Source organism: Arthrobacter terrae, from assembly GCF_015708085.1.
GTDB lineage: Bacteria > Actinomycetota > Actinomycetes > Actinomycetales > Micrococcaceae > Arthrobacter_M > Arthrobacter_M terrae.
Map to the genome: position 1 here is coordinate 115,012 of NZ_JADNYM010000009.1, position 49,088 is coordinate 164,099.

Consider the following 49,088-nt stretch of genomic DNA (forward strand, 5'->3'; position numbering starts at 1 on the left):
GAGCACGTCATGCGCTCCGGTCAAGGGGGTCCAGTAGATGGAAGAACTCCCGTTAAGGCCGCTGAAGTTGTTGTACCGTCCCACGCCGTCGGGAGAACCGGTCTCGTCGCTCACCGGATATCCCATCAGCCCGCGTTCCCAGCCCAACGCCCCCCAGTGCGCGCGGATCGAGCCCTGTATCGACCAGGCGCCGGTAGCGGGCGTCCAGTAGATCGAGCCCCCGATACCGCCGTCGAAGTTGTTGTACCGTCCCACACCGTCGGGGGAACCGGTCTCGTCACTCACCGGATATCCTATCGGGCCGCGTTCCCAGCCCAGCGCGCCCCAGTGCGCGAGGATCCCGCCGTGCACCGACCACGCGCCGGTGGCGGGCGTCCAGTAAATCGTCCCGCCCGCGCCGCCGTCGAAGTTGTTGTGGCGGCCCACCCCGTCAGGGGTTCCGGTCTCGTCCGTCACCGGAAAACCGAGGAAACCGGCCGGACCGCCCAGCGCCCAGTAGTGGGCGCCGATGGCTCCGTGGACCTCGTATGCGCCGGTGCGGGCCGACCATAGGATCGAGCCGCTCTGATAGTCGCGTCCTCGACCGCCCGCCACCGGATATTCGGCCCCGATCGGCAGGCCGAGCACCGAGGCGGCACCGCCGAGCGCCGCATAGTGCTGCGCTATCGGGCCGGAAGCGTCCGGGCAGGAGACCAAGCCGGCCTGGTACTTTGTTTCCAGCACAGTCTTCGCGTCGGCCTGCACTTGTGCGGCAAAACCCGGGTCCTGACTGGTCTGCACCAGCACAGCGTCTACCATCAACCCGATGTCGGCCGACGAGCCGTCCAGCACCACCGTGCCGCCTGCGGCAAGGAACTTTATGGCGCGCTGGGCCGGGGTAAGGTCGCTGACGGCGGCGGCGTTCATGCTGTCGGACATGATCACACCGGAGAAACCAAGGTCGCCGCGCAACATCGTCTGCATCACCGTCTCAGAGAACACCGCGCGCAGACCGTCGATCCGGGTGTAGCGGGCCTCCGAAATCATTACCACCGGCAGTCCCTGCGCTACCGCAGCGGCAAACGGCTGCAGGTAGGGGTCTCCGCGAGTGGTCACGTCGTCGGCGACCCCGAAGGTGGTGTCGGTGTTGTCGATGACCCGGCCCAGCCCGGGGAAGTGCTTGCCGGTGGTCTGTACCCGGGCATCAGTCATGCCGGCCGCGAACGCGGTGCCGTGCGCGGTTACCGCGCCGGGGACATAGCCGTACTCGCGGTCGTAATAACCGATGGGGATATTTCCGGTGCCCAAGCTGGCCGGTACGGTATCCAGCACCGGCGCGAGGTTGAGGTTTACACCAGCCGAGAGCAGTTGCGCGCCCCAGGTGGCGGCCGCAGAGCGCAGATCCGCCGGCGCCATGCCGCCCTGCGAGAGCGCGGTCGGTATAGCGGAAACACCAGGACCGTTCAGCACCTGCACGTAGCCGCCCTCCTGGTCCGCCGATACCCACAGCGCGACGCCGGCGGTGCTGGTAGCCTGCGCCTGCAGGGCGTTGGTTACCTGCCGGGTAGGGTCCACCCCGGCCGCCGTATGGCCCATCAGCACCACGCCGCCAAGATGCTGCGCGGTGATGGAATCCAGCTGGGCCTGCGTCGGCCCGGTGCTGCTGACCCCCATAACGAACAACTGGCCGACCTGCTGTTCGGGCGTCATCTGCGAGAGCACCGCCGAGACGCACATTTGGGCATCCGTGGCAGGCGCTGACACGGCAGGCGCGGTTGCCTGCGCAGGCACAACCACTGCGGCCGTCGTCAGTGTTGCGGCGGCCATCGCCGCCGTCCAAAACACTACCCATCGGACAAATACGCCAGAGATCATCACAACCTCCTCCATCTCGCGTACTCACGGTACTGCTGGACGCGCACCGACCACAATGGCAGTCACAGCTTCAGCCAAACCGTGGCCCTGATCCGGGCCCTCTTCCGCCGTCAAAATCCGGAGATGGCGTGGACGTTAGCCATGGACCGTTGCCCGTCAGCGGATCGCGACCTGACCGTCCTTGACGTCCCAGCGGGTATCCAATCGGACCTTCGCCAGCAGGCGGCGGTCGTGCGAAACCAGCAGCAGCGCCCCGTCGTAACTTTCCAGCGCCTCCTCGAGCTGCTCAATAGCCGGCAGGTCCAGGTGGTTGGTGGGCTCATCCAGAACAAGTAGGTTCACGCCCTTGGCCTGCAGGAGAGCCAACGCGGCACGCGTGCGCTCTCCCGGTGAAAGACTGCCGACTGCTGCCCTTGCCTGATCCGCTTTGAGCCCGAACTTCGCCAGCAGGGTGCGGACCTCGGCGCTGTTGAGTTCCGGAAGCCGGGCTTCGCAGGCAGCCCCCAGTGTGTCCGTCCCCGCCAGTTGCCCGCGGACCTGGTCAATCTCGCCGACGGCGACGTTCGCACCCAAGACGGCCGTGCCGCCGTCGGGCGCAATATGTCCGAGCAGGAGCCGCAGCAGCGTCGATTTCCCGGCTCCGTTGGGACCGGTGATCCCGATCCGCTCCCCCGCGTTCACCTGCAGTGACACCGGGCCTAGAGTGAATGCGCCATGCCGGACCGTGGCCTGGTTCAGCGTTGCCACCACCGAGCTCGAGCGCGGGGCAGCCCCAATGCTGAACTGAAGCTGCCACTCCTTGCGAGGCTCGGCCACCTCATCCAGGCGCGCAATCCGGGACTCCATCTGGCGGACCTTTTGCGCCTGCTTTTCCGAAGACTCGGTACTGGCCCGGCGCCTGATTTTGTCATTATCGGGGGCCTTCTTCATCGCATTGCGCACACCCTGCGAGCTCCATTCGCGCTGCGTCCGGGCACGAGCCACCAGATCGGACTTCTTGTCCGCAAACTCGTCATAGGCCTCGCGGGCGTGCCTGCGCGCCGTGGCGCGCTCCTGCAGATAGGCGTCGTAGCCGCCGTCGTAAACAACGACGTGGTTCTGCGCCAGGTCCAGCTCCACAACGGAGGAAATGCAGCGGGCCAGAAATTCGCGGTCGTGCGAAACCAGGACGACCCCGCCGCGCAGGCCCTGGACAAAGGATTCCAGCCGCTGCAGACCAGCCAGGTCCAGATCATTGGTTGGTTCATCCAGGAGTACGATGTCGAAACGGCTCAGCAGCAGCGCTGCCATTGCAGCCCGGGCGGCCTGTCCACCGGAGAGCGACGCCATTGGCGCCGCCGCCCCGGTGCCAAGCTCCAGTTCGGCCAGCATCGCTGGGATTCTTTCCTCCAGATCAGCCGCCCCGCACGCCAGCCAATGATCCAGCGCGGCGCCATAATCGTCGTCGGCCGCCTTGGTCCCGGACGCCAGTGCCTCCGCGGCGGCCTCCATCCGGGCAGTGGCTTCGGCGGCGCCGGTGCGGCGGGCAATGTAGCCGGCCACCGTCTCACCCGCAAGGCGCTCGTGTTCCTGCGGCAGCCAGCCAATGAAGGCATCCGACGGCGCACGGCTGACCGTCCCTGCCAGCGGTTCCTGCACGCCGGCGAGCAGGCGCAGCAGTGTCGATTTGCCGGCGCCGTTAGCACCCACGACTCCCACCACATCCCCAGGCGCGACGGTCAGATTGAGATCGGAGAACAGCGTCCGGTGGGCGTGGCCGCCGGAAAGGTCCTTGGCCACGAGCGTTGCAGTCATTGGACCAGCTTATGCAATCCCAACGGCGTTGCCTGGCCCGGTGCCGCCATCTGCGCGCGGGTGGAGCAGGGCGGCGACCGGAAAGCGCAGTCAGGCGACTAATATCACTGGTACGGATTCGACACGGCCAGGAAGAAGCAGATGAAATACGTCAAACTTGGAAATACCGGCACGGAGATCTCTGCTTTGGCTCTGGGATGCATGAGTTACGGGGAGCCGAAGCGCGGCAATCACGGCTGGACCCTGACGGAAGACGAATCCCGGCCGTTCTTCCGTCGGGCGATCGAACTCGGTATCAATTTCTTTGACACCGCGAATGTATACTCGGACGGCTCCAGCGAGGAAATCACCGGACGTGCACTGGCGGATTTTGGCCGCCGCGAAGAACTCGTCATTGCCACCAAGGTCCACGGCAGAATGGGCGAAGGGCCGAACGGGTCCGGCCTGTCCCGCAAGCACATTCTGTGGCAGATCGATGAGAGCCTGCGCCGGCTCGGAACCGACTACATCGACCTGTACCAAATTCACCGCTGGGACCCGCTGACCCCGCTGGAGGAGACCCTGGAAGCCCTGGACGACGTCGTCCGCGCCGGCAAGGTCCGCTACCTTGGTGCATCGTCGATGTACGCTTGGCAGTTTTCCAAGGCACTGCACGCCCAGCGGGCCAATGGCTGGGCCCGTTTCGTCAGCATGCAGGATCACTATAATCTCATCAACCGGGAGGAAGAGCGCGAAATGTATCCGCTCTGCCGGGAAGAGAAAATCGGTGTGTTGCCATGGAGCCCGCTGGCCCGCGGCAAGCTGACCCGGGACTGGGACCAAGCGACAACGCGGGCAGACCTGGACAAGTTCGGTCAGACCCTCTACCGGCAGGCCGAAGACGCTGACCGGAAGATCTCCACGGCCGTGGCTGCTGTGGCCCAGGCCCGCGACGTTCCCCGCGCGCAGGTGGCGTTGGCCTGGGTTTGCGCCAATCCGTCGGTCAGCGCGCCGATTGTCGGGGCGACAAAGCTGGGCCATCTGGACGACGCGGTCGCTTCCTTGGACATCAGTCTCACCGCCGAGGAGCTCTCCGCATTGGAAGAGCACTACATTCCACACGCCCTCGCGGGCTTTTAGACCGCTGGAGAAGTTGTCCGCCGACCTCTGGTGGACGCCGTCGGCAGATCCACCGATGGCGCGGTGAGTGCGCCAAGAGTAGGATCCCAGCGTGTCCACTGGCGCCCCTGAATTTTGCCGTACTTCCGCACCCGTTCCCGCCCAACAGAGGGCCGTCCGGATCGGTACGCGCCGCAAGGGATACCGAAGTCTGCAGGTCCGAATAGTCCAGCCGCCAGCCTTCAGTGCAGGACTCCTCCGCTTCCACTTCGCGGCCGTCGCACCGACCATCAAGCTTGCGGTCCTACAGGGAGAAAATCATGTCGCGTCCAGGAAACCGAACTGCTGTCGCTGCTTTTGTCGTGGGAGTCGCCTTGAGCGGCTGCACGCCCACACCAGCCCCCACGACCACCCCGGCGCCTTCCGCCACGCCGAGTGCGCCCGCAACCACCGGCGCGGCGCCTACTCCCACACCTGGCCCCGAGGCCTGGTCGACCGCCGATGCCAGCCTGCCGTCAACCGGTGCTGCTAACACAGGCTCATACCTGACGAACATCAGAGTTGCCGGCCATCCCGAAGGCAACTTCGACCGAATGGCCCTCGACTTCGACGGTCATGGCCCGGAACTGCGGGCTCATTATGTCCCGGAGGTTTTCCACGATGCCTCCGGTTACAAGGTTGAACTTGACGGGGGAGCTTACCTGCATCTGTCGTTTGGGGCCGCCGCTCATGACGGGGAAGGCCAGCCGACGATTCCCGACAGGCCAAATCTCCCGGTTTCAACCGGACTTCCAGGCTTACTCTCCTACGCCGAGACCGGTGACTGGGAAGGCGTCTTATCGATCTCCTTGGGGCAAGCCACCAAAGCCGGCTTCAAGGTCGGGCAAATAATGCGCTCCGGTGATACTACTACCATTTACGTTGATGTTCGCCGGCCCTAGCGAGCTCTGAGGTCGACTACTCCATTCGTGCCGCTCCCATGGGCAGGAATGGTCGTCCGGATCGGTACCCCGGGATCAACGCTGGGTGGCCAAAACGGCTGCCAAATGCAAGAGGTCCTGACCGGCGTTTCCGCTGATCAGGACCTCTTTTTGGTTGCGGGGACAGGATTTGAACCTGTGACCTCTGGGTTATGAGCCCAGCGAGCTACCGAACTGCTCCACCCCGCGTCGCCTGTTCAACTATACCCGCTTTCCGCCGGCCCGCAGACCGCTCCATCAGTCAGGCCGGTTCCGACGCTCAGAGAATTGGACCTTAAGAAAAGGGACCCCGACCGGTGTTTTCACCGGTCGGGGTCCCTTTGTAGTTGCGGGGACAGGATTTGAACCTGTGACCTCTGGGTTATGAGCCCAGCGAGCTACCGAACTGCTCCACCCCGCGTCGCGATATTGACTCTACCTTAGGTCCTGCCGTGCGACCTAATCAGAGACCGCATCAGCGGACGTGAGCTGCGTCCTGCAGCCCGACGTCCGGGGCGCATTCCCAGCGGAACCGCCCCGGATCCTATCGGTCTACTTCGTCGGCGTCGCTGACGAGGATGGTGACGCCGTCGAGGTGCCGGCGGCCGGCGCCCCCGCTCCGGTACCCGTCATCTGCCCCTCCGCTGCCAGAGCGGCAGCAATGGCAGCACTGAGCTTGGTCTGCGCTGTCCCGTAGGCGCTGAAGTCGCCCTTGGCCAAGGCGGCCTGCCCGTCCTGGATGGCCTGATTCGCATCCTGCAACGCCTGGTTCAGCTGCGCTTGCGCGGTGGCGTCCGGGGCTGCGTTGGCACCACCGGTGCCGCCTGTCCCGGACGTTCCCGGCGTCGTCGCCCCGCCTGGTTTTTGCGAATCTCCGGCTAGTGCACCTGAGCTGCCACCAAAGAGCTGGTCAAGGGCCTCATTCAGCGTTGCCGCATAGCCGATCTTATTGCCGAAAGCCACGAGAACGCGCTGCAACGTCGGATAGGACGTTTCACCGGTGGATCTAACGTAGACCGGCTGGACGTAGAGCAGCCCACCACCCACCGGGAGGGTAAGCAGGTTGCCATTGAGGACGCTTGACTGGCCCTGTTTAAGCAGGTTCAGCTGTGTGGATACGGTGGGGTCGGAGTTGAATGTGTTCTGCACCTGCCCCGGACCGGGCACCTGCGTATCCACTGGAAGCTCCAGCAGCCTGAGTTTGCCGTAGCCGGGCGCCTTCACGCCCTTCTGGTTTCCCGCGTCGGCGTCGGCTGCCATGAAGCCGTACAGCACGTTCCGTGAATCCGTCCCCTTCACCGACTGCGGAATGAACGACGTCGTCAGGGAGAATGCGGTCTTTTCCTGTCCCGGCATCTGCAGGGAGAGGTAGTACGGGGGCTGCTTGACGTCGGCGGAGGCCGTCGGATCGTTCGGGATGCTCCAGGCCTGAGTGTTTTTGTAGAACTCACCCGGGTCCGTCACGTGATAACGGTTCAGCAGCTCGCGCTGAACCTTAAAAAGGTCCTCCGGGTAGCGCACGTGACTCATCAGGTCACCGGACATTTCGGAGTACGGCTTGATCGTCGTCGGGAAGGCTTTCTGCCATGCCTTCAGGATCGGATCCTCAGCATCCCAGGCGTACAACGAAACCGATCCATCATAGGCATCCACGGTTGCTTTGACGGAGTTGCGGATGTAGTTGATGGAGCTATTAGGCAGCGCGCCGGTCCCGGTCTTGGAAGTCAGCGAGTCCGTGGTGGCGGATTCGAGCTGCTGCTGCTGCGAATAGGGGTAGGCGGCACTGGTTGTGTAGCCGTCCACGATCCACTTAACCCGGCCATCGATGAGCGCCGGATACGGGTTGCCGTCGATGGTCAGGTACGGTGCCACCTTGGCGACCCTTTCCTCCGGCGAGCGGTCGTAAAGGATCTGCGACTTGTCATTGACGCCGTTGGTCAGCAGTAGATCGGAGGATTGGAACTTAATGGCGTAAGCGAGCCTATTGAACCAGTTCCCGACGTTCGGGCCGGCGTTTCCGGAGAAAGTGGTCGACGCTTCACCACTGGTACCCGATCCCTGCGGTCGGTCCAGTTCCACCTGCGGCGCGCCCTCCGGCGCTCCCACGACGGAGTATTCCGGCGAGAACTGCCCAAAGTAGATGCGCGGCTGGTAGCTCGTGTCAGTGCCCAGCTTGCCGACGGACGGCACACCGGACTGAATGAACACAGGTTTTCCATCCGCGGTGACCGTATTTCCATACGCTGCCACAATGCCGTAACCGTGGGTGTAGACCAAGTGGGTGTTGTACCAGGTCTGCTGATCCGGACTGATCCCGTTGGGGTTCAGCTCGCGGACGGCAATGACCGTATCCTGAACCTTGCCGTCGATGGTGTACCGGTCCACATTTAAGGTGCTGGGGAACTTATAGTACGGACGGTACTGTTCCAGCTGTCCAAAGGTAGCGGAGACCAGGTTTGGGTCCAGCAGCCTGATGTTTGCCGCGGTCGCCGCGTCCTGCCGCAGCGCGCCCGGGGTGGCGTCAGTCGTCGCGTTGTACGGCGTGACCTCAACGTTGTCGAGCCCGTAGGCGGACCTCGTCGAATTAATGTTTTTCTCAATGTACGGGCTCTCCAGCGCTGCCTCCGAAGGCTTGACCTGGAATTGCTGCACCGCCCACGGGTAAATACCGCCGGCCAGAATGCCGGTAATGATCAGCATGGCCGTACCGATGACCGGCAGGCGCCAGCGGCCGATCACGGCTGTGACGATGAACAGCACGGCAACAATTACCGCAGCCAGGGCAAGAATTGTCTTGGTAGGAATAACGGCGTTGACGTCCGTGTACAGGGCGCCTGAGCGCAGACCGCTGTTGTCCTGCAGCGTCGAGAACCGATCCAGCCAGAAGTTAATGGCCAGCAGAATCAAAAAGGCCGCGGCCAGCACGGCGAGCTGGATCTGGGCAGCACGGCTGGTGAAAAGGCCGCGTTCCTGCAGCCGGATGGCGCCGTAGAGGTAGTGCGTCAGGATTCCGGCGATCGCCGAGATGATCACCACGCTGATCAGGAAGCCGACGACAAATCCGAGGAACGGCAGCGTGTTGATGAAAAAGCTCAGATCAAGTCCGAACTGGGGATCTTTTTGGCCAAAGGGAACCTGGTAAACGAAAAGCATGACCTTTTGCCATTGCGCTGCGGCCGCAGTACCGGCAAACAGGCCGAAGACTGCGGGCACGCCGATCATTACCAGCCGACGGACCGGTTCCAGCTGTGCCTGATAGTGGTTCAGAGTGTCCTGGGTCTGGTTGTCGGGTGCGTAAACGGGACGTGCCCGGTACGCGACGCGGACCGAGGCGTAGATTCCACCGCCCATGATCAGGAATGCGGCCAGGAAGATCAGTACCCTAGAGGCGTTCTCACGCCAAAAGACCTCCAAAAACCCCAGCTGTTTGTACCAGAGGACATCCGTGTAGACGTTGACGAAGAAGACGAAGGCAATGACCAATACGGCCACGGTAATAAGTGTTGGCAACAGCGGCCCTCGCCGGCGTCGGGAGTTAGTGGGTCTGTTGGGACTGGCAGGACGGGAAGTCACTCTTACCTCTGCTTAGCTGGTGATGGGAGTGCTGATGTCAGTGTGGAATAAAAATTCGAAGTCATGGCCGCTCTCACCCGGCCTGACAGGTCGGGAGTGCGGAGCTGTCCTTGCCGGCGGCGATTTGTGCGACCGCGTCATAAGCCTGCTGCAGCGTTTGCACCTTCACCACCTGCAGACCGTCCGGGACATGGCCGGCCACCTCATTGCAGTTAGCGGCCGGGGCCAGAAAGACGGTGGCACCGCTGTGCCGTGCGCCGATCATTTTCTGCGCGATCCCGCCTATCGCCCCGACCGTGCCGCCCGGTTCGATGGTTCCTGTCCCGGCAAAGTGTTTCCCACCGGTCAAATCCCCCGGCGTCAGGGTATCGATAATCCCCAGCGCGAACATCATTCCGGCACTGGGGCCGCCGACATTGCTGAGCGCAATATTGACGTCGAAGGGGAAGTTAAACTTGTACTGCAGGGCAATACCGAGCAGGTATTTGCCGCCGTCGCCTTTTTGCGGGGTTATGCTCTTGGTCAACATGTCGGAGCCGCGCTGCACCTGAACACTGACAGCCTCGCCGTTGCTGGCAGCTAATGCATCCTGAATGACCTTCAGGGTCGTAACGGGTGCTCCGTTGACTGACACCAGGACATCGCCGGGTTCCAGCTGGCCTGCAGAAGCGGACTGCTGAGGAATCGCTGCAACCGCCAGTCTGGTCTGGTACGAAATCTTTAATTGGGTCAAAGCAGCAGCAGTTGCATCCTCCTGCGACGTTGTCATGGCGACGGCGTTCTGGCTGTTTACCTCCTGTTGGCTTGTCCCAGGTGCGTACACCAGTTCCTCGGGAATCACCGATCGGCTGCTGTCCAGCCAAGCCCGATAGGCCTGAACGATATTGACGCTGCTGGTAGGGCCGCCGCTGACGTAAACAGTCACCAGGTCCAGCTGCCCGGCGGCCGGATATGTTGAATGTCCGCTGACCTGAATAACAGGGTTGGAGCCGTCTTTGCCCAATGTGTTGAAAGTGGGTCCCGGGGATTCGATCACGTACGGCACGGGAAGCGTCAGCGCCACTATGCATAATGCCGCAGCCAGTACACCCGAGACGATCATGGTGAAGAAGCGTCCGTCGCGGGGCCGCTGGGGTGCGAGCGGCTTCGTCCAGGAAGCCCAAGCGGAGGCGCGGCCACCAACGGGCGGCCCCTCCCTGGGTCCCCCGGTATTCGGATCGCTCACAACCTGTACCTCTTCTGCGCAAGATGCCGCCCGTAACTGTTACCCATACCTGCTGTCCACACCTGTTTCATTCTCAAGCGACGTACGCGTCTCTCTCTGCCTGACCACGTTGTCTGCTGACCACGTTGTCTTCGGACCACATTGTCTTCGGACCGTTCCACCAACACCAGCGACGCTGAACCCACGCACGGGTCCAAACCCCTAGCCTACGTGCTCCGGCAGAGGATCGCCGGTAACGGTTTGGCCGCCATTAGCATGTACCGCTATGCCGGTAGCGAACGATGAACTGGTTTGTCGGTATTGCCCGGTTGGCCGTTAGCGAACGGTACCCCGCCGGGCAGACAAGGAAGCGCAGGCGGCGGTAACGTGAAGTTAAGAAGTTAGCCCTCCTAGGAACGGCCCCCATATGACATCGACCCCAGCAAACAACGATGATGAAACTCCCAAGGATCCGCTGTCGGAAATGCTGGCCAATCTGATGGGCGGCCAGGGCATGGAAGGGTTCGATCCGGCGGCGCTGGCAAAGGCAGCCGGACTTCCGGACGACCCTCAGGCCCTTTCTGCGCTGTTTGCGCAGGTTCAGGCCATGATGAGCAATCAGAGCGATGAACCGGTGAACTGGGAGCTGGCCCACGACAACGCCCGGCAGGCCGTAGCGGGCGGGGATCCGTCCGTCACCGCTGCCCAATCGCGGGAAGTAGACGAAGCTCTGCGGTTGGCGGAGTTGTGGCTGGACCCCGTGACGGACCTGCCCAGCACCGGTTTGATCGGCCGGGCATGGTCCCGGGCGGAGTGGGTAGAGGAGACGCTGGGGACGTGGAAGCGGCTCACCGAGCCGGTGGCGAACAGCATTGCCTTTGCCCTGTCAAATACGCTCAGCGAGCAGCTGCCGGAGGAAATGAAGTCAATGATGGGCGGTGCTTCGTCCATGCTGCAGAATATGGGCGGCGCACTTTTCGGTATGCAGCTGGGACAGGCCGTTGGGGCCTTGGCCCGCGAAGTGGTGAGCTCCACAGACATCGGCGTTCCGCTGGCCGATCTGCAGATGGCCCTCCTGCCGGCCAACATTGCTGTTTTCGGGGAGGGACTGGATTTGCCCGAACAGGACATCCGGTTGTTCCTTGCGGTGCGGGAGGCCGCTCATGCCCGGCTCTTCGTCCAGGTGCCGTGGCTGCGCGGTCACCTCTTGGGCGCCATCGAATCCTATGCGCGCGGGATTCATATTGATATGTCCCGGATGGAAGAACTTGCCCGGGACCTGGACCCCAGCAATCCGGAGGCCATTCAGGCCGCTCTCTCGGAAGGCGTCTTTATGCCCCAGCGCACGCCGGAGCAGGACGCCGCGCTGACCAAGCTGGAAACCGCGTTGGCGTTGGTGGAGGGCTGGGTAGATGAGCTGAGTTTTGAAGCTTCGCGTAACCTGCCCTCGGCCGCTGCCTTACGGGAGACGGTCCGGCGCCGGAGGGCCACGGGCGGCCCGGCCGAGCATGCTTTCGGAGCCCTCGTGGGACTTGAACTGCGACCACGCCGCCTCCGGGAAGCCGCCACGCTGTGGGCCGGTTTGAAAGAACAGCGCGGGATAGCGGGCCGGGATGCGATCTGGCAGCATCCGGATCTGCTGCCGACCGCCGATGACCTGGACGATCCATCGGGCTTTGGGGACCGGCGCAAGCTGCTGGATGCCTCCGATTCCGACGTAGACGCCGCGCTGGAAAAGCTCCTGGCCGGCGATTTCGAGCAAAGTCCGGATGCAGCGGCGCAGGCGGACCACCAGGATGACGGCGAGACCGACGATGGCCGGGACAGCCCCGGCGCGTCTAGCTGATCGGGTTCGCATCGGTTGACGGCTGCGGGTCTGATTCGTCCTCACCGCAGCCGTCGCCGCCCGGTAGCCCCCGGGACGTCGCATAGCTGACTCCGTCCAAAAAAGCTTTCGCCCGCTCCAACTGCGGATAGCCCCGCAGCAGCTCCCAAAACTCCGGCCCGTGTGAGGCCACGAGCAGGTGCGAGAGCTCGTGCAATAACACGTAGTCCACCACCCAGCCCGGCATGCCTTGAAGTTTGTCGGATAGCCGGATGGACCTCTGCGCCGGGGTGGCAGAGCCCCAGCGTGAATTCTGATTTCTCACCCAACGGACTGTCTCCGGTATCGCTTTTCCGGCCAAATAGCGCGACGAAAGCGCAGCAGCCCGGGTCATCAATTCAGCGTCGGCGCCGCCGCGGCGCTTGTCGGTCCTCCTGCCCGCGCCGCCGGCGCTAGAGGGACCGTAACCCTTGGTTTCCAGTTTGGCGACCATCTTGGTGACCCAAAGACGTTCCTGCGCGACGCTGAAGTGGGCGGGAATTGCCACCACTGCCGTTCCGCCCTCCCAAAAAGCAGCCACTGTGCGGCGGCGGCGCGCCGACCTGCGGACGAGAACGGGCGCACCACCGGGCGTGAGACCGGAGTTGGAGGTTCGATCAGAATGCATACTTTGACGTTACAACCAGCCTCGGACAACCTTCCACACGGCCTGCGGATCTGTGCACAGCTGCCGGCTGTGGATAACGTCACCAGAGCCGGATGTTTGTGCCAGCATCGAACTACGGGTCGACGAAAACACAGCAGGAAACGCCGAGGTGCACCATGAAAATAAACCCAGGCCTGAGAGTGGCTGCCAGAGATACGCGCACTTTGCAGATCGGGATGGGACCCGGCGGCGTCATTCTGGAAGGGCTCACCGCAGCGGACCTCGCATTTGTCGGACTGCTGCGACGCGGTACGGGCAGCGCCGCAACGCCGGAGACCGCCGCCCTGGCTGCGCTGGAAAGGACCCGGGCCGAGGAAATCGTTCGCTCGCTCTCGCCCGTGTTGTTCGACGACAGCACACCGTTGGCGCTGCCCGGATACCGCGGTGAACGATTGGCAGGGGAAACCGCCCTAGCGGCGGCCGTCTACGGTATTCCGGCACAGGACCTGGTGTCCGCCCGCAGACGTTGCGTGCTGCGGCTCGTTGGTTTAGGGCGGACCGGCGCCGCGCTGGCGCAGGTCCTTGTCTGTGCCGGTATCGGTACCTTGTTGTTGGAGGATGGTAGGGCGGTGCTGCCGGCCGACGTCGGGCCTGGCGCCTTCAAAATGACGGACATCGGCATGAATCGCGCGGCGGCCGTTCGCCGACATCTGCGCAGCCTCGACTCCGCCTGCCAGTCCCATGTGGTCCGGTCACTGCCCGAGGACGGGACCTGTCCGCAAACCGTGGATCTGGTGATCTACACCGGACGCGATGCCGTTGATCAGGATGGTCTGGCGCAGCTGATGAGCTGTGACCACCCGCATCTTGTGGTCCTGCAGCGTGAACAAGACGCCACCATCGGTCCTCTGGTGGTCCCGGGGGAAACGGCCTGCGGCGAATGCGTGGAACGATACCGCGCCGAGGTGGATGCGCAGTGGCCGCGGCTCTGCGCCGAGTTGGGCAACCCGGGGCAGGACTGGCAGGTCCCGTCAGAGGAGAGCTCGATGGCCTTATGCGTCGCTGGCTCGGCCGCTCGCCAGGCGCTGGTGTTCCTCGACGGCGTCAACCGGCCGGCAAGCTGGTCCGCCGTTTTGACCTTTCGCGCATCCGACGGTATCTGGCTGCACCGCCGGTACGCCCGTCATCCGGACTGCAGCTGTCAATTTCAGCGACAGCTTGAGGTCGCAGACCCTGCCGCGCTGGAAGCTTACTGACCGGCCGTCTCAACAGCTATAGCCGTGGCGTTCAGCTGGCGGAGTCCGTCATAAGAATTTCAAGGACAGCCTCGCCATAGCGTTCCAGCTTGGCCGGACCGACACCGGGCAACCCGGAGAGCTCCGCCGTGGATTGGGGCCTGGCTTCCGCGATCGCCACGAGAGTGGCGTCTGTGAAGACAACAAAGGCCGGCACGTCCGCCTCTTTGGACTCCTGAAGACGCCACTGGCGAAGCGCGTCAAACGTCGCTTCCTCGTAGCTGGGCGGGCAATCGCTGCACCGGCCCACCTTGCGCTCGGCACCGGAGGAGAGCATCTTACCGCAGACCCTGCAGGTCGATGGCGCCGCCGGCTTACGGGTTTTTCGTGTGGGGTTCAGCGCGGAGCCCTTTCCCGTGCTGCCAGGGCTACGCGTCGAATTGGGTCTGAGCCCGTCGAGGAATCGGGACGGCTTGCGATTGGCCCGCCCGCCCGGCGTCCGGGCCGTCGACCAGGACAGGCCCAGGAACTCACGGGCACGCGTGATCCCGACATACAGCAGGCGGCGTTCTTCATCAACACTCTCAGCCGTATCTGCAAAGGAGATCGGCATTAGCCCCTCGCTGAGGCCGACAAGGAACACGGCGTCCCATTCCAGCCCCTTGGCTGAATGCAAGGACGCCAGCGTCACCCCTTGCACCGTCGGAGCGTGCTGGGCAACGGATCGTTCCTGCAGTTCCACCACGAAGTCAGCCAGGCTAAAGCCGCCCTCGGCCGAGTCTCTGCTTGCCACCAGCTCATCTGCCAGTGCCACCAGCGCGGCCAGGGACTCCCAGCGTTCGCGCACGGCACCCCCTGATTGTGGCGGATCGTCGGTGTAACCGAGGGTGGCCAATACGTCCCTGACCAGCTGACCCACCGGTTCCCCCGCGGTGGCTCGTGAGGCCGCCCGGAGCTGGAGAATACCGTCCCGGACTTCCTTGCGGGCAAAGAACCGCTCACCGCCACGCAATTGGTAGCCGACACCGATGGATGCCAGCGCCTGCTCATACGCTTGCGACTGGCCATTAGTGCGGAAGAGGACAGCGACCTCACTCGCCGGCGTACCGCTGGCAATCAGGGCCTTGATCCGTCCAGCCACCGCCGCGGCTTCGGCTTCATCATCGCTGCATTCGACAAACTCGGGTACCGGACCTGCGGGCCGTTGCGCCTCGAGGTGCAGCGGAGGGGACCAGCCGGCGTCGGCCGAGAGACCGGCACTGCGGCGTGCGGCCAGCAGTGAATTCGCCAGTTGCACAACCTGCGGCGTGGAGCGGTAATCCTTCACCAGCTTCACCAGCTGCGCCTTCGGGTAGCGGGCCGGGAAGTCAAGCAGGTGCCGCGAGGTAGCGCCGGTGAAGGAATAGATGGTCTGGCTGGCATCTCCGACCACGCACAGGTCTTCCCTGCCACCGAGCCACAGGTCAAGCATGCGCTGCTGCAGCGGCGAAACATCCTGGTATTCGTCCACCACGAAATGCCGGTACTGCTCCCGCACCGTAGCCGCTACCCGCGGGTCTTCCTGCAGGATTCCCACCGTAATCAGCAGCACGTCCTCGAAATCAATAACGTTCCGGTCCGTTTTGACGTCCTCATAGGCCTGGAAGAGACGGCCGACGGCGGTCCGGTCCAGTCCCCCGGGCTCCCCCCGATCCTGTGCATGCGTCAGATACGTTTCCGGCGTCAGCATGGAGACCTTGGCCCACTCGATCTCGGCGGCAAGGTCCCGGATCGAAGCGCGGTCGGACGCCAGCCGCAGCCGACGGGCCGCTTCGGCAATCAGCTGCGCCTTGTGATCGAGCAGTCCGGGAATGACACCGCCGACGGCCTGCGGCCAGAAAAACTGAAGTTGGCGCAGAGCGGCCGCATGAAAGGTCCTCGCCTGCACATTGCCAACGCCAAGATCGCGTAACCGGGCGCGCATTTGAGCCGCTGCCCGTGCCGTAAACGTCACGGCCAGCAGGCGTTGCGGGTTATAAACACCGCTGTGCACTCCGTAGGCGATCCGATGGGTAATGGCCCGGGTCTTTCCAGTACCGGCGCCGGCCAGTACACACACCGGTCCGGTTAGCGTCGTCGCGACGGTCCGCTGCTCGTCGTCGAGCCCGGCCAGTATCCGTTCCTCCAGGGTCCGCTCATCGAGAATCGGCGCCGGTTCTTCGGTCATTCATTCACCTCCCCGGCCTCAAGAATCCTGCCGCCGTACCAGTTCTCAATCAGGGCGCGGGCAATTGACGTCCGCGTTGAGATCACGATTTCACCGCTGCTGACCGCCTGTTGAAGTTCGTCACGGCTGAACCAGCGTGCGCGGGTGATCTCCACGCCGTCCGGAACTGCCTCCGTGTCCTCCGTCCGGGCCAGGTAGCCGAGCATCAGTGATGCCGGAAAGGGCCAAGCCTGTGAACCCAAGTAAGTCGGTGAATGCAACCGCACCCCGACTTCCTCGCCAATCTCACGTACTACGGCCTGTTCCAGCGATTCCCCGGGTTCAACAAAGCCGGCCAGTGTTGAATAGCGATTGGCTTCCCAGTTGGACCCGCCAGCGAGGAGGATTCGCTCATCCGGTCCGACAACAGCGACAATTATCGCCGGATCAGTGCGCGGGTAGTGCTCCGAATTATCCTGCGGGCAGCGCCGGACCCAGCCGGCAGCTTCGGTGCGGGTAAGCGCGCCACAGAGCGGACAATGTTTGTGGGTGCGGTGCCAGTTGGCAATGGCGCTCGCCTCGATGAATATGCCCGCATCGGCAGCCGGCAGGCTCAGCGCAGCTTCGCGGTACCCCGCCAGGCGGGTACCGGCCGGCGCCATCGCGAGAACGGCTGCCGCAGCTTCGGCGGGCAGGACAACCAGCAGAATATCGTCCTCCGGGGAGAGCCGTGGCGGAGTCGAATCGGGGCTTGAGAGCTGCACTTGCACGGGAGCTGCGCCGGGCACCGGGGCGAGTGCCGCCGTCGCCCGCCCCAAATAGACGGCCAGCGCGTCCGGCGCGAGCTGGCGTGCATCCACAAAAACTATTCGCTCGGACTGGATAAGGGTTTTGCCGTCAACAAGGACCATGCAGCGGCTCTCCTCCGAGGACAGCAGGCCCTCAAGAAAACCGGCAGCCGATCGGCGCTCGCAGCCCCGGTCCAAGACGGCTTCGGTCCACGGCAGCGGTTCGGTTTGAATCATCTATCTACCGTACGCAGTCGGACCGACATTGCACATTCCCGCAGCCGCACATTTGCACCGACAGTACCCCCGGTACATGCCCAGCAGCGTGCCTTAAGCTGCGGATCCTTTGGATGTGGGATGAATAACGGTTCGGGCGACTCGCCGTGCCGAAACAGTCTGTTTAGAGCCGACCCCCTTACGGTGGAAGGGTGAGACGAATGACACCCATCGAATTGGCTGCGGTAGCGACCGCAGCTGTGCCCGGCCTGGCCCCCGTTGCCTGTGCCCCGGAACCGGACGACGCAGCCGATTTCGATTCCGCGGTATTGCTGGACGGAGACCGCAAACGCTGGCGTGTCAGGTCGCCTCGCCATCCGGAGGCCAGCGCCCGGCTTGAGACGGAGCTGCTGGTGCTGCGCGCCTTTCCCCCCGGTGTGCGCGCTGAGCTCCCGTTCCTGCTGCCGACTGTGGCCGGGACCGTTCGCCGCGGCGAGCTGACTACCTTTGTGTACTCGCACCTGTCCGGAACTGCTCAGTCAGTGGAGGAATTGGCTGCCGGCGGGACTGTCCTGGCCAAGGAAATCGGGGCTGCGATGGCTGCAATCCACGACCTGCCCCCGGCTTTGGTGGACGGCGCGGATCTGCCCAGCTATACCGCCAACGAATTTCGTCAGCGTCGGCTCAATGAGCTGGATCAAGCCGCAACGACCGGTAAAATTCCCCCCGCGCTGCTGCGCCGATGGGAACACGCTCTGGAGGACGTGGTGCTGTGGCGCTTCAGCCCGTGCGTGGTCCACGGCGATCTGCACGAAGACAACGTACTCATTGAGGGACGCCGCGTAACGGCCATTACCGGCTGGACGGATTTGCGGGTCTGTGATCCCGCCGATGACTTCGCCTGGCTGGTGGCCATTAATAACCAGCCTTTCGTAGACGCTGTTCACGAGTCCTACGCTGTCGCGCGGAAAGATATGACGGACCGCCATCTGCTGCGCCGTGCTGCACTCTCCGCTGAATTTGCCTTGGCGCAGTGGCTGGTCAAGGGGGTAGCCGCCAATGATCAACAGATGGTGGCCGAGGCCGAGGACATGCTGCGGACGCTGGAGAACGACATTGCAACGTTCGGCGGCCAGCCGATCAGTATCGAGCCGGAAATCCAGGCTGCCGCAGCTGCTGGGGCCCCTGCCGGTGCCGCGGGGACCGCTGATCCCGTATTTGAACTCAACGTGGAAGTCAGCAGCAGTGCGGAGGCGAGCAACAAGGTCACGGTCGGAACCATCGACGACGGCGGCACGAAAGATGCCGGTGATACAACCACCGGCACAGCGCCCGCGGCAGGTAGCGGGTGCGCCGAAGGTACAGCCAAGGTCACATCTGCGGTCGGTGAGGGCGCCAATCAGAGATCCGCAACGACGACGGAAGCCGCAGCCAAGGAGACAGCCACCTCTGAGACCACTGCTCAGGAGACAGCCGCCCCCGAGGCTGCTGCTCAGGAAACGGCCGACCTTACCGCCGGCGCCGGCGACCCAGGGCACGAAGATCCAGCGGCCGGGGCGGCCGCTGACGACACCCGTACCGCTGCGATGAACGTTATTCCACTGCACTCACGTTGATGTCCGTTCTATCCCCTGTGCCCGAGTCTCCTGCGTCCCCGGACGCGCCAGCCGAGTAGGCCGAGCTGACGATGCGTTCCAGCTCAACTTCGCCCGCCAGATTATGCGGACGGATGAGCTTGTCCTGTCCAACAAAGTAGAACGCGGCACGAACGTCCTGCAGCTCAATTCCCATAAGCCGGGACCACGCCAGCCGATAGACGGCGAGCTGCACGGACCGGACGCTCAGCGCCGCTGCGGATGGCACGCGCCCGGTTTTCCAGTCGATCAGATCCCAGGCACCGTCCGCATCGCGGAACACCGCGTCGATTCTGCCCCGGACTACGACGTCACCGACGCGCGTCTCCACGGGTACTTCCAGCATTTCCGGCGTCCGCTGGGCCCACAGCGATGCCCGGAATGTCGCCTGCATCGGTTCTAACCCATAAGCCTCATCGACGTAGCTGTCCGCCCCGGGGACTTCGTCGAGGTCCAGCTGACCGGAAGTGCCAAAGTATTCCTCCACCCATGCATGGAAAGCGGTCCCTTTCCGTGCAGCCATTCCGGGTTTTCGTGGCACCGGACGACGAAGGTTGCGCGTCACCGCGGCGGGATTGTCTCCGAGGTCCACCAGCAGGGAAGCGGAAATATGGGCGGGCAATTGAACCGGTGCCGTCCGGGACTGCAGGCCCCGCTGAGCCAGCAGGAGCGACGCTTCCTTTCCCCAGCGCGGATTCAGCGACAGGAAATCAGCTTCTGCCGCTAACGTCGCAGCTGACACAGTCCCACCCCGTTGCGCCAAACGGGCCAATTCGGCGTAAACCGCGTGTGCCGAGCCTTCCACCGCCATCCGGCGGCCGGTTTTCTTCCGCCCGGACACCGGCCTGCCGGAAATCCGGGGCCCTTCCAGCGGATCATAGGGCCACTGCGCGCTCTCGACACCGGCTGTTAACGGGTTCACTTCGCCCTGGTCACCCTCCGGAAGCCAATCCCCCAGGACCGCCTGCCGGGGGTTCAGCTCGGTCAGCGGCAGCAACTCGGACAAAAAGATCGAGGCGGCCGTCGGTTTTGCACGCCCGGCGCTCCAGACCGTTGAGGAGCACATCAGGAAATTTTTGGCCCGCGTGAACGCCACATAGGCCAGCCGCCGCTCCTCTTCTTCGCCATGGGCTTTGACGTCCTCCGCATAGAGTTTCTCACTGTCCAGCCAGCCCTTCTGGTCAGGCATCGACAGGTCCCATTCCGGCAGGTCCTCGCTGTCGCCGCGCAAAGGCCACGGCAGCGAGGCAGCACCTTGGGACCAGCGGTTCACTCTACCGCTGGGGAAAGCACCCTCGTTGAGTCCTGGGACATAGACCACGTCCCACTCCAGTCCCTTGGACGCGTGCACAGTCAGCAGCTGCACCGCGTCCGGATTCACCTCCGGCTGGGTCATTTCGAGGCCGTTTTCCTCCGATTCAGCCGTTTCCAGCCAGCCGAGAAAAGCCAGTAGATCCACTCGATCGGCGGCCTGCATAAAGTCCGCCGCGGCGTCCGCAAACGCGTCGAGATTCCGTCGGGCATGGTGAATGCTTGAATTCGGTTTGGCAGCCAGCTCGATATCCAACAACATGGTCCGCTCAACTTCTCCGAGCAGCGTTGTCAGGTCATCACCGACAAAGCTGCGCAGATACCGAAGCTCGTCCCGCAGGGCCAGCAGCCGCTCCAATCCCGCCGGCGTCAACGTACGGACAAGCCTGTCCGGCCAAAAATCACGTTTGAGCTGATCCAGGCCCTCGACCAGACTGGAACCATCCACCAAGTCGAGCTCAACAGCTATATCAGCGGTCGGGCCCGAAACCTGTTCCCCGGACAGGTCCGTCACGAGGCCGGTTTCCGGGGCGGCTGCCTCTGTCCCCTCCTGGATATCCACCGCATGTTCGCGTTGTCTGGCCAAGTATCTGGACCAGTCCGCCAGAGCCATCAGATCCGATGGCCCGAGTCGCCAGCGCGCTCCGGCGAGCAGCCGCATCAGCGAATCCGAGCGCCCCGGATCGGCAAGCACCCGCAGGGTAGCGACCAGATCCACTATTTCCGGCGTCTCCAAAAGTCCGCCCAGGCCGACTATTTCATAGGGAATGCCGTGTGCTTCGAGCGAACTTTGCAGCGGGAGGAACTGTGCCCGACGGCGGCACAAAATGCCGACCGTTGTCGGTTCAGTAGCCTCCGGCACTGGCCGCCGGCCACCTCCTGCCACCCATTTGGTACGGAAGTCTTTCTGCGACAGAATGCTCTTTGCCACGGCGTCCGCCTCATCCACCACAGTGGCGTAACGTGCCAGCAACACCGTGCCGGCCGCGGCATCGTCCCTCTGCCGCAAGGGCGAAACGGTCACTGCCGGCCCAGCGTTCCGGCGTTCAGCTGTCTTCCGCCGCTGGGCCGCGTTCAGCTCGCCGGACATGACATTGGCGGCATTGAGGATGTTGATGGAGTTCCGCCAGGCAGTTGTCAGTTCCGCGGTAGGGGAAAAGCCGCCGGCAGCAGTGCGGAAGATCTCCGGAAACCGGAAAAGCTGCCCGGCCGATGCTCCGCGGAAACCATAGATGGATTGATGCGGATCCCCCACCGCCGTTACCGGGTGGCCGTCGCCGAATAATTTGGCAAACAGCTGGAGCTGGGCGTGGGATGTGTCCTGGAATTCGTCGAGCAACACCACTTTATAGCGTTGGCGTTCCAGATCAGCTGCCTGCGGCACCTGATCTGCGATTTGTGCTGCAAGCGCGACCAGATCTCCGTAATCGAGCGCGTTGCGGTTGCGCTTGGCCAGCGTATAGCGGATAACCATCTCTGCCACGCTGCCCCTGGTCCGCAGCACATCGACCAGGTCTGCCACCCCTTTAGTGGAGGCACGGACTTTACCTTCCAGGTACGGCAGGGCCGCGAGCTGCTCCGCCAACGCTTCCACGGTGGCACGCACATGGAGCGGATCCTGCAGATGTTCGGAGCATTCGCCGGCCAGGTCCAGTACCGCCTTGACCAGCGTCGATTTAGCGGCGGAGAAATGCTCGTACCCGCCGTCATAGGCCTCCACGACTTGGCTGGCCAGCTGCCAGGACTCCGCGCCTCCCAACACCACAGCGTCCCGCTCGATCCCCAGACGAAGCCCGTAATCAGTGACTATGCCGCTGGCATAGGAATGATAGGTGCTGACTTTAGGTTCCAGCGCTTCTGCGGCAGCGGAACCGAACGCGATTGTGCCATGTGCTGACTGAGCCAATGCGCTCAGCTTCGCCAGCTGGCGGCGGATCCGCCCGGCGAGCTCTCCCGCCGCCTTTCGGGTGAAGGTGACGCCGAGAATTTCCTCCGGCAGGACGAAGCCGTTGGCCACCAGCCAAACCACCCTGTCAGCCATCGTCGTGGTCTTTCCCGAACCGGCACCTGCGATCACCAACAGCGGCTCCAGCGGCGAGGAGATGATTCTGGCCTGTTCTTCGGTGGGTGGAAGCGCACCCAGCAACTCAGCGAGTTCAGAAGGTGATACGTGCGTTTGCCGGTCGTTGACAGGCTTATCGGTGACATCGATGCTCATTCGGTGATCTGCTTTCCAGCGCTGCACAGCGGACAGATTTCGGGGACCGGACAGCCGCCGTTCATGCTGGCACTTCCGTGATCATGGATGGCCTCGAAGGTGGCTCCAGACATCAATCCGGCTGCCTTGCGGACAAGTGGCGTCGCCCAGTCGTGCTGCGAACTCAGGGCATCCTGCTCCTGTACGTTCAGCGCCTTGGTCCCGTCGCCCAGTTGGGCCAGCCTCGCACCACCGGCTCGAGCTTCGCTGCCAACCCCGTCCAGGTGCTCGAAAGCACCGGCCGCCACGGCCGCCTGGTAGGCCCCCAGCTGCGGATGCTCAGCGAGCTCGGCCGCCTTAGGCTTCCGCCGGCCGGTTTTCAGGTCGATAATGACAAGATTTCCTTCCGCATCTATTTCAAGCCGATCCACCTGTCCACGGAGCGTGATGGTGCGGTGAAAGGCCGTGTTTCGCCCCTCCCCTGCGACGGGATCAGCTTCATCAGCCGCAGCGCAAAGGTCCACGCTGAAATCCTCTTCCACTGCGAGCAGGCTGCGGCCTTCGGTTCGCATCTGCACGACATACTGCGCGAGCTTGCGGACCATTTCTTCCGCGCGCTTGAAGTCCAGTTTTCCTTCCCAATTTTCCTTCATTCCCAGCGCCGGCCAACGTCGCTGCAGCTCGGCCAGATATTCGTGCCCTGCAGCGTCCGGGTATTCCTGAGCAATCGAGTGCACCAGTGTGCCCAAACTCCGCGCGAAGTCCGTCGCTGCCTCTCCTCCGGCGGCCTGCACGAACCAATTGAGCGGAGACTTCAGTACGGCTTCGACCTTTGAGGGGGAAACTTTCACCGGTTCATCCGGCGCAACGATAGCTGCCGTTGAGCTCAGCGGCGCCAGCCCCCACCACGTCTCCGGCGCTGCTCCCGGAGCACCGGCGGCAGCGAGGATCGCCAGTATGCGTGCCGATTCTGCTGCCTGCGCCTGCAACGGTTTAACCTGCACCGGTCCAACGTGCACGGGTGTAGGCGGCACCGTTTCGACGTGCACCGGTTCAGGCTGCACCACTGTATCGGGCGCTAATTCGGCCGCTGCAGCCTCCCCTGCCTGGCGCAGTTCCGCCACCAGGGAACGCAAGGTCATGGGCCGGCTGACCTGTTCCACGGGCCGGCCCTGCAGCGGGTTGCCGTGTTCCGGGCCGGTCTGAGCAGGTTCCCACGGCGCGACAATGTCCAGGAACTGGGAGGGCTGCAGATCCGCTGACGAAGCGGCAGTGCAGATCAACCGTTCGCGGGCGCGCGAAATCGCGGTGGAAAAGCTGCGCAATTCGTCATAGCGGATCTCCCGCAGACGTGTCGCAGGTCCGAGTTGACGCGCGGCTGCCGGGCCGCGTTCCAGGACATCCACCAGCAGTTGGCTGCCAAGCAACTCACCGCGTAAGCGGGTATCAGGCCAGATACCTTCCTGCAGACCCGCGACAATCACCACCGGCCATTCCCGTCCCGCAGCACTGGCTGGCGTCAGAATTTCCACGGCATCGCTGCGCTGGGCACGTGCGGCAAGTGTGTCCATCGGCAGTTCCTGATTCAGCAGATATTCCAGGAACTGCTGCGGACTGGATCCGGGCAGTTGATCCACGTAACGTTCGGCCGTTTGGAAGAGCGCCATAATCGCATCCAGATCGCGGTCGGCACGTATTCCTGCCGGACCACCGGCAATCGCCTGGGCCGCCCAGTAATCGGAGCAGTCTGCTTCATCCCACAGCGCCCAAAGGACTGTTTCGGCGTTTGCCCCGGGATCCGCGACAGCTTTGCGCCCGGCGGACAGCATCCCCGCCATTCTGGCGGCGTTCTTCCCGTCCCAGCCCAACTGTGAGAACGCGGTGGGATCCAGCAGTGCCTCTACGAGCAGGGCGTCACTGGCCTTACCGCCGCCACCGCTGCGCTCTTCCTGGCGCAGAGCCTGTCGAAGCCGCCGCAGGTTGATCGATGTGGATCGTCCCAACCGCGATGTCAACAGGGAAACGGCAAGCTCGGCATCGAGGAGATCGGGTTCGAGCACAATGCGGAACGCGTCCAGGAGTGGCTGCACGGCGGCTTCGTCACGAACCGCATTCTCCGCAACGGGAACCTTGACAGGGATCCCCTGCCCGCCCAAATACCGCTGGAACCGGGCCAGCTGCGAGCCGGTGCGTACAATCACCGCAATGTCCGCCAGCTGCCTGCCATCGTGGTGTTGCGCGTGAAGAATCCGCTCGGCAACCAATCGGAGCTCGTGGACCTCGGATGCCACCAGATGGGCGGCCAACACCGGCGGCACAGCTGCTCCCGCGGGATCAACAGGGACTGCGGCGGGTTCCCGACGTGCCGCCGTAACCGGGTTCGCTTCCAGTACCCGCGCCTTGTGGCCGCCCTTGCTTTGCGAAATCCGTTCAGCGACGCGGCCCCACGCCTGAGCGAGTTCGGGGCACAGCCGATGCGAGGTGCTCAGGACGGCCTCCACAACGGAACCGCATCCGGCCAGCCGCTCGCGGAGATTTCCCGCCAGGTCCGGCCGGGCACCACGGAAGCCCTGCACCACGGTGTCCGGACAAGCGGTGATGAGGACATCCTTGCCGCGGCCCAGCAGCTCCAGCAACCGATGCACCGCCTGGTTCGCTTCCTGGATATCGTCGATGAGGATCAACTGCAGACGGTTCCGTTCCCGGTCAAGGTACTCGGCATCCGATTCAAAGAGCCCAATCACAGCGGTAATAATGCCTGCAGGGTCAAAGGAACCGGATTTGCCCCAGTCCACGACGTCGCGGTACTCCCCATACAACACGGATGCCGCTATCCAATCCGGCCGCTCGTTCTCCTGGCCCAACCCGGCGAGATCGGCCGGAGTCAGGCCATATTCAATGACGCGGTCAAAGAGCTGCCGGATTTCCTGCCGAAAACCGCGGGTACCCAGGGCAGCACGCAAATCCGCGGGCCACGTTGGTGCAGTCCCCAACCCCAGGCGATGCCCGTCGAGGAGCTCCTTGATGATCAGGTCCTGCTCCGGACCGCTGAGCAGCTTCGGTGCGCGCTCCAAATGCGGCAACCGGCCTTCCACCCTGGCACGGCGCAGCACATCGAAAGCATAGGAGGCCCAGGTCCGCGCCGGGGAGGTGCTCAGGCTCCGGTCCAGCCGGGTGCTGAGCCCGTCGCGCAGCCGCGCAGCGGCCAGCCGCGATGGACCCAACAACAGCACTCCCGCCGGATCGACGCCGTCGTCCTGAATCCGTTTTACTGCTGCTTCCACCAGGACGGTGGATTTCCCCGTTCCCGGGGCGCCCCAGATCAGCACCGGGCCGCTGCCGGGCCCGAGCCGGACCACGGCTTCCTGATCAGAGCTGAGTTCCGGCCCGCCCCCGGCAGCGGCCCGGTGCATGGCGGCCGGACGAACCAGCTCGAGAATCGATGTCTGCGTCATGAAGCCAGTCCATCATGAGGCGCTGACATTTTAGCGGCGGGAGGATCAACGGTCGAGGCCATGCCGGCGGTCACCCCAGTCCGGATGCCGTCCAAGAGCACAAATTCCCGCTCCGTCGGCTGCCACCGCGCGGCAGCGATGTCCACCCGCCAGTTGTCCTGTGCACGGGGGCTGGCTGGACGCAGCGCGGTCCCCTCGTCGCAGTAGTGCTCCAGGGCGCGTGCATCGTGGCAGACCGGCGGCTGTCCGCTGGCCCTGATCACCCGCCACCACGCAACGGCGCTGCCGTAGCGCGACATCACCGCACCTACTTGCCGCGGACCGCCGTCGTCCAGCAGAACCGCAATGTCGCCATAGGCAAGCACGGCGCCGACCGGGATGAGGTCCACCACTTCGAGCACGGCATTTATGTACTGAGCACGCATATCCACCAGCCTAATGCGCGCGGGAAAGCGTCCGCTTCTCACCGGCCCGGCGCGGCTGCGCACGGAGCAGGACCGGCACGGAGCAGGACCGGCACGGAGCAGGACCGGGACGGAGCAGGACCGGGACGGGTGGCGGGGTGGCGGATCCTGTCGGTAGTACCCCGTACGGTGGATTTATGAACAGTTGGCATACACGTCCCCGGGCAGCGTTCGACGTCGAGACCACGGGCCGGGACCCGCGCGAGGCACGGCTGGTCACCGCGTCGATTGTAGTAGTCGACGGCGGCGGGACCGTAACTGCCGAGCACGATTGGCTTGCCGATCCCGGCGTCGAGATTCCCGCCGAGGTGACGGCGATTCATGGCGTGACGACGGAACGGGCGCGGCAGCTCGGGCTTCCGGCAGAACGTGCGGCCGCCGAGGTGTCCCAGGTGCTGGCCGGCCTGTTTGCCAGCGGCATTCCCGTGCTCGCGTTCAATGCCTGCTACGACTTCACCGTACTGGCCCGCGAATCCTTCCGGTATGGTGTGCCGCCGCTGAGTGCATTGCCGGTGATTGACCCTTATATCTGCAATAAGCAGGTGCATAAATACCGCAAGGGGCGGCGGACACTGGGCGCATTGTGTCAGGAATACGGCGTTAGTCTCGAGGACGCGCACACGTCGGCCGCCGACGCACTGGCCACAATCCGCCTCGCTGATGCCCTGGCGGTGCGGTTCCCCGAGCTGCAGCTTGAGGCCGGAGCACTGCATGCCTCCCAGATCGGCTGGGCCGCGGCCCAGGCGGCGGATTTTCAGGCCTATCTGCGCCGCAAGGACCCCGCTGCGGTTATCGAGCGGCACTGGCCCGTCCTCATTTAGAGCGGGCAGGCAGCAACGCAGGCGACCATATAGGACATATCTCACACCTCGCCGGCGCGGTCGACGTGTCGGCTTCGGATGTGCGTTGATTCCGGGCGTTGGCGGTACGACAGTCCGCACCAGGGTCCGCCGCTATTTGTTACGAATCCTCTTCGGTAAACTGTGGAATATGACGTCAAAAGTTCGCAGGAAGCGATGTTCTAAGTGAAATGACATACTTTAGTTCGATCAGCTGAGCCGGGCTGTTGCGCGGCTAAGCGCATTTTCGCCCCCGCCCCCGCCTATCGCTTGAGCTTGCGCATCGCTGCGGCCAAAACGTCTACGAAAGTGAATGCCCCATGAAATCCAAGGCCCTCAAGTGGCTCTCTGCCGTCCCGCTGGCAATTGCGCTGACCATCTCGCTGTCCGCGTGCGGCGGTGGCAGCGCTGACAGTAGCTCCTCGCCCACGAATGCCCTCGCCGGGAGCGACCAGCAGTCCCTGGATAAGTACACCACCAAGGATGTAACTGCCTTGGACGCGATCGATAAATCCAAGCTGGGCCTGATCGTTCCCGGAACCATCACCGTTGGTACGCTCTCCGACGCTCCGCCGAACATTTATATCGATAAGGACGGTAAGTTCACCGGCTTCGACAACGAGCTGCTGCGCGCCGTCGCCGCCAAGCTGGGCCTGAAGCTGGAGTTCAAGTCCACCGATTTCGCCGGCCTGCTGGCCCAGGTACAGAACAAGACGTTCGACGTCGGATCCTCGTCCATTTCGACCACTGACAAGCGCCGCCAGAACGTTGGCTTTTCTAACGGCTACGACTTTGGCTACATGGCCGTTGTCGCGAAGACGAGCGCTGCCGTCAAGGGCTTCAAGGACCTGACGAAGGACACCCGTGTCGGTGTGGTGCAGGGATCAGTACAGGATGACTACGTCACCAACACCCTCCAGATCGAGCCTGTTCGCTTCTCTGACTACAATTCCCTGTATGCCAATCTGAAGACCGGCCAGATTGATGCCTGGGTGGCACCGTCCCAGCAGGCGTCCGGACAGGTCAAGGACGGCGACGGCACCGCGATCGTTGAATCGATTATCAACACCCAAAACTTCGTGGCCTACGCCGTCAATTCGCAGAACCAACCGCTGATCGATGCGCTGAACTCCGGCCTCGACGCGGTTGTTGCGGACGGCACGTGGAGCAGCCTGTCCAAGCAGTGGTACCCGGAGCGGGCCAACCCGACCGATTGGAAGCCCGGCTCCAAGGCTGTTGCCTTCCCGAAGGGCTAGCAGATGGACGCATTCCAGCAGTTCCTCAAGACGTTCTTTGACTGGCGGGCGATGGGGGAAGTCATCCCCCAGATGCTCACAGTCGGCTTGCCGAACACGCTGCTCCTGGCCATCATCTCCGGCGTCCTGGGGTGCATCCTGGGCCTGGTCCTGGCCGTGATGGGGATTTCCCGCAACGGTGTGGCCCGCTGGATCGCCCGTGTCTACACGGACATCCTGCGCGGTCTGCCCGCCATTCTGGTCATCCTGGTGATCGGCATTGGTCTGGGCCCCACGTTCCGGATGCTGACGGGCAGCACCAGCCCGTTTCCATTGGGCATTCTCGCGCTGACCTTAATGGCCGGCGCCTACATCGGTGAGATTTTCCGATCGGGCATCCAGAGCGTTCACACGGGTCAACTGGAAGCGGCCCGGGCCCTCGGGTTCAGCTACGGCTCGGCCATGTTCCTGGTCGTTATCCCGCAGGGCATCCGACGGGTATTGCCGGCACTGGTAAATCAACTGATCTCACTGATCAAGGACTCTTCCCTGATTTACGTGCTCGGCCTGCTGGCCAGCCAGCGGGAGATCTTCCGGATCGGCAACGACGCAATGTCCAACTCGGGCAACCTGTCCCCGCTGGTGGCCGCCGGCGTCCTGTACCTGATCCTGACCATTCCGCTCACACATTTGGTCAACTTCATCGATAACCGTCTGCGTATCGGCAAGCCGGTCAAAAAAGAGCCCGATGACGTTGCCGCCGTCGTCGGAAAGGGCGTTTAGACCATGACCGAGATGACCTCCGGGACCCTGACCGGCAGGAACCTGCACCTGTCTTTCGGGCACAACCACGTCCTGCGCGGAATTGACCTGCACGTTCCACAGGGCACCACTGCCTCCGTGATCGGCCCTTCGGGCTCGGGCAAGTCCACGCTGCTGCGGGTGATGAACCGGCTGATCGAACCGGACCAGGGCGACATCCTGCTGGACGGCCGCTCTGTCCTGGCCGACAATCCGGACGAGCTGCGCCGGCGCATCGGGATGGTGTTCCAGCAGTTCAACCTGTTCCCGCACAAGACCGTGGTGGAGAATGTCTCGCTGGCGCTGCACAAGCTCCGCAGGATGCCCAAGGACCAGGCGCGTGCCGAAGCCCTGGAGCAGCTGGATCTGGTGGGACTCAGGCACAAGGCCCAAGCCCGCCCGGCAGACCTCTCCGGCGGACAGATGCAGCGGGTGGCGATTGCCCGCGCGTTGGCGATGAAACCCGAAGTCATGTTCTTTGACGAGGCCACCTCAGCCCTGGACCCGGAACTGGTTAAGGGCGTGCTCGCGCTGATGGCGGATTTGGCCCAGTCAGGAATGACCATGGTGGTGGTAACCCACGAAATGGGGTTCTGCCGCAACGTTTCGGACACCGTGATGTTCATGGACGCCGGCGTTGTGGTGGAGACCGGGTCCCCGGACCAGCTCTTTACCGCACCCCAGACTGATCGCCTCAAGAGATTCCTCTCCGACGTTCTATAGTCCGGCAAAACGTTTCAACCGCCGTCCCGTGGCGGCATAATGCCAGAGAAATGGACCGGTGCCGTGGAAATTTCCACGGCACCGGTCCATCTCAGCGGCATCCGCGCTGGGTGTACCCGGCCCGCAGACGCATCAGGCTGCTGCGGCGGCCCTGGCGGCACCCGGGAGAGCGTCGATAATCCGGTTCATGGCGGCGTCGTCATGCGCCGCCGACAGGAACCAGGCCTCAAAGACCGACGGCGGCAGGTATACCCCGGCATCCAGCATCGCGTGGAAGAACGGTGCGTAGCGGAACGACTCCTGGCCCTGCGCATCCTCGTAGTTGTGAACGCCACGTTCAGAGGTACCGAAAGCGACGGAAAACAAACTCCCGGCGCGCTGGATGGAGTGGTCCACCCCGGCCGTGGCCAGCGCCTGCGACAGCGCAGCCGAAAGCTCCAATGACCGCGCATCCACGCTCGCGTAGATATCCGCTGTCGCCGCGGTCAGGGTGGCGACCCCGGCAGCCATGGCCACCGGATTCCCGGAAAGCGTCCCGGCCTGGTAGACCGGACCGAGCGGGGCCAGATAATCCATCACGTCCGCGCGGCCGCCCAGCGCCGCCGTCGGCAGCCCGCCGCCAATAACCTTGCCGAAGGTGAACAGATCCGGCGTCCAAGCCGCTGCCGAAAGCCCATCGGCGGAACCGCTGGTCAGGCCCCAGTAGCCGGCGGGCCCGGTACGGAATCCAGTCAGCACCTCGTCGAGGATCAGCAACGCACCATGTTCGGCGGTGATCCGGGACAAGCCGGCGTTGAAGCCTTCCCCCGGTGTTACCACACCCATATTCGCCGGCGCCGCTTCCGTAATCACCGCGGCAATGCTGTGGCCATGCCGCGCAAAGGCTTCCTCGACTGCACCGGGATCGTTGTATGGCAGCACCAGTGTCTCTGCGGCGGTGGCGGCTGTTACTCCGGCCGAACCGGGCAGTGCCAGCGTGGCCAGGCCGGATCCGGCAGCCGCGAGTAGGGAATCAAGATGGCCGTGGTAGCAGCCGGCAAACTTTATGATCAGATTGCGGCCGGTGAACCCGCGGGCAAGCCGGACCGCCGTCATCGTCGCTTCGGTGCCGGTGGACACCATGCGCAGACGTTCCACGGCGGGCACCCGCTGCTGCACCAGCGAGGCCAGTTCGGCCTCGTCCGGGGTCGAGGCGCCAAAACTCAGGCCGCGGTCGACGGCGGCATGCACCGCAGCGAGTACGTCCGGGTGGGCGTGGCCCAAGAGCGCCGGCCCCCAGGAACAGACCAGGTCCACATAGTCCCGGCCGTCCGCATCGGTAAGGTAAGCGCCCTTAGCGGACACCATAAACCGCGGCGTTCCGCCAACGGATCCGAAGGCCCGCACGGGGGAATTCACCCCTCCGGGCATCAGTGCCTTGGCCCGGTCAAAAAGGTCTGCTGAAATATTTGTGCTGCTCATACGTCCATTCTTCCAGCCCAGAGGGGCTTAGGGGTTCTTTAGCCAGCCGGCCAGTTCGGTGGCCCAGTAGGTCAGGACCATGGAAGCGCCGGCCCGCTTAATGCTGAGCACGGATTCCTCAATGGCACGGCGTCGGTCAATCCAGCCGTTCGCCGCCGCGGCTTCGATCATCGCGTATTCGCCGGAGACCTGGTAGGCGGACACCGGAACCGGGGACATCGCAGCCACGTCGGCAAGGATGTCCAGGTAGCTCATCGCAGGCTTCACCATCACCATGTCCGCCCCTTCGGCCAGATCCAGCTCCACCTCCAACAACGCCTCGCGCCGGTTGCCCGGATCCATCTGGTAGGTCCGGCGGTCGCCGCTCAGCTGGGAGTCGACGGCTTCCCGGAAGGGACCGTAGAACGCGGATGCATACTTTGCCGCGTAGGCAAGCACGGACCGTTCCTGGAATCCAGCGGCGTCCAGGGCCTGCCGGATCACCCCTACCTGACCGTCCATCATGCCCGACGGCGCCAGCACCTGCGCACCGGCCCGCGCCTGTGCCACGGCCATGTCCGCGTAGATTTCCAGCGTTGCATCGTTATCCACGCCGCCGGAGGCATTCAGTACGCCGCAGTGTCCGTGATCGGTGAACTCATCCAGGCACAGATCGCTCATTACCACCAGATCGTCGCCCACCTCGGTCCGGACATCGCGAATGGCCTTATTCAGCACGCCTTCCGGATCCAGTGAAGCCGAGCCCGTGGCGTCACGCGTGGCGGGGACACCGAAGAGCATGATGCCGCCTACCCCGCTTTCCACCGCCTGAACGGCCGCTCGTTTGAGCGATTCCGTGCTGTGCTGGACGACTCCTGGCATGGAGCTGATAGCTAACGGCCCGCTCAACCCCTCGCGGATGAACGCCGGCAGGATCAGCTCAGCGGGAGCCAACCGGTATTCGGAGGTCATACGGCGCAGTGCGTTGGTGGCACGCAGGCGGCGCGGGCGGTGCTGGGGGAAACTCATCAGGACTCCTTTGAATCGACAGGATCGGCAATGATTGCGGGGACGGCCGGGATGCGCGCCACGCGGCCCGGGACAGCACGGATGAGGGCTTCCACGATTCCAGCCGGAGTTGGTTTTCGGGCGGTGGCAGCCACGCGCAGACCCAGCCGGACAGCTTCGTCATGAGTGGGCCTGCCAATGGCGATCAGCAGGCAGGGTTCGGGCAGCGGGGCCAGCTGCCGCGCAATGCTGCGGACGGCACTGGCCGACGCGGCGACGACGGCGTCAAGTCCATCTGCGTCGATCAGCGCCTTTGCCTGGCTCGGGGTCAGCACCGGGACGCCCGTGCTACTGCACGGGCTGTCTCTGGCATCAGATATGACGGAGGATCCAGGGTCACCGGATGCCAGCATCGCGTTGAGCCGCAACCTGGGACGGGCGGGATAGTCCACGGTGACGTAGGCGGTGACAGTGTCTACTATTGCCCCGGCACCGGATATTCCCGCCGCCAGCGCGGGTTCCGCAAGGTTTGACTGCGGCAATAGCACCCGCACGGCACTGGAGGGCCAGAGATCGATCAATCCTGCCGCCGATTGGTTACCCTCCGGCGCCAGCTCAACAGCCAGACCCTCGGCTTCAAGCACGCGGCGCGACGACGGGCCAATGGTTGCGATCCGCGTCCCGTCCGGAACCAGTCCGGCCAGATTCATGGCGTGCGCGGCACACCACTGTTTGAGAGCCCGAACCGTGCTGATACTGCTGATTACCAGCCAGTGGTATTCCCCGGCCGCGAGCGCTTCCAGTCTTTCGGACAAGGCCTTTTGGTCCTCGGCGAGCTCGAAGTCAATCAGCGGAACCAGATATGGGCTGGCATGGTGTTCCTGCAGTGTCCGAACCAATGCGTCCGTCCGGTCGGGACTGCGCGTGATGGCAACCCGGATTCCTCCTAGGGCGGGGCTCATCGGCATGTTTGTGCGCGGAACTTGTTCCGGGGGGATCATTTCCCGCTGCCGGCCAGATCGGCCAGATCCCCGGCGCCGTGAGCCAACAGCTCCTCGGCCAGATCGATGCCCAGCAGCGTGGCACCGACTTCGGTAAGGCCGTCTGTTGCCTTTTTCCGGCGCACAGATGCTGTGCCGTCCACGGCACAGACCACCGCGTCCAGGTACAACATGCTGCCTTTCCGGTGCGCCAGGGCCCCGATCGGAGCGCTGCAGCCGGCCTCAAGGCGCTCCAGCAGAGCCCTTTCAGCAGTGACAGCCAGCCGGGCATCGCGATCGTCCAGCGCGGCCAAAGCCTGTGCCAATACTCCGGGAACGCCGCTGGCGGTTCCGGTCAGCCGGCCAAAACTTCCGGGGGCATCCGCCCTGCGGCACTCGACAGCCAGCGCGCCCTGCCCCGCGGCGGGGAGCATAATATCCGGGCTGAAGAACTCGCTGACAACATCGAGCCTGTCGATCCGTCCAAGCCCGGCTGCCGCCAGTACCACGGCGTCCAGGTCACCGGACTTTCCCTCCAAAAATGGCGCGTCCGCGTTACCCGGCAGGCCCACAACACGGCCCAGTCGGGTATCGACATTGCCGCGGATATCGACGATCTGAAGATCCTGCCGTGCGGCGCGAAGCTGAGCCGCGCGGCGCGGCGATCCCGTCCCCACCCTTGCTCCTGCGGGAAGTTCAGCGAAGGTCAGCCCGCCGCGCGCGCACAGGGCATCCCGGACATCCTCACGAACGGGTACTGCCGCCATTTTGAGCCCCTCCGCGGCCCCTGTCGGCAGGTCCTTGAGCGAATGCACCGCAACGTCACAGCGTCCGGTCAGCAGCGCGTCACGCAGCGCGGTCACGAAAACTCCGGTGCCGCCCATCTGCGACAGCGGCCCGGTCAGGACATCGCCGTCGGTCTTCACGTGGACTAGCTCGACGGTGAAACCTCCGACGGCGGCTAACCTGTCCGCGGTCTGCTGCGTCTGTGTCAGCGCCAGCCTGCTGGCCCGGGTCCCTACTTTTACCGTTTCCACCCCGCTAGCGTCCAACAGTGCTGTCTGCTCCAACAGTGCTGTCTGCTCCAACAGTGCTGTCTGCTCCAACAGTGCTGTCTGCTCCAACAGTGCTGTCTGCTCCCGCGATGGCAGGCTTAGCGCCGCGGAAGTTCGCGCAACAGCCGGGGCGGCAGACGTCGTACCAAGGGCCGAGGTCCGTCATGGCAGGGCGGTCCGCGATGTTGTTCTCCGCAGTCCGTTCACAGATCAGGTCCGCCAGAGCCGTGATGAACTTCTGGTGTGTTCCCGGCGTCGGCACCCGGTCAAAGGCCAGGCCCAGCTTCTCGCAGGTCTCCCGCGCTTCGGTGTCCAGATCCCAGAGGACCTCCATGTGGTCCGTCACGAACCCGAGCGGAACAATCACAACGCCCTTGATGCCTTGGCCGGCCAGTTCCTCCAGCGCATCATTGATATCGGGTTCCAGCCAAGGAACGTGCGGCGCGCCGGAGCGCGACTGGTACACCAGTGACCATGGCGTCGCGGCAGCCTTCCGGCCGGCGTCCGCACTGAGCGCATCAACCTGCGCCATTACCGCAGCGCCATTGGCCAGATGCTGGGCCACGTAGGCCGAGTCCTCGGCAAAGTGGCGGGGTTCGCCCTCAGACCTGCCGGCAGCTTCCGCGTCGCGCATGGGAATCGAGTGCGTGGCAAACAGGACATGCACGGGTGAATCGGGAGTCCCGGCGGCAACGAGTTCGGCGCGTACCTTGGCCAGCCCGTCCGCGGTACCTTCGATAAACGGCTCAACAAAACCGGGATGATCAAAATACTGCCGGACCTTGTCGACGGCCAGCTTGCCGTCCAGTCCGGTGTCGGTCAGCGCCATGCCGATATCTTCGCGGTACTGGCGGCAGCTGGAGTAACACGAATACGCGCTGGTGGTGATCATCAGCAGCCGCCGATGCCCGTCCTCGTATGCGCCCTGCAGAGTCTGCGGGATGTAGGGCGCCCAATTTCGATTACCCCACAGCACCGGCAGCGAAATTCCGCGGGCGCTCAGTTCCGCTTCCAGACCGGCCTTTAATGCACGGTTCTGTCCGTTGATCGGGCTGATGCCGCCATTGGCGCGGTAGTGGTGGCTGACCTCTTCCAGCCGCTCGTCCGGGATACCGCGCCCGCGCGTAACGTTGCGCAGGAACGGAATGACGTCGTCCTGGCCCTCGGGTCCACCGAAGGATGCGAGCAGGATCCCGTCGTAGTGGCGCGGTTCCATCCGGCCGGCCTCGGTGACGGGGTTCAAAACCGTCGATTGAGAATCTGTCATCGCAAAACCTCCGCAATTTCCGCAGCACCAATCCGGCGGCCGGTGTAGAAGGGGATCTCTTCCCGGACGTGCAGCCGGGCTTCGGTAGAGCGCAGGTGGCGCATCAGGTCCACTAGTTCCAGCACATCGTCAGCCTCCAGACCTAAGATCCATTCCCAGTCACCGAGGGCGAAGGACGAAACGGTATTGGACAGCACACCGGGGAAATCACGTCCCAACATGCCATGGTGGCGGAGCATTTTGCCGCGCTCCTCGGGCGGGAGAATGTACCACTCGTAGGAGCGCACGAAGGGATACACGCAGACCCAATCCTTGGGTTCGGTGTTGGACATGTACGACGGCGCATGGTTTTTGGCGAACTCGGCCTCGCGGTGCACGCCCATCGCCGACCAGGCAATCTCCGTCCCGGTGAACAGATCGCTGCGGCGAATATCCCGCACCGCGTGCTGCAGGCCGTCAGCGGTGGGGCCGATCAGCCAGATCATCACATCCGCGTCCGAACGCATGGCGGAAACGTCGTAAGCGCCACGAAGGGTGATGTTCTGCCCGGCGAACCCGGCAACAAGTTCTTCAAAGGCCGCGACCCGCTGTTCGCTTCCCGCGCTCGGGAGGCCGACGCGCTTAAAAACCGTCCAGAGGGTGAAGGGAGCCGAGGGTGGCGTCGTCTCTGGCGAGGACGGCTCTGTTGAGGAGTCCGTGGAAGGGGATGCCTCGGAAGTTTTAGTGACAGATTCCGCAAATGTGTGGCTCATAGCTATAAGTTTGCCCCTCCGGGCGCGAAAGTCGAAACCGAAAGCCTCTACGGACAGTAGAAGTCGCGAAACTCACAGACTTTTTTCCGCGTGGCCTATTGGGTCCGTATGGCGCGCGCGGTCCATGTGATCAGCGGCGAGCGCACGCGCCACTTCTGCGCGTGCGTCCGCCACCACGGCGGTCAGGCCATTTCCGGCCAACCAACCGCCCAGCAGGAGTAGTCCGGGCTCCTGGCGGGCAATGTCGCGGAACCTTGCCACTTCCTTGCGATGCCCGACGGCGGCAAACGGCAGCGAACCGGGCCACCGCACCACGTCCCAATCCACCAGAACATCAGCAGTGACTTCTTGCTCCAACAGCGTCGAAGCGTCCGAGAGGGCAGCGGCCAGCAAATCATCATCCGCGATAGGAAGTTCCGTGGTTTGAGGTGCGTTCTCTCCGGCCCTGCCCGCGTTCTCTCCGGCCCTGCCCGCATTCTCTCCGGCCCTGCCCGCGTTCTCTCCGGCCCTGCCCGCATTCTCTCCGGCCCTGCCCGCGTTCTCTCCGGCCCTGCCGTAGGAGAGCCGGAGGACGTGCCTGCCGGCGCCGGCCATGTCCGCTAACCAGGCCCATTTCGCGCTCGCGTGGGTCAGCGCTTTAGCCGTAATTCCTGCGGTCTGCGGCGCCACCAGAATTCCAGTCCCCCGGGGCTTCGCGTCCAGACCCGGCAAATCCACCACCAGGGTCACCAGCCGAACGTCGGGCCCGGCCGCCGGGGCATGATCGGCAAGTTCCGGGATCACAGGGGCCAGCAACTGCACCGCCGCAGGCCCATTTGTGGCCACCACGAGAAGATCTGCCCGAGCGGACCACTCACCCGCAGTCACCATCCAATCACTGCCTGCGCTGGACGCAGCTGCCCGCGAGAGCCCGGTCACCGGGTGCCCCGTGTGCATCTCTACGCCGGCTGTGCGCAGCTCTTCCGCCAGCGCCGCGACCAGCGTAAACATCCCACCGGTCAGGCCACCAACAGCGGTCCCGGCCTTCGTCATACCCGGCCGGACAGCACCGGGCTGTGCGCCACCGGGCTGTGCGCCACCGGGCTGCGCGCCACCGGGCCGTGCGGCACTCTGCTGTACCGCAACCTGCTGTGCGCCACCGCGTTGCGCAGCCACCGCTGCGGCCAATGAACCGTATTTAACAATGCCCTGGCGCAGCCCCGGCGCCACCATATCAACGTCCAGCACGTCCGGATCCGCCGAATGCACTCCTCCGACCACCGGTGCCACCAAACGCTCCAGTACGCGGGCGCCCATCCGCGCCCGGACCAGGTCCGCGACGCTGCAAACCTCCGCACGAGTCCCTACCGACGCCGGTAATTTGGCATCCAGGGCAGCCCGCAGCGAACCGGCAAAACCCAGTGCCTTGCGCACTTCCGGCGCCCACGGGTCCGCCGGTATGCCCAGCACCCCGGTCCGTGGCAGCGGCAGCGCTCCGGTCGGAAGCTGAACCCAGGCGCCGGACGGATCCGGCGAGCTGATCCGAGCCCCCAGGCCGAGCTCCGTGACCAGGTCTGCGACCGCCGTCGAGCGCGTTGCAAATGACTCCGCCCCGCTGTCCAGCAAGAGGCCGGCCACCGTATGTGAGCCGACGCTGCCGCCAAAAGCGCCCGATGCCTCCAATACGGTGACCCGGTAGCCGGCGTGGACCAGGTCCCGGGCGGCGACGAGTCCGGCGATTCCGCCCCCGACGACGACGGCGCACGGCTGAGGCCGTCCACGCGGCACCATGGGTCTGTCCCTCGGGCCGTCCATCATCATGGCTGAATTGAGTGGATCAGTTTCACTATCCGGGTGAGGACCTCGGGATCGGTCTCCGGGGGCACCCCATGGCCCAAATTCAGCACGTGCCCGGGCGCGGCCGCCCCCGCCGCGATCACCGCACGCACATGAGCTTCGAGGACCTCCCACGGGGCGGACAGCAGCGCCGGATCGATGTTCCCCTGTAAGGGCACGGTCCCGCCCAGTCTACGGTTCGCCTCATCCAACGGCAGCCGGTAGTCAACCCCCATGACGTCCACTCCGACGTCGCGCATTGCGCTCAGCAGTTCCGACGTTCCCGTGCCAAAGTGGACCAGCGGTGCGCCAAGACCGCGCACGTGGTCAAGCGCCCGAGCCGACGCGGGAGCCACATACCGGATGTAGTCCTGAAGACCCAACGAGCCGGCCCAGGAATCGAACAACTGACCGGCGCTGGCGCCGGCTTCCAATTGCGCGCGCAGGAACATCCCCGATGCGTCCGCCGCCCAGTGCGTGAGCGCACGCCAGGCCTGCGGATCGGCGTGCATCATGGTGCGCGGGCCCAAATGATCACGCGATGGCTTCCCCTCCACCATGTACGCCGCGAGCGTGAACGGCGCGCCGGCAAACCCGACCAGAGGTGTCTTCCCCAGCTGGTCCACGGTAAGCCGGACCGCTTCGCGGATCGGTTCCAGCGCCTCCTCAGTCAGCGTGGGAAGCGCTGCGACGTCGGACGCCGTGCGGATCGGCGCATCCAGCACGGGGCCCACCCCGGGGACAATATCCACCCCCACCCCGGCCAGTTTGAGCGGGATGACAATGTCGGAGAAAAAAATGCCGGCGTCCACATCATGCCGACGCACAGGCTGCAGGGTGATTTCCGAGGCCAACTGCGGGTCCAGGCAGGAATCGAGCATCGCCACACCCTTTCGCAACTGGCGGTATTCCGGCAGCGAGCGCCCCGCTTGGCGCATGAACCAGACCGGCCGTCGTGACGGTTTCCCGCCACGGTAGGCGGTGATCAGCGACGAATCGCCCGTGCGGCCATCCATCAGGGGGTGCCTGGAGCTAAGTGTCATGGTTCTGATTCTCCCCAAGTTCTGCTTAATTGGATAACTGCCGCGGTCCTACGCGGTCCGTGGTAACGAATATCACCCCGGGCAGACGCCAAGTTTGGCTACCCTCGCTTGTTCTACACGGGTGCGAAGTCGGTACTATGGAGGAGTTGTGGTCCTTTTCTCTCTCGTGGCGTCGCACGCTGAAATAGATCTCGAGACAGTTGCCCGCCTGAGCGCCGGCGCCTCCGAGGTCCCGCTTTCCGTGCTCGGACGCCAACAGGAAATACTTGGCGCGGTGGCGCTGGCAACCTGTAACCGCTACGAGATCTATGCGGAAGCAAGGACGGAGGACGACGTCGATGCGGCACGCGCCGCCGTCATCTCGCGGATCAGCGAGAGCAGCGGACTGAGCGAACATACTGTTTCCCGGGCCTTTGAAACCCGCAGCGGACCAGCCGTCAGCCGGCACCTTTTTGCCGTCAGCGCGGGACTCGATTCCGCCGTCGTCGGCGAACGCGAAATTGCCGGCCAGGTCAGGCGCGCTCTGACCGGCGCGCAGCAGGATTCCACCGCGAGCCCGGCCCTGGTGCGGCTGTTCCAGGCCGCGTCCAAGACGGCCAAAGATGTTGGCGCGCGGACCGCACTTGGCAGCAGGGGCCTATCCATCGTTTCCGTCGCGCTGGATCTTGCCGCCGAACTGCGCGGCGGCCCGGCGGGTACCGGCGCGGAATTCTCCGGCTCCCGGGTGGTCATTTTTGGAACCGGCGCCTATGCCGGCGCCACGATGGCGCAGTTGACGGGGCGCGGCTGCAGTGACATCTCGGTCTTCTCCGCATCCGGCCGGGCGCAGACCTTCGTCGCGACCCGGGGTGGTACTGCGCTGAGCTCCGCAAGCCTGGAAGGCGCCGTCGCGGCTGCAGACATCCTGATCGGTTGCAGCGGATCCGAACATCGGGTCCAGGCCGCCGACATTGTCCGCGTCCGCAGCGAATCGGAGCAGCCGCTGGTCATTCTCGACCTGGCATTGACCCGTGATTTTGATCCCGCTGTTGCCGAGCTGGAGGGTGTGGAACTGCTGACGCTCGAATCCGTTCGGCTGGCCGCGCCTTCGGAGCAGGCGGAGTCGATGAGTCAGGCCGCGGACATCGTGGCCAAAGCGGCCGACAGTTTTGAAGAGCAGCAGAAGGTGCGCTCGGTAGATGGCGCCATCGTAGCCTTGCGCCGGCACACGATGGGCGTGCTCGACACCGAAATTGCGCGGGTGCGTGCCCAACACGGGTGCACGGCCGCAGCGGAGGAGGTCGAATTCGCGATGCGTCGAATGGTCAAGTCCCTGCTGCATATCCCTACTGTCAGGGCGCGCGAGCTCGCGGTGGCCGGCGAGCAGGACAGCTATCTCGCTGGCCTCGAAGCTTTGTACGGCATCACGGTCCAGGAGCCGGCGGCCTCTGCACCGGCACAATGCCCCGTTGATCCTGCCGCCGACACCGCCTGAACCGACGCTAGCCGGCTGCTGCCGGCAGCACGGCGCCCACGGCGGCCCAGCCCGATCCTGCAATCACCGCACCCATCAGCAGCAACCAGATAACGGACGGTATCCCGGTCCGCCGGTAGAGCAGGTACGCGTCCGAGGACGCCAGCTGGTCCCGGCGCGAGGCGTGGACTGCAATCACCGTGAACCAAGCCAGCGTGGCACCCACTATCAGCGCCGTGCCCAGCACCAGAAGCACGTAGCCCTGGACCTGCCCACCCGCCAGATACAGCAGCCCCACCGCCACCGAGGCACAGAACAGCACCGACACTGCGCCGAAGAAGTTTCGAACAAAGAGCAGCGACAGCAGTATGAGGGCTCCTCCGATCAACAGCGCTGCGCCTTGCCAGCCGTTGCGGGCGGAGAGCACCATGGCGGCCCCTACCACCGCAGGGGCCGGATAACCCCAGAACCCGGACCACACCGCGGGCCACCGACCACGGGCCAGGCTGTGCGTTGTCCCGGATTGGTCCGGCCGAATACGGATACCAGTCAGCCGCTGTCCAGTGAGCAAAGCGGCGAATGCGTGCCCTAGTTCGTGGACCACTGTGACGTAAATACCGAACTGCCGCCACAAAACGCCGGGCACTGCCAGCACCACGGCGGCAGCCAGGATCAGAATCAAAATCGGAGTCGATGGGTCCACCGGGAGACCCCGGGCCGTGGCGCGGATAAGAGTCCCAGTCCACCCGTTGTCCATCGAAGGCGGCACCTAGGCGAAGGCGTTGATGCCGGTGAGCTCCGCGGAGAGATCCCAAAGTTGAGCCGCCGCGTTCCGGTCCACTGCGTGCGCATCCACTCCGGCCATCCGGGCAGTAGGTGAGGCGGTGTCCGTTGGTTCGGCGATGTCGCAGTCTTCGCAATAGACCCCGCCCATCCCGCCCAGCGCCGGTGCCGTGGCGGCCCACACGGAAGTAGCGGCGCCCTGGGCCGGGGACTTAAACCGTGGATCGATGTTGCCCTGGTCATCTATCCATCCCGCAGCTATCATCTCGGCAACCGGCAGGTGCCGCTGCAGCTCGGTCATGATGCCGCCGGGATGCACCGCGAAGGCCCGCACACCGCGGGCGCGTCCCAGCTGGTCCAGCTGTACGGCAAAGAGGCTGTCCGCCGTCTTCGCCTGACCGTAAGCCTGCCACTTGTCGTAGCCCGTGCTGAACTGTGGATCATCGAACCGGATACCGGAAAGTTTGTGTCCGGTGGACGAGAGTGCGACGACGCGTGCTCCGTCTCCGGCGCTCAAAGCCGGCCACAGCAGGTTTGTCAGGGCATAGTGCCCCAGATGGTTAGTGGCGAACTGAGACTCCCACCCGGGACCAACACGGGCCTCAGGACTGGCCATAATCGCCGCATTGTTGATCAGGATATCCAGGGCGTGCCCGGAGTCGAGGAAGCGTGCGCTGAAATCCTTAATGCTCTGCTGATCGGCCAGATCCAGGGCATCGACGCTCACTGAATTCGCCGGAAGGCCGGCGGCCTCAAGGACCTCCCGTGCACGTTCAGGCCGTCGTGCCGGTACCAGCACCGAAGCACCGGCCGTAGCCAGCGCCTTGGTCGTTTCCAGCCCGAGCCCCGAATAACCGCCCGTCACCATGGCCACGGTTCCCGTCAGGTCTACCCCCTGCAGGACGTCGGCTGCGGTGGACGCGGCACAGAAGCCCGAGTTGATCTTATGCTGGGCGGTAAATTCGTCTGCGAGGTTGTCCATATCGTCTTCCTGTCGGGTTTGGTTCTGCTGGCGTGGTGTCAGTAGATGGGTTTGTCGGGTTCCACCTCACGCACCCACGTCAGAATGCCGCCGTCCAGATGAACGACGTCGGCATAACCGGCAGCTCGTAGACTCGCCAGCGCCTGGGCCGAGCGCGCGCCGGACTTACAGTGCAGCACCAACGGCACATCCCGCGGAATCCCGGAGAGCGCGGTTCCGGTCTGAATCCCGCCCAATGGCACCAGAACGGAGCCAGGAATCCGGACAATCCCGAACTCGCCGGGCTCGCGGACGTCGATGAGCTCAAAGCTGTCTGCACCGCGCTCCCGGGCGGCCAGCCGGGCGGCCAGCACGGTCGCGGAAATCGTATCCGCGGCACTATCCACAGCGGTGGCCTCGGCATCCGGCGCCGGCACACCGCAGAAATCGGCGTAGTCAAGCAGCTGCGTCACCGGCGAGCCTTCGGGATCCTTGGAGATGCCGATCTCCCGCCAGCTGGAACCAAGCGCGTCAAAAATCAGCAGCCGACCCAACAAGGTCCGGCCGGTTCCGGTAATCAGCTTTACCGCTTCGATCACCATCATCGAGCCCACAGCGGCACAGAGCATGCCAAACACACCGCCTTCCGCGCAGGAAGGCACGGTTCCTGCGGCCGGCGGTTCGGGGTACAAGTCCCGATAACTGGGACCAAATTTCTCCCAAAACACGCTGACCTGACCGTCAAAACGCAAAATTGAACCCCAGACGTAGGGCTTTCCCTGCAGCGCCGCAGCATCGTTGACCAGATACCGGGTGGCAAAGTTATCCGCGCCGTCCAGAATCAGGTCATAATCGGCAAAAACGTCCAGCGCGTTGGAGGAATCCAGCCGCACGGAATGCAGCACCACTGACACCAGCGGGTTCAGCGCGGCAATTGAATCCCGGGCGGAATCGAGTTTGCTCCGTCCCACGTCCGTCACCGAATGAATCACCTGCCGCTGTAGATTACTCAAGTCCACGTCGTCGTCGTCCACGATGCCAATGGTTCCGACTCCGGCGGCGGCCAGGTACAGCAGGGCCGGTGAGCCCAGCCCACCCGCTCCGATGACCAGCACCCGCGCATTTTTCAGCCGACGCTGGCCTTCGGTGCCAATTTCGGGGATGATCAAGTGCCGCGAGTAGCGTTCAATCTCCGCCCGGGTCAGCTCCGGCCCGGGATCAACCAACGGCGGCAGGGTTGAAAACCCGTGGTCATGCTGCGCGGTACCAGCCCGCAATGATGGCGCCATAGCCTTAATCTATGCCCGGGAGGTGTATCCAGTCATATTACCGGCCGGTAAAGTGATGGTTACGCTCCGGTGGGGCGTGCAATACGAAAGGCGCCACGGCATGACCCAGGAATCCCGAACTCCTCAAGTGCCGGCCCGGCCGCGGCTGCCCCGGCTCCCCCGCGATGAACGCCGCGCCCAACTTTTGGCCGCGGCCCAGGAAGTTTTTGTCGCCAACGGCTACCACGGCACCGCAATGGATGAAATTGCCGAAACCGCACGGGTCAGCAAGCCGGTGCTGTACCAGCATTTTCCAAGCAAACGCGAGTTGTATCTGGCGCTGTTGGACGCGCACCTGGCCGAGCTCACCGGCCGCCTCATCGCTGCCTTGGGTTCGACGACGGATAATAAGCTTCGCGTTCAGGCCACAATGCGGGCCTACTTTGAGTTCATCGCCAAGGATGACCAGGCGTATCGGCTGGTCTTCGAATCCGATTTGGTCAACGACTCCGAGGTCGCTGCCCGGCTGGAGGCCTTCAACGCCGCTTACGCCGATGCAATTGCCAGCGTCATTTCCGAGGACACCAAGCTCCCGCATATTGAAGCGACCCTGCTGGGACGCGCGCTGGCAGGAATGGCGCAGGTCAGCGCCCGCTATTGGCTCGAGACGGACGGGAATCTGGACTTGGATGTGGCCAGTGAGCTGATCTACCGTTTAGCTTGGCGCGGAATCAGCCGGTTCCCCAAGGAACCCTGAGCCATACGCCCTAGACTGATCCCTAGCCAGTTAGTACCAGCTGAACCCGGTGGGTTTGGTTCAATTCATTGCTACGCCAATATGGCGGCATATTAAGGAGACACCGCGGTGGAAATCAAAATCGGAATTCAGAACGTCGGACGTGAAATCGTGCTGGAATCCGCGCAGACCACCGATGAGGTCGCTGCCAACGTGAGCGAAGCCATCGCCAAGGGCGCCGAGCTGCGCCTCACGGACGACAAAGGCCGGGTCGTCCTGGTCCCGGCCAATGTGCTGGGCTACGTGGAAATCGGCGCCGAGGAATCACGCCGCGTCGGCTTCGGCGCTCTCTAACCCGGCCGCCCGAACAGGAAGACCGTCCAATGGTTGATCTGGTGATTATTGCGCTGATGTCCGGCACGGTAGGCGCGATCGTCTGGGGAATCGACAAAAAACGTCATCACGCGTACGGCGAGCTGCTGCCGGCCGGCATTGCGGTACTGACCGCCCTATTGACCTGGATCATTACGGTCTCGGCAGGGCTGAGCTATCAGCCGGGCCTGACGTGGGTCCCGTGGATCGCTTCGATGATTGCAGCAATAGTGTTCTCGGTCGCCGCTTCGCTGCTGCTGGGGCGCAGCCGGATCGAACGGGACACCGCCCGTTTGACGGCCATCCTCCGCAGCCACTAGCCCGCTCCTGCAGCGGGCCCGCTACAGGTCCGGCCGGCCCTCCATCTCTGAGGACGCCAGCGCGTGCACACGTCTGGGAATTCGACCCGCCTGCGCCGCCAGCCTCCCGCCGATCACTGCATGTTTAAAGGCTTCCGCCATCCGCACCGGATCCTGTGCCCGGGTAACCGCCGACGCCAGCAGGACGGCATCGCAGCCCAGCTCCATTGCCAGCGCGGCGTCGGAGGCCGTTCCGATGCCCGCGTCGAGAATCACCGGGATGCAGGCGCGGGCGACAATCAACTCGATGTTATGCGGATTCAGGATGCCCAATCCCGTACCGATCGGTGCCCCCAGCGGCATGACCGCTGCAGCTCCGAGACCTTCCAGCCGCTGCGCCAGCACAGGATCATCGTTGGTATACGCGAAAACCTTGAACCCCCTGCCTACTAATTGTTCGGTGGCGTCAACGAGTTCGACGGCGTCGGGCAGCAAGGTGTGTTCGTCGGCTATGACTTCCAGCTTCACCCAGTCCGTTTCCAGTGCCTCCCGGGCAAGTTCCGCCGTCATCACAGCTTCCCGTGCCGTGAAACACCCGGCGGTGTTGGGAAGCACGCGGATCTGCTGCTGCAGCAGCAGATCAAACACAGAGGTGCCCGCCGGGGCCACCGGATTGTGGCGCCGCATGGCCACGGTGGTCAGCTCGGTGCCGGAGGCCAGCAACGCTGCACCAAGTCCGTTCAGACTGGGGGCTCCCCCGGTTCCCATGATCAGCCGGGAGCCCAGTGCAACGCCGTCTATGACCAGGGAATCCGGGTCCGGCGCAGGCATCGATGGGCCGGCACTACTCATGGTTTTCAGTGTCGTATTCATTACTTCATTTTTCCTTCGCATTTTATGGCGTCCGTGACGCTGCGTTCCGGACCGGATCTATTGTCGGCCAACCGAAAGAAAGCCGCGCAAATACCGCTATCCTCCTTGGACGGCCGTCACGATTTCCACCTCGTCGTTATCCACCAGTTCGGTATCAGACCACTTGCTCCGCGGCACAATGGCTGCGTTCAGGGCAACAGCAACCCCCAGCCGCCCGCCGTCGCACGCTTGCCCTGCAGCATCGATGGCCCTGCCAGTCAGCAAGGTCACCAGGGCAGCCACACGTTGACCGGCCGGAGCTTGGTGCTGCTGGCCGTTGAGCCGGATCTCCATCATTTTTTCTCCTTGTCCGAAAACCTGCCGGGCCTAAAACCCGTCCAGTCCAGTGCGGTGATACCGTCCAGCAGTTGACGGCAGATCTGTGCCGCGACGGGTGTGAGGAGTACTCCGTGCCGGAAGAAACCGGTGGCGATAATGAGCCCCGCAACGTCCCCGTTAACTCCGGCAACCCGACCCAGCAGCGGCGCATTATCCGGCGTTCCGGGCCGGGCCCGGGTGGTCGTCTCCAGCAGCTCCAGCTCGGCAACTGCCGGCACCAAGGTCTGGGCATCCCGCAAGAGCGAATACACGCCGCCGGCGGAGACTCGCCCCGGGCTTCCGCTGCCCGGGCCTGAGCCGCAGTGACCTCCGGGATCGTCTTCGCGCTGGGTTGCCCCAATCACCACCGTCCCGTCGTTGCGCGGGACGATGTAAACCGGCACTCCCCGGACCAGCCCACGTACCGTGGCAGTGAGTAACGGACGTAAATGCTCCGGGACGCGGAGCCGGAGAATATCGCCGTACACGGGGCGCAATGGCAAATTCAGACCCGTCGGAAGCCCTGCCAGCCCTGACGCGCCGAGCCCATTAGCCACCACAACCTCCCCCGCGGTCACCGTTCGTCCGTCCTCGAGCTGCACCCCGTTCACTGGAGAGTATGGATCAGCTGGGTCAGCGTGCAGCAATCCGGTCGCCATCCGGCGGATCGACGTCTGCTCTTCCCTCAGCCGGCCGGCCGCTCCGGCTACAATATTCAGCTGGACCCGGAGCGCCGTCGCCACCGCCCTTGGATCCACCTGGTGGTCCTGCGCAATTCTGTACGCGCAGGAAAGCTGCGGACCCAGCAGCCGTTCCTCGGCCCGGGCCGCACGGATAGTCAGCGGCTCCACGTCCAGGCCGTGCGAAAGTTGTACCTGGCGCAGATCCGCCAATGCCCGCCTGTCGCCGGCATCGGCACCCACCACCAGCGTTGCCGTCGTCCGAAATCCGGTATCCACATGACCGGCAGCAACCAGTGGTGCCACAAAATCCGGCCACAGTGCGGCCGAGGCAAGAGTCAGCCCCAGCAGCTCCTCTTCCTGATAGTGCAGCTCGCTGACCGGGGCCAGCATCCCGGCCGCCGCAAAGGTCGCTCCCGTGGCGGGAACGGGATCAATGACCGTAACGGAGCGGCCTGACTGCTGCACCTCCCAGGCGATACCCAGCCCAACAATCCCACCGCCAATGACGGCGACGTCCGTTTCGATGCACTGTTCTTCGGTGCGGCGATCTTCGCCGCGGCGATCGGTGTTTAGCCGTTCGGTGTTTAGCCGTTGCGTGTCCACTCGCGTTCTTTCCTTCCCTACGCCGGCATGATCCGGATCAGGTTCAGCCCGCTGGGGACAAGCCCAGCGGAACAATTCGGTCGGCACACAGCGCAATGCCAGGTGCCCTCTCAGCCGGCTTCTCCGGCTCCCGCGGTACTGAACTAGTCTATGAGACATGACAGGTTTTTATTCCAGTCCCCTCGCCGCGCCGGATCCAGCCGCTGTCACGCGGCCCTCCGTCACCGACGCGAGGCTGTATTTGTGCACCAATGCCCGCGCCGAACAGGGAGATTTTGCAGATTTTGTGCGGGCAGCCTACGCCGGCGGTGTGGACATCATCCAGCTCCGGGATAAGGCCCTGCAGGCGGCCGAGGAGCTGGAACTGCTGGCGGTATTAAGCGAGGTGGCTGCCGAACACGGCAAGCTCTGGGCCGTTAATGACCGGGCGGACATCGCTGCATTATCCGGGGCACCGGTCTTTCACATCGGTCAGCAGGATCTGCCGGTGGCTGCGGCCAGGACACTGCTGCCGGCCGGCACGGCGGTGGGCCTGTCCAGTCACACGCAGGAGCAAGTTCGCGCCGCTGCCGGTGCGGGCACGACTGACCGATCCGGCAACGGCGGCGCGCAGGCCCGCGCGGAAGCCGGCGGCGCCCAAGCCCCTGCGGAAGCCGGCGGCGCGGTGGACTATTTTTGCGTCGGCCCGGTCTGGGCCACGCCCACCAAACCCGGCCGCGCCGCCGTCGGCTTGGAACTGCTGCGGTACGCCGCTTCGCTGCACACCCGGGTCCCCTGGTTCGCCATTGGCGGCATCGACCTGGCCAACATCGAACAGGTCGTCGCTGCCGGTGCCCAGCGAGTCGTCGTCGTACGGGCAATTACCGAGGCATCGGACCCCACGTCCGCCGCGCAGGCTCTGCGCGCGGCTCTCGGTCAGGGGACCTCCGCCGGTAGCGACGGCGTTACTGCCGGCGCAGCCGATCAAACGGGACTGGGCGGTCAGGGTGTAACTGCGTAGCGTTGCATAAGCCAGTCCAGGTTGTTCTGCAGTCCGGCGCGCCAGGCCTGCCAGGTGTGCGCACCGGGCAGGATCTGCAGGGTGACGTTCAGTCCTGCGGCTTTCGCCGCGGCGTAGACCTGTTCGCCCTGGGGTTTGTAGAAGCTGTCGGCGGCGCCCACAGTGATGATGCCCGCCGTGGCGGGAAAGTGGCCGGTTTTGAACACGTCCAGGGGATTTTGCCGGGCGAAGGCGGCGGCGTCGCCGTGGAAGTAGCTGTTGAGCAGTGCTTGGTGGCCGGCGGGGATGGTGGGCATGTTTTCCC

The 49,088-nt window shown here is 64.1% G+C and carries 38 protein-coding genes, 2 tRNA genes and 1 pseudogene (1 of these 41 running past the window's edge); 14 read left to right on the forward strand and 27 right to left on the reverse strand.

The features are described 5' to 3' along the window. Both IV500_RS21430 and IV500_RS08790 read right to left on the reverse strand, forming a co-directional pair. Positions 1 to 1,854 carry the 5' portion of a glycoside hydrolase family 3 N-terminal domain-containing protein gene (locus tag IV500_RS21430; RefSeq protein ID WP_230854718.1) on the reverse strand. The gene continues 165 nt to the left of window position 1, outside the view, so 1,854 of the gene's 2,019 nt are visible here — the first part of the coding sequence; its start codon is at positions 1,852 to 1,854; its stop codon lies beyond the left edge, outside the window. Between the two features lie 156 nt (positions 1,855 to 2,010). Continuing rightward, positions 2,011 to 3,648 carry an ABC-F family ATP-binding cassette domain-containing protein gene (locus IV500_RS08790; protein ID WP_196396422.1) on the reverse strand — a complete coding sequence of 546 codons (1,638 nt, stop codon included), beginning with the start codon at positions 3,646 to 3,648 and terminating at the stop codon, positions 2,011 to 2,013. Between the two features lie 141 nt (positions 3,649 to 3,789). Here IV500_RS08790 and IV500_RS08795 point away from each other — a divergent pair, with 141 nt between their 5' ends. Both IV500_RS08795 and IV500_RS08800 read left to right on the forward strand, forming a co-directional pair. Continuing rightward, positions 3,790 to 4,767, forward strand: a complete 978-nt coding sequence (locus IV500_RS08795) for an aldo/keto reductase (protein WP_196396423.1) — start codon at positions 3,790 to 3,792, stop codon at positions 4,765 to 4,767. A 299-nt stretch (positions 4,768 to 5,066) separates the two neighbouring features. Beyond that, a complete protein-coding gene (locus IV500_RS08800; protein WP_196396424.1) occupies positions 5,067 to 5,687 on the forward strand; it encodes an AMIN-like domain-containing (lipo)protein in 621 nt (206 codons plus the stop codon). Positions 5,688 to 5,838: 151 nt separating this feature from the next. Here the strand turns inward: IV500_RS08800 and IV500_RS08805 are convergent. The 4 genes from IV500_RS08805 to IV500_RS08820 form a co-directional block, all read right to left on the reverse strand. Then, positions 5,839 to 5,915, reverse strand: a tRNA-Met gene (locus IV500_RS08805). A 137-nt stretch (positions 5,916 to 6,052) separates the two neighbouring features. Beyond that, positions 6,053 to 6,126 (reverse strand) — tRNA-Met (locus IV500_RS08810). A gap of 131 nt (positions 6,127 to 6,257) precedes the next feature. Next, entirely contained in the window at positions 6,258 to 9,278 is a 3,021-nt protein-coding gene (locus IV500_RS08815) for a UPF0182 family membrane protein (RefSeq protein WP_196396425.1), read from the reverse strand. 73 nt (positions 9,279 to 9,351) lie between these two features. Next, complete coding sequence (locus tag IV500_RS08820) at positions 9,352 to 10,503, reverse strand: YlbL family protein (protein WP_312875872.1); 1,152 nt, start codon at positions 10,501 to 10,503, stop codon at positions 9,352 to 9,354. Positions 10,504 to 10,909: 406 nt separating this feature from the next. Here IV500_RS08820 and IV500_RS08825 point away from each other — a divergent pair, with 406 nt between their 5' ends. After that, on the forward strand, positions 10,910 to 12,328 hold the full coding sequence (locus IV500_RS08825; RefSeq protein ID WP_196396426.1) for a zinc-dependent metalloprotease: 1,419 nt from the start codon (positions 10,910 to 10,912) through the stop codon (positions 12,326 to 12,328). Here IV500_RS08825 and IV500_RS08830 read toward each other — a convergent pair. Beyond that, positions 12,321 to 12,974: a M48 metallopeptidase family protein gene (locus tag IV500_RS08830; protein ID WP_196396427.1), complete on the reverse strand. Its 654-nt coding sequence runs from the start codon at positions 12,972 to 12,974 to the stop codon at positions 12,321 to 12,323. The genes IV500_RS08825 and IV500_RS08830 overlap by 8 nt on opposite strands. A gap of 155 nt (positions 12,975 to 13,129) precedes the next feature. On the opposite strand from IV500_RS08830, the gene IV500_RS08835 reads away from it, so the two are divergent. Continuing rightward, positions 13,130 to 14,209: a ThiF family adenylyltransferase gene (locus IV500_RS08835; RefSeq protein ID WP_196396428.1), complete on the forward strand. Its 1,080-nt coding sequence runs from the start codon at positions 13,130 to 13,132 to the stop codon at positions 14,207 to 14,209. A 31-nt stretch (positions 14,210 to 14,240) separates the two neighbouring features. Here IV500_RS08835 and IV500_RS08840 read toward each other — a convergent pair whose 3' ends face one another. Together IV500_RS08840 and nudC are read right to left on the reverse strand one after the other, a co-directional pair. Beyond that, positions 14,241 to 16,394 carry an ATP-dependent DNA helicase UvrD2 gene (locus IV500_RS08840; protein WP_196396429.1) on the reverse strand — a complete coding sequence of 718 codons (2,154 nt, stop codon included), beginning with the start codon at positions 16,392 to 16,394 and terminating at the stop codon, positions 14,241 to 14,243. Beyond that, entirely contained in the window at positions 16,391 to 17,398 is a 1,008-nt protein-coding gene (gene nudC, locus IV500_RS08845; protein ID WP_196396430.1) for an NAD(+) diphosphatase, read from the reverse strand. The genes IV500_RS08840 and nudC overlap by 4 nt, the downstream gene beginning before the upstream one ends. A gap of 200 nt (positions 17,399 to 17,598) precedes the next feature. Here nudC and IV500_RS08850 point away from each other — a divergent pair, with 200 nt between their 5' ends. Next, on the forward strand, positions 17,599 to 18,993 hold the full coding sequence (locus tag IV500_RS08850; RefSeq protein WP_196396431.1) for a macrolide 2'-phosphotransferase: 1,395 nt from the start codon (positions 17,599 to 17,601) through the stop codon (positions 18,991 to 18,993). On the opposite strand, the gene IV500_RS08855 is transcribed toward IV500_RS08850, so the two are convergent. Genes IV500_RS08855 through IV500_RS08865 form a run of 3 tightly spaced genes read right to left on the reverse strand, consistent with a single transcriptional unit; the run spans position 18,971 to position 26,399 of the window. Beyond that, positions 18,971 to 22,540 (reverse strand): ATP-dependent helicase, encoded by a 3,570-nt coding sequence (locus tag IV500_RS08855; protein ID WP_196396432.1) that lies wholly within the window; start codon positions 22,538 to 22,540, stop codon positions 18,971 to 18,973. The genes IV500_RS08850 and IV500_RS08855 overlap by 23 nt on opposite strands. After that, complete coding sequence (locus IV500_RS08860; protein WP_376770195.1) at positions 22,537 to 25,974, reverse strand: ATP-dependent helicase; 3,438 nt, start codon at positions 25,972 to 25,974, stop codon at positions 22,537 to 22,539. Before IV500_RS08860 ends, IV500_RS08855 begins: the two co-directional genes overlap by 4 nt. Continuing rightward, entirely contained in the window at positions 25,971 to 26,399 is a 429-nt protein-coding gene (locus IV500_RS08865) for an MGMT family protein (RefSeq protein ID WP_196396433.1), read from the reverse strand. Before IV500_RS08865 ends, IV500_RS08860 begins: the two co-directional genes overlap by 4 nt. Positions 26,400 to 26,575: 176 nt before the next feature. On the opposite strand from IV500_RS08865, the gene IV500_RS08870 reads away from it, so the two are divergent. From IV500_RS08870 to IV500_RS08885, 4 genes are all read left to right on the forward strand, one after another. Then, entirely contained in the window at positions 26,576 to 27,259 is a 684-nt protein-coding gene (locus tag IV500_RS08870) for a 3'-5' exonuclease (RefSeq protein WP_196396434.1), read from the forward strand. A gap of 338 nt (positions 27,260 to 27,597) precedes the next feature. Further along, positions 27,598 to 28,533, forward strand: a complete 936-nt coding sequence (locus tag IV500_RS08875) for an ABC transporter substrate-binding protein (RefSeq protein WP_196396435.1) — start codon at positions 27,598 to 27,600, stop codon at positions 28,531 to 28,533. Positions 28,534 to 28,536: 3 nt separating this feature from the next. Then, positions 28,537 to 29,295 (forward strand): amino acid ABC transporter permease, encoded by a 759-nt coding sequence (locus IV500_RS08880; RefSeq protein ID WP_196396436.1) that lies wholly within the window; start codon positions 28,537 to 28,539, stop codon positions 29,293 to 29,295. Between the two features lie 3 nt (positions 29,296 to 29,298). Continuing rightward, the gene (locus IV500_RS08885; RefSeq protein ID WP_196396437.1) at positions 29,299 to 30,036 is read left to right on the forward strand and encodes an amino acid ABC transporter ATP-binding protein; all 738 of its coding nucleotides are present in this window, start codon (positions 29,299 to 29,301) and stop codon (positions 30,034 to 30,036) included. Between the two features lie 132 nt (positions 30,037 to 30,168). On the opposite strand, the gene hemL is transcribed toward IV500_RS08885, so the two are convergent. From hemL to hemE, 8 genes are all read right to left on the reverse strand, one after another. Further along, the gene (gene hemL / locus IV500_RS08890; protein ID WP_196396438.1) at positions 30,169 to 31,497 is read right to left on the reverse strand and encodes a glutamate-1-semialdehyde 2,1-aminomutase; all 1,329 of its coding nucleotides are present in this window, start codon (positions 31,495 to 31,497) and stop codon (positions 30,169 to 30,171) included. 27 nt (positions 31,498 to 31,524) lie between these two features. Next, on the reverse strand, positions 31,525 to 32,505 hold the full coding sequence (gene hemB / locus IV500_RS08895) for a porphobilinogen synthase (protein WP_196396439.1): 981 nt from the start codon (positions 32,503 to 32,505) through the stop codon (positions 31,525 to 31,527). After that, on the reverse strand, positions 32,505 to 33,446 hold the full coding sequence (locus IV500_RS08900; protein ID WP_230854719.1) for a uroporphyrinogen-III synthase: 942 nt from the start codon (positions 33,444 to 33,446) through the stop codon (positions 32,505 to 32,507). Before IV500_RS08900 ends, hemB begins: the two co-directional genes overlap by 1 nt. 35 nt (positions 33,447 to 33,481) lie before the next feature. Beyond that, a complete protein-coding gene (gene hemC, locus IV500_RS08905) occupies positions 33,482 to 34,501 on the reverse strand; it encodes a hydroxymethylbilane synthase (protein ID WP_196396471.1) in 1,020 nt (339 codons plus the stop codon). A gap of 4 nt (positions 34,502 to 34,505) precedes the next feature. After that, on the reverse strand, positions 34,506 to 35,786 hold the full coding sequence (locus tag IV500_RS08910) for a ferrochelatase (RefSeq protein WP_196396440.1): 1,281 nt from the start codon (positions 35,784 to 35,786) through the stop codon (positions 34,506 to 34,508). Continuing rightward, entirely contained in the window at positions 35,783 to 36,538 is a 756-nt protein-coding gene (gene hemQ / locus IV500_RS08915) for a hydrogen peroxide-dependent heme synthase (protein ID WP_196396441.1), read from the reverse strand. Before hemQ ends, IV500_RS08910 begins: the two co-directional genes overlap by 4 nt. 72 nt (positions 36,539 to 36,610) lie before the next feature. Further along, the gene (hemG, locus tag IV500_RS08920) at positions 36,611 to 38,308 is read right to left on the reverse strand and encodes a protoporphyrinogen oxidase (protein WP_196396442.1); all 1,698 of its coding nucleotides are present in this window, start codon (positions 38,306 to 38,308) and stop codon (positions 36,611 to 36,613) included. A gap of 26 nt (positions 38,309 to 38,334) precedes the next feature. Continuing rightward, entirely contained in the window at positions 38,335 to 39,396 is a 1,062-nt protein-coding gene (hemE, locus tag IV500_RS08925; protein WP_196396443.1) for a uroporphyrinogen decarboxylase, read from the reverse strand. A gap of 148 nt (positions 39,397 to 39,544) precedes the next feature. Here hemE and IV500_RS08930 point away from each other — a divergent pair, with 148 nt between their 5' ends. Beyond that, positions 39,545 to 40,870 (forward strand): glutamyl-tRNA reductase, encoded by a 1,326-nt coding sequence (locus IV500_RS08930; protein WP_196396444.1) that lies wholly within the window; start codon positions 39,545 to 39,547, stop codon positions 40,868 to 40,870. Between the two features lie 7 nt (positions 40,871 to 40,877). Here IV500_RS08930 and IV500_RS08935 read toward each other — a convergent pair whose 3' ends face one another. Genes IV500_RS08935 through moeB form a run of 3 tightly spaced genes read right to left on the reverse strand, consistent with a single transcriptional unit; the run spans position 40,878 to position 43,882 of the window. Beyond that, the gene (locus IV500_RS08935; RefSeq protein ID WP_196396445.1) at positions 40,878 to 41,606 is read right to left on the reverse strand and encodes a M50 family metallopeptidase; all 729 of its coding nucleotides are present in this window, start codon (positions 41,604 to 41,606) and stop codon (positions 40,878 to 40,880) included. Between the two features lie 12 nt (positions 41,607 to 41,618). Next, positions 41,619 to 42,614: an SDR family NAD(P)-dependent oxidoreductase gene (locus IV500_RS08940; protein WP_196396446.1), complete on the reverse strand. Its 996-nt coding sequence runs from the start codon at positions 42,612 to 42,614 to the stop codon at positions 41,619 to 41,621. 38 nt (positions 42,615 to 42,652) lie between these two features. Continuing rightward, the gene (moeB, locus tag IV500_RS08945; RefSeq protein ID WP_196396447.1) at positions 42,653 to 43,882 is read right to left on the reverse strand and encodes a molybdopterin-synthase adenylyltransferase MoeB; all 1,230 of its coding nucleotides are present in this window, start codon (positions 43,880 to 43,882) and stop codon (positions 42,653 to 42,655) included. 100 nt (positions 43,883 to 43,982) lie between these two features. Here moeB and IV500_RS08950 point away from each other — a divergent pair, with 100 nt between their 5' ends. From IV500_RS08950 to IV500_RS08960, 3 genes are all read left to right on the forward strand, one after another. After that, positions 43,983 to 44,618, forward strand: coding sequence for a TetR/AcrR family transcriptional regulator (locus IV500_RS08950; protein ID WP_230854720.1), 636 nt, complete (start codon positions 43,983 to 43,985; stop codon positions 44,616 to 44,618). 108 nt (positions 44,619 to 44,726) lie between these two features. After that, on the forward strand, positions 44,727 to 44,951 hold the full coding sequence (locus IV500_RS08955) for a DUF3107 domain-containing protein (protein WP_196396449.1): 225 nt from the start codon (positions 44,727 to 44,729) through the stop codon (positions 44,949 to 44,951). A gap of 29 nt (positions 44,952 to 44,980) precedes the next feature. After that, positions 44,981 to 45,289: a hypothetical protein gene (locus IV500_RS08960; protein ID WP_196396450.1), complete on the forward strand. Its 309-nt coding sequence runs from the start codon at positions 44,981 to 44,983 to the stop codon at positions 45,287 to 45,289. A gap of 21 nt (positions 45,290 to 45,310) precedes the next feature. On the opposite strand, the gene IV500_RS08965 is transcribed toward IV500_RS08960, so the two are convergent. The 3 genes from IV500_RS08965 to thiO all read right to left on the reverse strand — a co-directional run bounded on the left by IV500_RS08965 (position 45,311) and on the right by thiO (position 47,706). Further along, positions 45,311 to 46,141, reverse strand: a complete 831-nt coding sequence (locus IV500_RS08965; protein WP_376770196.1) for a thiazole synthase — start codon at positions 46,139 to 46,141, stop codon at positions 45,311 to 45,313. Positions 46,142 to 46,237: 96 nt separating this feature from the next. After that, positions 46,238 to 46,477 (reverse strand): sulfur carrier protein ThiS, encoded by a 240-nt coding sequence (gene thiS / locus IV500_RS08970; protein ID WP_376770197.1) that lies wholly within the window; start codon positions 46,475 to 46,477, stop codon positions 46,238 to 46,240. Further along, positions 46,474 to 47,706: a glycine oxidase ThiO gene (thiO, locus tag IV500_RS08975; protein ID WP_196396475.1), complete on the reverse strand. Its 1,233-nt coding sequence runs from the start codon at positions 47,704 to 47,706 to the stop codon at positions 46,474 to 46,476. The genes thiS and thiO overlap by 4 nt, the downstream gene beginning before the upstream one ends. 235 nt (positions 47,707 to 47,941) lie before the next feature. Here thiO and IV500_RS08980 point away from each other — a divergent pair, with 235 nt between their 5' ends. After that, on the forward strand, positions 47,942 to 48,784 hold the full coding sequence (locus IV500_RS08980; protein ID WP_196396451.1) for a thiamine phosphate synthase: 843 nt from the start codon (positions 47,942 to 47,944) through the stop codon (positions 48,782 to 48,784). Here IV500_RS08980 and IV500_RS08985 read toward each other — a convergent pair. Continuing rightward, positions 48,766 to 49,088: pseudogene (locus IV500_RS08985) on the reverse strand (alpha/beta hydrolase); the annotation flags it as partial. The gene IV500_RS08980 and the pseudogene IV500_RS08985 overlap by 19 nt on opposite strands.

Excerpts from the sequence above, each read along its gene's own strand:
- moeB (WP_196396447.1), bottom strand. The coding sequence starts at position 43,882 with ATGGCGCCATCATTGCGGGCTGGTACCGCGCAGCATGACCACGGGTTT.
- IV500_RS08980 (WP_196396451.1), top strand. The coding sequence starts at position 47,942 with ATGACAGGTTTTTATTCCAGTCCCCTCGCCGCGCCGGATCCAGCCGCT.
- IV500_RS08790 (WP_196396422.1), bottom strand. The coding sequence starts at position 3,648 with ATGACTGCAACGCTCGTGGCCAAGGACCTTTCCGGCGGCCACGCCCAC.
- IV500_RS08950 (WP_230854720.1), top strand. The coding sequence starts at position 43,983 with ATGACCCAGGAATCCCGAACTCCTCAAGTGCCGGCCCGGCCGCGGCTG.
- hemL (WP_196396438.1), bottom strand. The coding sequence starts at position 31,497 with ATGAGCAGCACAAATATTTCAGCAGACCTTTTTGACCGGGCCAAGGCA.
- IV500_RS08855 (WP_196396432.1), bottom strand. The coding sequence starts at position 22,540 with ATGAGCATCGATGTCACCGATAAGCCTGTCAACGACCGGCAAACGCAC.
- IV500_RS08910 (WP_196396440.1), bottom strand. The coding sequence starts at position 35,786 with ATGACAGATTCTCAATCGACGGTTTTGAACCCCGTCACCGAGGCCGGC.
- IV500_RS08900 (WP_230854719.1), bottom strand. The coding sequence starts at position 33,446 with ATGAGCCCCGCCCTAGGAGGAATCCGGGTTGCCATCACGCGCAGTCCC.
- IV500_RS08850 (WP_196396431.1), top strand. The coding sequence starts at position 17,599 with ATGACACCCATCGAATTGGCTGCGGTAGCGACCGCAGCTGTGCCCGGC.
- IV500_RS08830 (WP_196396427.1), bottom strand. The coding sequence starts at position 12,974 with ATGCATTCTGATCGAACCTCCAACTCCGGTCTCACGCCCGGTGGTGCG.
- IV500_RS08870 (WP_196396434.1), top strand. The coding sequence starts at position 26,576 with ATGAACAGTTGGCATACACGTCCCCGGGCAGCGTTCGACGTCGAGACC.
- hemE (WP_196396443.1), bottom strand. The coding sequence starts at position 39,396 with ATGACACTTAGCTCCAGGCACCCCCTGATGGATGGCCGCACGGGCGAT.
- IV500_RS08860 (WP_376770195.1), bottom strand. The coding sequence starts at position 25,974 with ATGACGCAGACATCGATTCTCGAGCTGGTTCGTCCGGCCGCCATGCAC.
- IV500_RS08835 (WP_196396428.1), top strand. The coding sequence starts at position 13,130 with ATGAAAATAAACCCAGGCCTGAGAGTGGCTGCCAGAGATACGCGCACT.
- IV500_RS08865 (WP_196396433.1), bottom strand. The coding sequence starts at position 26,399 with ATGCGTGCTCAGTACATAAATGCCGTGCTCGAAGTGGTGGACCTCATC.
- thiS (WP_376770197.1), bottom strand. The coding sequence starts at position 46,477 with ATGATGGAGATCCGGCTCAACGGCCAGCAGCACCAAGCTCCGGCCGGT.
- hemB (WP_196396439.1), bottom strand. The coding sequence starts at position 32,505 with ATGAGTTTCCCCCAGCACCGCCCGCGCCGCCTGCGTGCCACCAACGCA.
- IV500_RS08840 (WP_196396429.1), bottom strand. The coding sequence starts at position 16,394 with ATGACCGAAGAACCGGCGCCGATTCTCGATGAGCGGACCCTGGAGGAA.
- IV500_RS08935 (WP_196396445.1), bottom strand. The coding sequence starts at position 41,606 with ATGGACAACGGGTGGACTGGGACTCTTATCCGCGCCACGGCCCGGGGT.
- IV500_RS08940 (WP_196396446.1), bottom strand. The coding sequence starts at position 42,614 with ATGGACAACCTCGCAGACGAATTTACCGCCCAGCATAAGATCAACTCG.
- IV500_RS08960 (WP_196396450.1), top strand. The coding sequence starts at position 44,981 with ATGGTTGATCTGGTGATTATTGCGCTGATGTCCGGCACGGTAGGCGCG.
- hemG (WP_196396442.1), bottom strand. The coding sequence starts at position 38,308 with ATGGTGCCGCGTGGACGGCCTCAGCCGTGCGCCGTCGTCGTCGGGGGC.
- IV500_RS08825 (WP_196396426.1), top strand. The coding sequence starts at position 10,910 with ATGACATCGACCCCAGCAAACAACGATGATGAAACTCCCAAGGATCCG.
- IV500_RS08885 (WP_196396437.1), top strand. The coding sequence starts at position 29,299 with ATGACCGAGATGACCTCCGGGACCCTGACCGGCAGGAACCTGCACCTG.
- nudC (WP_196396430.1), bottom strand. The coding sequence starts at position 17,398 with ATGATTCAAACCGAACCGCTGCCGTGGACCGAAGCCGTCTTGGACCGG.
- IV500_RS08965 (WP_376770196.1), bottom strand. The coding sequence starts at position 46,141 with ATGAATACGACACTGAAAACCATGAGTAGTGCCGGCCCATCGATGCCT.
- IV500_RS08795 (WP_196396423.1), top strand. The coding sequence starts at position 3,790 with ATGAAATACGTCAAACTTGGAAATACCGGCACGGAGATCTCTGCTTTG.
- IV500_RS08875 (WP_196396435.1), top strand. The coding sequence starts at position 27,598 with ATGAAATCCAAGGCCCTCAAGTGGCTCTCTGCCGTCCCGCTGGCAATT.
- IV500_RS08800 (WP_196396424.1), top strand. The coding sequence starts at position 5,067 with ATGTCGCGTCCAGGAAACCGAACTGCTGTCGCTGCTTTTGTCGTGGGA.
- IV500_RS08880 (WP_196396436.1), top strand. The coding sequence starts at position 28,537 with ATGGACGCATTCCAGCAGTTCCTCAAGACGTTCTTTGACTGGCGGGCG.
- hemQ (WP_196396441.1), bottom strand. The coding sequence starts at position 36,538 with ATGAGCCACACATTTGCGGAATCTGTCACTAAAACTTCCGAGGCATCC.